Annotated in this window: 49 protein-coding genes and 1 other RNA gene (2 of these 50 cut by a window edge); 13 read left to right on the forward strand and 37 right to left on the reverse strand. The window is 65.9% G+C overall.

What is annotated here, in order from left to right:
* Window positions 1-136 carry the final stretch of a 50S ribosomal protein L11 methyltransferase gene (locus ABIA90_RS20980; protein ID WP_354119532.1) on the forward strand. The gene continues 752 nt to the left of window position 1, outside the view, so the window shows 136 of its 888 coding nt (coding positions 753-888); its start codon lies beyond the left edge, outside the window; it ends in the stop codon at window positions 134-136.
* 130 nt (window positions 137-266) lie between these two features.
* Here the strand turns inward: ABIA90_RS20980 and ABIA90_RS20985 are convergent, their stop codons facing one another.
* Window positions 267-446 (reverse strand): hypothetical protein, encoded by a 180-nt coding sequence (locus tag ABIA90_RS20985; RefSeq protein WP_028147633.1) that lies wholly within the window; start codon window positions 444-446, stop codon window positions 267-269.
* 185 nt (window positions 447-631) lie between these two features.
* On the opposite strand from ABIA90_RS20985, the gene ABIA90_RS20990 reads away from it, so the two are divergent.
* Both ABIA90_RS20990 and ABIA90_RS20995 read left to right on the forward strand, forming a co-directional pair.
* Window positions 632-2461: an aminopeptidase P family protein gene (locus ABIA90_RS20990; RefSeq protein WP_354119531.1), complete on the forward strand. Its 1830-nt coding sequence runs from the start codon at window positions 632-634 to the stop codon at window positions 2459-2461.
* A gap of 336 nt (window positions 2462-2797) precedes the next feature.
* Window positions 2798-4078, forward strand: coding sequence for a multidrug effflux MFS transporter (locus tag ABIA90_RS20995; RefSeq protein WP_354119530.1), 1281 nt, complete (start codon window positions 2798-2800; stop codon window positions 4076-4078).
* Between the two features lie 160 nt (window positions 4079-4238).
* On the opposite strand, the gene ligA is transcribed toward ABIA90_RS20995, so the two are convergent.
* From ligA to rsmH, 19 genes are all read right to left on the reverse strand, one after another.
* The gene (gene ligA / locus ABIA90_RS21000) at window positions 4239-6392 is read right to left on the reverse strand and encodes an NAD-dependent DNA ligase LigA (protein WP_354119529.1); all 2154 of its coding nucleotides are present in this window, start codon (window positions 6390-6392) and stop codon (window positions 4239-4241) included.
* 155 nt (window positions 6393-6547) lie between these two features.
* The gene (gene recN, locus ABIA90_RS21005; protein WP_354119528.1) at window positions 6548-8218 is read right to left on the reverse strand and encodes a DNA repair protein RecN; all 1671 of its coding nucleotides are present in this window, start codon (window positions 8216-8218) and stop codon (window positions 6548-6550) included.
* A 23-nt stretch (window positions 8219-8241) separates the two neighbouring features.
* The gene (locus ABIA90_RS21010; RefSeq protein WP_028147628.1) at window positions 8242-9129 is read right to left on the reverse strand and encodes an outer membrane protein assembly factor BamD; all 888 of its coding nucleotides are present in this window, start codon (window positions 9127-9129) and stop codon (window positions 8242-8244) included.
* A gap of 262 nt (window positions 9130-9391) precedes the next feature.
* Window positions 9392-10354, reverse strand: a complete 963-nt coding sequence (gene lpxC, locus ABIA90_RS21015; RefSeq protein WP_208088185.1) for a UDP-3-O-acyl-N-acetylglucosamine deacetylase — start codon at window positions 10352-10354, stop codon at window positions 9392-9394.
* 364 nt (window positions 10355-10718) lie between these two features.
* Window positions 10719-12515: a cell division protein FtsZ gene (gene ftsZ, locus ABIA90_RS21020; RefSeq protein WP_247304066.1), complete on the reverse strand. Its 1797-nt coding sequence runs from the start codon at window positions 12513-12515 to the stop codon at window positions 10719-10721.
* An 87-nt stretch (window positions 12516-12602) separates the two neighbouring features.
* Window positions 12603-13925 carry a cell division protein FtsA gene (gene ftsA, locus ABIA90_RS21025; RefSeq protein WP_354119527.1) on the reverse strand — a complete coding sequence of 441 codons (1323 nt, stop codon included), beginning with the start codon at window positions 13923-13925 and terminating at the stop codon, window positions 12603-12605.
* A complete protein-coding gene (locus tag ABIA90_RS21030; protein WP_354119526.1) occupies window positions 13922-14950 on the reverse strand; it encodes a cell division protein FtsQ/DivIB in 1029 nt (342 codons plus the stop codon). The genes ftsA and ABIA90_RS21030 overlap by 4 nt, the downstream gene beginning before the upstream one ends.
* A 350-nt stretch (window positions 14951-15300) precedes the next feature.
* Window positions 15301-16287: a D-alanine--D-alanine ligase family protein gene (locus ABIA90_RS21035; RefSeq protein WP_354119525.1), complete on the reverse strand. Its 987-nt coding sequence runs from the start codon at window positions 16285-16287 to the stop codon at window positions 15301-15303.
* A gap of 22 nt (window positions 16288-16309) precedes the next feature.
* Window positions 16310-17230, reverse strand: coding sequence for a UDP-N-acetylmuramate dehydrogenase (gene murB / locus ABIA90_RS21040; protein WP_354119524.1), 921 nt, complete (start codon window positions 17228-17230; stop codon window positions 16310-16312).
* Between the two features lie 187 nt (window positions 17231-17417).
* Window positions 17418-18821, reverse strand: coding sequence for a UDP-N-acetylmuramate--L-alanine ligase (gene murC, locus ABIA90_RS21045; protein ID WP_354119523.1), 1404 nt, complete (start codon window positions 18819-18821; stop codon window positions 17418-17420).
* Window positions 18822-18943: 122 nt separating this feature from the next.
* Complete coding sequence (gene murG, locus ABIA90_RS21050; RefSeq protein ID WP_354119522.1) at window positions 18944-20044, reverse strand: undecaprenyldiphospho-muramoylpentapeptide beta-N-acetylglucosaminyltransferase; 1101 nt, start codon at window positions 20042-20044, stop codon at window positions 18944-18946.
* A gap of 177 nt (window positions 20045-20221) precedes the next feature.
* Window positions 20222-21373, reverse strand: coding sequence for a putative lipid II flippase FtsW (gene ftsW, locus ABIA90_RS21055; protein WP_063981538.1), 1152 nt, complete (start codon window positions 21371-21373; stop codon window positions 20222-20224).
* 236 nt (window positions 21374-21609) lie between these two features.
* The gene (murD, locus tag ABIA90_RS21060) at window positions 21610-23010 is read right to left on the reverse strand and encodes a UDP-N-acetylmuramoyl-L-alanine--D-glutamate ligase (protein WP_354119521.1); all 1401 of its coding nucleotides are present in this window, start codon (window positions 23008-23010) and stop codon (window positions 21610-21612) included.
* Between the two features lie 7 nt (window positions 23011-23017).
* Complete coding sequence (gene mraY, locus ABIA90_RS21065) at window positions 23018-24121, reverse strand: phospho-N-acetylmuramoyl-pentapeptide-transferase (RefSeq protein ID WP_028156369.1); 1104 nt, start codon at window positions 24119-24121, stop codon at window positions 23018-23020.
* A 161-nt stretch (window positions 24122-24282) separates the two neighbouring features.
* On the reverse strand, window positions 24283-25662 hold the full coding sequence (locus tag ABIA90_RS21070) for a UDP-N-acetylmuramoyl-tripeptide--D-alanyl-D-alanine ligase (RefSeq protein WP_354119520.1): 1380 nt from the start codon (window positions 25660-25662) through the stop codon (window positions 24283-24285).
* Window positions 25659-27131: a UDP-N-acetylmuramoyl-L-alanyl-D-glutamate--2,6-diaminopimelate ligase gene (locus ABIA90_RS21075; protein ID WP_354119519.1), complete on the reverse strand. Its 1473-nt coding sequence runs from the start codon at window positions 27129-27131 to the stop codon at window positions 25659-25661. Before ABIA90_RS21075 ends, ABIA90_RS21070 begins: the two co-directional genes overlap by 4 nt.
* A gap of 84 nt (window positions 27132-27215) precedes the next feature.
* Window positions 27216-28970, reverse strand: coding sequence for a peptidoglycan D,D-transpeptidase FtsI family protein (locus ABIA90_RS21080; protein WP_354119518.1), 1755 nt, complete (start codon window positions 28968-28970; stop codon window positions 27216-27218).
* Window positions 28967-29359, reverse strand: a complete 393-nt coding sequence (gene ftsL, locus ABIA90_RS21085) for a cell division protein FtsL (RefSeq protein WP_354119517.1) — start codon at window positions 29357-29359, stop codon at window positions 28967-28969. The genes ABIA90_RS21080 and ftsL overlap by 4 nt, the downstream gene beginning before the upstream one ends.
* 3 nt (window positions 29360-29362) lie before the next feature.
* Complete coding sequence (gene rsmH / locus ABIA90_RS21090; RefSeq protein WP_354119516.1) at window positions 29363-30352, reverse strand: 16S rRNA (cytosine(1402)-N(4))-methyltransferase RsmH; 990 nt, start codon at window positions 30350-30352, stop codon at window positions 29363-29365.
* A 430-nt stretch (window positions 30353-30782) separates the two neighbouring features.
* Here rsmH and ABIA90_RS21095 point away from each other — a divergent pair, with 430 nt between their 5' ends.
* Window positions 30783-31646, forward strand: coding sequence for an N-acetylmuramoyl-L-alanine amidase (locus tag ABIA90_RS21095; protein ID WP_354119515.1), 864 nt, complete (start codon window positions 30783-30785; stop codon window positions 31644-31646).
* Window positions 31647-31765: 119 nt separating this feature from the next.
* On the opposite strand, the gene ABIA90_RS21100 is transcribed toward ABIA90_RS21095, so the two are convergent.
* The 3 genes from ABIA90_RS21100 to ABIA90_RS21110 form a co-directional block, all read right to left on the reverse strand.
* The gene (locus ABIA90_RS21100) at window positions 31766-33001 is read right to left on the reverse strand and encodes an RNA polymerase sigma factor (RefSeq protein ID WP_155794952.1); all 1236 of its coding nucleotides are present in this window, start codon (window positions 32999-33001) and stop codon (window positions 31766-31768) included.
* Window positions 32998-33348 (reverse strand): YciI family protein, encoded by a 351-nt coding sequence (locus ABIA90_RS21105; protein ID WP_063981533.1) that lies wholly within the window; start codon window positions 33346-33348, stop codon window positions 32998-33000. Before ABIA90_RS21105 ends, ABIA90_RS21100 begins: the two co-directional genes overlap by 4 nt.
* A gap of 100 nt (window positions 33349-33448) precedes the next feature.
* Window positions 33449-33799, reverse strand: a complete 351-nt coding sequence (locus tag ABIA90_RS21110) for a YciI family protein (protein WP_063981532.1) — start codon at window positions 33797-33799, stop codon at window positions 33449-33451.
* 149 nt (window positions 33800-33948) lie between these two features.
* Between ABIA90_RS21110 and rnpB the strand changes: the two genes are divergently transcribed.
* Window positions 33949-34428, forward strand: an RNA gene (rnpB, locus tag ABIA90_RS21115) — RNase P RNA component class A.
* A gap of 229 nt (window positions 34429-34657) precedes the next feature.
* On the opposite strand, the gene ABIA90_RS21120 is transcribed toward rnpB, so the two are convergent.
* Together ABIA90_RS21120 and ABIA90_RS21125 are read right to left on the reverse strand one after the other, a co-directional pair.
* Complete coding sequence (locus ABIA90_RS21120; RefSeq protein ID WP_354119514.1) at window positions 34658-35371, reverse strand: alpha/beta fold hydrolase; 714 nt, start codon at window positions 35369-35371, stop codon at window positions 34658-34660.
* Between the two features lie 72 nt (window positions 35372-35443).
* Window positions 35444-35902, reverse strand: coding sequence for a DUF983 domain-containing protein (locus ABIA90_RS21125; protein ID WP_354119513.1), 459 nt, complete (start codon window positions 35900-35902; stop codon window positions 35444-35446).
* Window positions 35903-35951: 49 nt separating this feature from the next.
* Between ABIA90_RS21125 and ABIA90_RS21130 the strand changes: the two genes are divergently transcribed.
* Window positions 35952-37322 (forward strand): aminotransferase-like domain-containing protein, encoded by a 1371-nt coding sequence (locus tag ABIA90_RS21130; RefSeq protein ID WP_354119512.1) that lies wholly within the window; start codon window positions 35952-35954, stop codon window positions 37320-37322.
* A gap of 7 nt (window positions 37323-37329) precedes the next feature.
* Here ABIA90_RS21130 and ABIA90_RS21135 read toward each other — a convergent pair whose 3' ends face one another.
* On the reverse strand, window positions 37330-37590 hold the full coding sequence (locus ABIA90_RS21135; RefSeq protein WP_166101958.1) for a hypothetical protein: 261 nt from the start codon (window positions 37588-37590) through the stop codon (window positions 37330-37332).
* A gap of 231 nt (window positions 37591-37821) precedes the next feature.
* On the opposite strand from ABIA90_RS21135, the gene ABIA90_RS21140 reads away from it, so the two are divergent.
* Entirely contained in the window at window positions 37822-38565 is a 744-nt protein-coding gene (locus tag ABIA90_RS21140; RefSeq protein WP_354119511.1) for a sulfite exporter TauE/SafE family protein, read from the forward strand.
* Here the strand turns inward: ABIA90_RS21140 and ABIA90_RS21145 are convergent.
* From ABIA90_RS21145 to ABIA90_RS21165, 5 genes are all read right to left on the reverse strand, one after another.
* The gene (locus tag ABIA90_RS21145; RefSeq protein WP_354119510.1) at window positions 38562-39842 is read right to left on the reverse strand and encodes an O-antigen ligase family protein; all 1281 of its coding nucleotides are present in this window, start codon (window positions 39840-39842) and stop codon (window positions 38562-38564) included. The genes ABIA90_RS21140 and ABIA90_RS21145 overlap by 4 nt on opposite strands.
* Before the next feature lie 89 nt (window positions 39843-39931).
* Window positions 39932-41338: an MATE family efflux transporter gene (locus ABIA90_RS21150; RefSeq protein WP_354119509.1), complete on the reverse strand. Its 1407-nt coding sequence runs from the start codon at window positions 41336-41338 to the stop codon at window positions 39932-39934.
* 57 nt (window positions 41339-41395) lie between these two features.
* Window positions 41396-43195, reverse strand: coding sequence for an ABC transporter ATP-binding protein (locus ABIA90_RS21155; RefSeq protein ID WP_354119508.1), 1800 nt, complete (start codon window positions 43193-43195; stop codon window positions 41396-41398).
* Window positions 43196-43694: 499 nt separating this feature from the next.
* Window positions 43695-45278 carry a DHA2 family efflux MFS transporter permease subunit gene (locus tag ABIA90_RS21160; protein WP_354119507.1) on the reverse strand — a complete coding sequence of 528 codons (1584 nt, stop codon included), beginning with the start codon at window positions 45276-45278 and terminating at the stop codon, window positions 43695-43697.
* Between the two features lie 29 nt (window positions 45279-45307).
* Complete coding sequence (locus tag ABIA90_RS21165; protein WP_354119506.1) at window positions 45308-46618, reverse strand: HlyD family secretion protein; 1311 nt, start codon at window positions 46616-46618, stop codon at window positions 45308-45310.
* 199 nt (window positions 46619-46817) lie between these two features.
* On the opposite strand from ABIA90_RS21165, the gene ABIA90_RS21170 reads away from it, so the two are divergent.
* Together ABIA90_RS21170 and ABIA90_RS21175 are read left to right on the forward strand one after the other, a co-directional pair.
* The gene (locus ABIA90_RS21170) at window positions 46818-47453 is read left to right on the forward strand and encodes a TetR/AcrR family transcriptional regulator (RefSeq protein WP_354119505.1); all 636 of its coding nucleotides are present in this window, start codon (window positions 46818-46820) and stop codon (window positions 47451-47453) included.
* 54 nt (window positions 47454-47507) lie between these two features.
* Window positions 47508-47849, forward strand: coding sequence for a DUF6665 family protein (locus ABIA90_RS21175; protein WP_085399263.1), 342 nt, complete (start codon window positions 47508-47510; stop codon window positions 47847-47849).
* Between the two features lie 18 nt (window positions 47850-47867).
* On the opposite strand, the gene ABIA90_RS21180 is transcribed toward ABIA90_RS21175, so the two are convergent.
* The 3 genes from ABIA90_RS21180 to ABIA90_RS21190 all read right to left on the reverse strand — a co-directional run bounded on the left by ABIA90_RS21180 (window position 47868) and on the right by ABIA90_RS21190 (window position 50219).
* On the reverse strand, window positions 47868-48455 hold the full coding sequence (locus ABIA90_RS21180; RefSeq protein WP_354119504.1) for a histidine phosphatase family protein: 588 nt from the start codon (window positions 48453-48455) through the stop codon (window positions 47868-47870).
* A 1-nt stretch (window position 48456) separates the two neighbouring features.
* On the reverse strand, window positions 48457-49662 hold the full coding sequence (locus ABIA90_RS21185; protein WP_231143177.1) for an extensin-like domain-containing protein: 1206 nt from the start codon (window positions 49660-49662) through the stop codon (window positions 48457-48459).
* Window positions 49663-50003: 341 nt separating this feature from the next.
* Entirely contained in the window at window positions 50004-50219 is a 216-nt protein-coding gene (locus ABIA90_RS21190) for a hypothetical protein (RefSeq protein ID WP_354119503.1), read from the reverse strand.
* Between ABIA90_RS21190 and ABIA90_RS21195 the strand changes: the two genes are divergently transcribed.
* Window positions 50218-50448, forward strand: coding sequence for a hypothetical protein (locus tag ABIA90_RS21195; RefSeq protein ID WP_354119502.1), 231 nt, complete (start codon window positions 50218-50220; stop codon window positions 50446-50448). The genes ABIA90_RS21190 and ABIA90_RS21195 overlap by 2 nt on opposite strands.
* Before the next feature lie 35 nt (window positions 50449-50483).
* Here the strand turns inward: ABIA90_RS21195 and ABIA90_RS21200 are convergent, their stop codons facing one another.
* Window positions 50484-50951: a DUF2147 domain-containing protein gene (locus ABIA90_RS21200; protein ID WP_354119501.1), complete on the reverse strand. Its 468-nt coding sequence runs from the start codon at window positions 50949-50951 to the stop codon at window positions 50484-50486.
* Window positions 50952-51555: 604 nt separating this feature from the next.
* Between ABIA90_RS21200 and ABIA90_RS21205 the strand changes: the two genes are divergently transcribed.
* Both ABIA90_RS21205 and ABIA90_RS21210 read left to right on the forward strand, forming a co-directional pair.
* Complete coding sequence (locus tag ABIA90_RS21205; protein WP_354119500.1) at window positions 51556-52353, forward strand: DUF2147 domain-containing protein; 798 nt, start codon at window positions 51556-51558, stop codon at window positions 52351-52353.
* Between the two features lie 418 nt (window positions 52354-52771).
* Window positions 52772-54235: a FecR domain-containing protein gene (locus ABIA90_RS21210; protein ID WP_354119561.1), complete on the forward strand. Its 1464-nt coding sequence runs from the start codon at window positions 52772-52774 to the stop codon at window positions 54233-54235.
* Window positions 54236-54468: 233 nt separating this feature from the next.
* Here ABIA90_RS21210 and ABIA90_RS21215 read toward each other — a convergent pair whose 3' ends face one another.
* Window positions 54469-55032, reverse strand: coding sequence for an NUDIX hydrolase (locus ABIA90_RS21215; RefSeq protein WP_354119499.1), 564 nt, complete (start codon window positions 55030-55032; stop codon window positions 54469-54471).
* A 67-nt stretch (window positions 55033-55099) separates the two neighbouring features.
* The gene (gene asd, locus ABIA90_RS21220) at window positions 55100-55963 is read right to left on the reverse strand and encodes an archaetidylserine decarboxylase (RefSeq protein ID WP_028153179.1); all 864 of its coding nucleotides are present in this window, start codon (window positions 55961-55963) and stop codon (window positions 55100-55102) included.
* Between the two features lie 35 nt (window positions 55964-55998).
* Here asd and ABIA90_RS21225 point away from each other — a divergent pair, with 35 nt between their 5' ends.
* Window positions 55999-57017, forward strand: partial view of an aminotransferase class III-fold pyridoxal phosphate-dependent enzyme gene (locus tag ABIA90_RS21225; RefSeq protein ID WP_354119498.1) — the 5' portion only. It continues 646 nt past the right edge of the window; 1019 of the gene's 1665 nt are visible here — the first part of the coding sequence; its start codon is at window positions 55999-56001; the stop codon falls past the right edge of the window.

Consider the following 57017-nt stretch of genomic DNA (forward strand, 5'->3'; position numbering starts at 1 on the left):
GCGCGTCATCCTCTCAGGCCTCTTGACCCACCAGGCCCCCGCCGTGATCGCCGCCTACCGCGCACGCGGCCTCGTGCCGCTGCGGCACGTGCGGATCGAGGGGTGGAGCAGTTTGTTGCTGAGGAAACTGTCGTAGGGTGGGCAAAGCGACTTGTCCGCCATAGCTCGAAGAGCGACGGCGGAAGCGTGCCCACCACATCTATTTGGGATCAAGGAGACATGGTGGGCACGGCGCTCTGCGCCTTTGCCCACCCTACGACACCGCCCTACTCCGCCGGCTTCTCGTCCCGGCGCGTCGCGCGCTTGCCCTGCAAGGCGCGCCTGGCGCGGCGCTCGGCGAAACGGTCGATCATCTGGCTGATGAGACCGCGCGGCTTCTTCGGTGTCGTTGCGGCCGGGGCGCGGTGGGCCGGCGGCGAAATCTTCTCAAACATGAACGCTGGCATCGTGTGTCCCCTCGCCGTTGAGATGAACCACCCGCTCGAATTTCCCTGTTATCCGGACGAAGCGCAACTGCTGCATCCTGTACTCCACTCAATTCGAATGGACCATTTTCAAGCACGGTCCGTGCCAGATGCGACCCCGAATGCGTCTACATTGCGGACTGATCGGCATGATCCTAAACTGAGCCATGTTCGAAGCACACTTCCAGACATTCGAGGAGCCCGAGGCCGGCGTCGCATTGACGGCGCGCCTGGCCGCGCTCCGTGAAGAACTCGCCCGCCGCAAGCTGACCGGCTTCGTCGTTCCGCGCGCCGACCAGCAGCAGAACGAATATGTCCCCCCCTCGGAAGAGCGGCTGGCCTGGCTGACCGGCTTTACCGGTTCCGCAGGATTGGCGGTGGTGCTGACGCATGAGGCCGCGATCTTCGTCGACGGCCGCTACACGATCCAGGCGGCCAAGCAGGTCGACGCAAAGGCCTGGGCGGTGGAATCGCTGATCGATCCGCCGCCGGAGAGCTGGGTATCGACGCACCTGAAAGCCGGCGACCGCCTCGGATTTGATCCGTGGCTGCACACTTCTTCGGCAGCCGAGCGCCTCGCCGCCGCCTGCGCCAAGGCCGGCGCCGAGCTGGTCGCGGTCGACAGCAACCCGGTCGACGCGATCTGGCAGGACCGGCCGCAGCCGCCGCTGGCCCCTGTCGCCGTGCACAGCCTGCAAAATGCCGGGGTCGCCGAGGCCGAGAAGATCACGCAAATCAAAAGCGAGATCGTCAAGCTCGGCGTCGACGCGCTGGTGCTCTCCGACAGCCACGCCGTGGCCTGGACCTTCAACATCCGCGGCGCCGACGTCGCCCATACGCCACTGCCGCTGTCCTACGCGCTGGTGCCGAAGGACGGCCGGCCGACCGTGTTCATCGACCACCGAAAACTCTCCAATTTGACCCGCGACCATCTGGAGCAGTCCGCCGACGTGCGCGAGCCCGATGCGATGGCACCGATGCTGATGGCGCTCGCCAAGAGCGGCGCCGCGATCGCACTCGACAATGCCACCGCGGCCGATGCGCTCAGCCGGCTGATCGCAAGCGCCGGCGGCAAGCCCGTACGCGGCAGCGATCCGATTGCACTGCTCAAGGCCGTCAAGAACGCGACCGAGATCAAGGGCACACAGACGGCGCACCGCCGCGATGCCGTGGCGCTGGCGCGCTTCCTCGCCTTCGTCGACCGCGAGGCATCAAGCGGCAAGCTGACCGAGATCGACGCGGTCGAAGCGCTTGAGACGTTCCGCCGCGACACCGGCGCGCTGAAGGACGTCTCATTCCCGACCATATCAGGCACCGGCCCGAACGGCGCCATCGTGCACTACCGCGTCACCCGCAAGAGCAACCGGCGCATCTCGCCGGGCGACCTGCTGCTGATCGATTCCGGTGCGCAATATGAAGACGGCACCACCGACGTCACCCGCACGATGGCCGTGGGCGAGCCGACCGGCGAGATGCGCGACCGCTTCACCCGCGTGCTCCGCGGCCACATCGCGATCGCGCGCGCCGTGTTCCCCGACGGCACCACCGGCGCGCAGCTCGACACGCTGGCGCGGCAATATCTCTGGGCCGCCGGTGTCGATTTCGAGCACGGCACCGGCCACGGCGTCGGCAGCTATCTCAGCGTGCACGAAGGACCGGCGCGGATCTCGAAGCTCGGCACCACGCCGCTGAAGCGCGGCATGATCCTCTCCAACGAGCCCGGCTATTACAAGACCGACGGCTTCGGCATCCGCATCGAGAACCTCGAGTTGGTGGTCGCCGCCGATATCGAGGGCGCCGAGAAATCGATGAACGCGTTCGAGACGCTGACCCTGGCGCCGATCGACCGGCGCCTGGTCGACGTCGCGATGCTGGGCAAGGACGAGCTCGACTGGCTCAATGGCTACCACGCGCGCGTCCGCGCCGAGGTGCGGCCGGCTCTGGACGAGGCGACGAAGGCCTGGCTCGATCAGGCGACGGCAGAGCTGAAGGCATAAGCTCGCGCCGGAGATGCATGGCGCTACGCGATTTGCGCAACGCTCTCACCTCACACTCGCTGTCATGCCCCGCGAAGGCGGGGCATCCAGTACGCCGCAGCCTCTCGATTCAATCACTACGGCCTCTGGAATACTGGATTCCCCGCCTTCGCGGGGAATGACACCGAAGATGTGGCACGACCGCACAACATCTCAGCACACGTGCCCCGTAGGATAACGGTCTCCACACGCTGTTATCCTAACCGTCCCAAAATCCGAATAGCCGCATTCCGAAACGCCGATATCCGTCTTGCGCGAGCACGCTACAGTCGATTCGACTTCGAAAGACGGACGACTATGCACGGCATGATCAGCAGGCCGCCGGACGCGGCGACGAAAAACATCGCGACCTCGCGCGTGGTGTTGCTGCTGCTGGTCGTCATGACCGGCATCGCGCCGATCTCGCTCTACATCCTGGTTCCGGCGCTGCCCGTGCTGGCGACGACGTTTGGGCGCGACATCTCGATCGCGCAGATGACGGTGTCCCTGTACATGGTCGGCATCGCACTGTCGCAGCTCATCATGGGACCGCTGTCGGACCGGTTCGGCCGGCGTCCGGTGCTGCTTGGCGGCCTCGCGCTGATGGTCGCGGCGAGCATCGCCTGCATCTTCGCCGAAACCCTGCCGCAACTGATCGCAGCGCGCTTCTTCCAGGCGCTCGGCGGCGCCTCCGGCATGGTGGTGAGCCGCGCCATCATCCGCGATATCTACGAGCGCGACCGCGTCGCCTCCATGATCAGCCTCGTAATCGCAGCGCTCATGATCGGCCAGATGGTCTCACCGCTCACCGGCGGCCTGATCGAGACCGCATTCGGCTGGCGGGCCATTTTCTACGCCGTCACCTTCGCCGCGATCGCGGTCGCAATCGGCATCGCGATCGCGTTGCCCGAGACCCGCCGCGATCGCGCGGTCGGCAGCGGCGGCTTTCGCAGCGACGTCGGCACCCTGATCAAGAGCCGCGCCTTCATCGGCTACGTGATGTGCCAGGTGCTGGCGTCCCAGATCATCTTCACCTTCGCCGGCGGCGGCCCCTACATCGTCGTGACGCAGATGGGCCGGACCAGCGCCGAATATGGCGCCTGGTTCGCCACGACCGGCTTTGCATATCTCGTCGGCAATCTGCTCTGCGTCCGCTTCGCGCCGCGACACTCGCTGGAGAAGCTGATCTGGTTCGGCCTCGGCCTGCAACTCTGCGGCAGCCTGTTGAACCTGCTCTGGAGTTTTACGGGCTGGAACGAAGCACCCGCATGGCTGTTCGGCACGCAGATGATCGTGATGGTCGGCAATGCCTTCGTGATGGCGAACTCCGCCGCCGGCGCCATCAGTATCCGCCCTGAAGCCGCAGGCACCGCGTCAGGCGCAATGGGCTTCCTGCAACAGGGCATCGGCGCGCTGATGTCGCAATTCGGCGCCTATCTCGGCGGCCATTCCGCAACGACGCTACCGCTGACCTCGGCGGTGCTGGCCATCTCCCTGCTCTGCGCCTGCATGATGATCTTCGTCGTCCCCCGCCGCGAGGTGGTGGTGAGCGAGGAGTTGATCGAGCAGGCGGAGGAGGAAGAGAGCGGGATGATGTGAGGGGCGATTGGCCTCGCACCAATCTCGGTGTCATTCCCCGCGACAGCGGGGAATCCAGTACACCGCGGCCCATCGGTTCTATCACAGCCGTCTCGGAGTACTGGATCGCCCGGTCAAGCCGGGCGACGACAGCGGAGTGAGTGGCGCGAGCGCGCCCCTCTCACTCCCCGATCAGCGTCAGCCACTCGTCCTCGGTCAACACCTTGACGCCGTGCTTGTTGGCTTCCGCGAGCTTGGAGCCCGCGCCCGGGCCGGCGACGACGAGGTCGGTCTTCTTCGACACCGAGCCCGACACCTTCGCCCCCAGACGCTCCGCGGTGGCCTTGGCCTCGTCGCGCGTCATCTTCTCCAGCGATCCCGTGAACACCACCGTCTTGCCGGCGACGGCGGAATTGCTCTTCGGCTTCTCGGCATCGATGATCTCGACTTCCTTGGTCAGCCGCTCGACGATGCCGCGATTGTGGCTCTCGCCGAAATAGTCGGCGATGCTCTTGATCACGGTCCCGCCGATCTGGTCCAGCGCGTCCATCTCGGCCATCGCCTCCTCGTCGCCCTTGGCGACCTTGAGACAGGCGTCGTGGAAAGCGTCCCACGAGCCATAGCCGCGTGCGAGCGCCAGCGCCGTGGTCTCGCCGACATGACGCATCCCGAGCGCAAAGACGAAGCGCTCCAGCGCGATTCTGCGCCGGCTCTCGATGGCGCCGAACAGGTTGCGCACCGACGTTTCGCCGTAGCCCTCGATCGCCTCGAGCTTCAGCTTCGCATTGCGCTTCTCCAGCGTGAAGATGTCGGCGGGCTCCTTCACCCATCCCTCGTCGAAGAAATACTGGAGCTGCTTCTCGCCAAGACCGTCGATGTCGAAGGCGCGCCGCGACACGAATAGTTTGAGGTGCTCGATCTTCTGATAGGGACAGGCGAACTCGCCGGTGCAGCGGGCGCGCGAGCCCTCTTCGCCGGCTGCCGTCTCCTCGCGCGTGACGTCGGTGTGCAGCGGGCACGGGCACTTCGTCGGGAAATGGAATTCCCTAGCCGTCTTCGGCCGCTTGTCGAGGACGACGTCGACCACCTGCGGGATGACGTCGCCGGCACGCTGGATCACGACGGTGTCGCCGATCCTGATGTCGCGCCCCTCGCGCAGCACCTCGCCCTTGTTGCCGATGCCCTTGATGTAGTCCTCGTTGTGCAGGGTGACGTTCTGCACGATCACGCCGCCGACGCCGACCGGTTCGAGCTTGCCGACCGGCGTGAACGAGCCGGTGCGGCCGACCTGGATCTCGATGTCGCGCAGCACCGTCACGGCGCGCTCGGCCGGGAATTTGTGCGCGATGCCCCAGCGCGGCGTGCGTGAGACGAAGCCGAGCCGTTCCTGCCAATCGATGCGGTCGACCTTGTAGACGACGCCGTCGATGTCGTAATCGAGTTTTGCGCGCTGCTCCTCGATCGACTGATGGAACGCGAGCAGCTCCTCGACGGAATGACAGAGCCTGGTCAACGGATTAGTCTTGAAGCCGCAGCGCTCGAACCAGCCGATCATGCCGCTCTGCGTACCCTCCGGCATCGCGCTCATCTCGCCCCAGGCATAGGCGAAGAAGCCCAGGGGGCGTGAGGCGGTGATGGTCGGGTCCTTCTGCCGGAGCGAGCCGGCGGCCGAATTGCGCGGATTGGCGAAGATGGTACTGCCTTCCGCCTTCTGCCGCTCGTTGAGCGCGAGGAACGCCTTCTTGGTCATGTAGACCTCGCCGCGCACCTCGCAGACGTCAGGGACGTTGCGGCCTTTCAGCTTCTGCGGCACGTCTTCGAGCGTGCGGATGTTGGCGGTGACGTCCTCGCCTTCAGCGCCATCACCGCGGGTCGCCGCGGTGACGAGCTCGCCGCCCTCGTAGCGCAGCGACATCGAGAGGCCGTCGATTTTCGGCTCGGCCGAGAAATCGACCTTGTCGTCGTCGAGCTTCAGGAAGCGCACGATGCGGCCGACGAAGTCGCGGACGTCCTCTTCGGCAAACGCGTTGTCGAGCGACAGCATCGGAACGGAATGCCGGACTTTCCTGAAGCGACCCGACGGTGCCGCGCCGACTTTCTGGGACGGCGACTCCGCGCTGACGAAATCCGGAAAGCGCTTTTCGATCGCGTTGAAGCGCTGGCGCAACGCGTCGTACTCGGCGTCGGTCACGGTGGGCGCGTCCTCTTGATAGTAGCGCCTGTCGTGCTCTTCGAGTTCGAGTGCGAGCCGCATGTGCTCGACCTTGGCCTGCGCCTTGGTGAGGTCGGCGACGTCGCGAAGCGGCCTTGCTTTGGATTTTGCTGCTCTTGCCATGGTGCTTGGATACGACGGAGCGGGCGGGAGGGTAAAGGCGGTTGGTCTCGTGCCCCCGGACGCTGCGCAGCGCGGAGCCGTGCGCTGCAGAGCCGGGGCCTGTGTGGCGGCATTCCGTGTCCCGGCTCGCGCTACGCGCATCCGGGACACAAAGTCTAACTCGCCGCCTTGAGCAGCCGATCGGCGGCCGCCCTCGCCTCGGCCGTGATCTCGGCGCCGGCGAGCATGCGGGCGATCTCCTCGCGGCGGTGGTCGGCGGCCAGCGCATTGACACGGGTGGCGACGCGCTTGCCCTTGTCGAGGGCGTCCTTGGAGATCAGCAGATGCTGGCCGGCACGGGCGGCGACCTGCGGGGCGTGGGTCACGGCCATCACCTGCACCTTGCCGGCAAGCCGCGCGAGCCGCCCACCGATGGCGTCCGCGACCGCACCGCCGACCCCGGTGTCGATTTCGTCGAACACCAGCGTCGGCGCCGAGCCGCGGTCGGACAGCACGACCTTGAGCGCCAGCAGGAAGCGCGAGAGCTCGCCGCCGGAAGCGACCTTCATCATCGGACCCGGCTTGGTGCCGGGATTGGTCTGCACCCAGAACTCGACGCGGTCGAAACCTTGCGGGCCCGGCGTGGCCTCATCGGTCTCGACCTGCGTCATGAACTTGGCGCGTTCGAGCTTGAGCGGCGCGAGCTCGGCGTTGACCGCCTTGTTGAGCTTGTCCGCCGACTTCTGCCGCGCCATCGACAGTTTCTTGGCGGCAGCGGCATAGCGCGCGTCAGCCTCGATCGCCGCCTGCTCCAGCTTCTTCAACCGCGAAGCACCGGCATCGATCAGGACGACGTCGGCAGCGTATTTGGCGGCAAGCGCGGCGAGGCCATCGACCGGCGTCGAATATTTGCGCGAGGCGGCGCGCAGCGCGAACAGCCGCTCCTCGATGCGCTCGAGCTCACCCGGATCGAAGTCGGTCGCGGCGAGCGCGGCCAGGAGATGCTGGTCGGCTTCCTCCAGCGCGTTGATCGCGGTGTCGATCGCCTTCACGGCAGGCTCGACCAGCGCCGGCGAATTGACACCGCGCCGCTCCAGCCGGCGCACCGCGGCCGACAGGGAGGCGACCGGCGAATGATTGCCGCCGACGGCTTCCTGCGCCTCCCGCAAATCGGAGGCGATCTTCTCGCCCTGCATCATGGTGGTGCGGCGACCGGCGAGCGAGGTCTCCTCGCCTTCCTTGGGCGCGAGCTGCTTCAGCTCGTCGGAGGCGTGGCGCAGATAATCGGCCTCGCGCGCGGCGCGCTCCATGGCGGCGCGGTGCTCTTCCAGCGCGGCGCTGGCCGTACGGCGCGCGTCCCAGAGCGCTTCGACCGCGGTGACGTCCTTTTCGAGCCCTGCGAAGGCGTCGAGCAGGCGGCGGTGGGTGGCAGCATCGACCAGCGCGCGCTCGTCGTGCTGGCCGTGGATCTCGACCAGGGCGCCACCGACCGCCTTCAGCGTCTGCACGCTGATCGACTGGTCGTTGATGAAGGCGCGGGTGCGGCCGTCGGCGAGTTGCACCCGGCGGAGAATCATCTCGCCGGTATCATCCAGGCCGTTCTCGGCCAGAATCCTCGTCGCGGGGTGATTTTTGGGGATATCGAAGACGGCGGTGACCTGCCCCTGCTCCGCGCCATGGCGCACGAGCCCGGCGTCGCCGCGGCCGCCGAGCGCCAGTGCAAAGGCATCGAGCAGGATGGATTTGCCCGCACCGGTCTCACCGGTCAAAACCGCAAGTCCGGTGGCGAATTCGATATCGAGCCGCTCGATCAGGACGATGTCACGGATCGACAGACGCGCCAGCATGGAATCAAATTTCCTAGCCGAGACTAAAGGCCTATCTTCTTGAAGGCCCTGCTCATCCAGGAACCCTGATTCTCGCTCGGCTCGAGACCCCCGGATTTTACAAGATTATAGGCGTCCTTGTACCAGCGGCTGTCAGGAAAATTGTGGCCAAGCACCGCGGCTGCGGTCTGCGCCTCGGCGACGATGCCGATCGTCATATAGGCCTCGGTGAGCCGGAACAGAGCCTCCTCGACATGGCGGGTGGTCTGGTACTGCGTGACGACGGCCTTGTAGCGGTTGATCGCCGCCGTGTAGTCGCGCTTCTGCATGTAATAGCGGCCGACGTTCATTTCCTTGCCGGCGAGCTGGTCGCGCGCACCCTCGATCTTGGCCTTGGCCGAGGTCGCATATTCCGAGTTCGGATATTTGCGGTTCACCTCTTCCAGCGCGGCGATCGCCTTCTCGGTGCGGGCCTGGTCGCGGCTGATGTCCGGGATCTGGTCGTAGTGGGAGGCGGCGATCAGGTACTGCGCATAGGCCGCGTCCGGGCTGCCGGGATGCAGCGTGACGTAGCGGGTCGCGGCGCCGATGCAGCCGTCATAGTCGCCGCCCTGGTAGGAGGCATAGGCCGACATCAGCAGCGATTTGCGGGCCCAGTCGGAATAAGGATGCTGGCGGTCGACCTCTTCGAACTTCTTGTTCGCCCCCTTCATGTCCTTCTTCTCGTTCATGAGGTACAAGCCCTCATTATAGATCTTGTCGGCGGGCTCCTCGGTGAAGGTGTCGTCCTTGGCGGTGAACTTGTCCCAGAGCGCGCCGGTGCCGCAGCCGGCCAGCGGCAGCGCGAGCACCACGAAGGTGGCGGCTTGAAGCAGCCCGCGGACTCCAGGCGAGACCGAGAGATATCCGCGCGTCATACGCTGTGCCGACATGAATTTAAGCCCTGACGCCCTGTGATGCGGTGTCCGCCAGCCCATGAACCCCGTCATGGGCGCGAAATGTAGCCGTGGCGCCTGCCATGCGACCACGCCGTGTAACCGAAAAACGATCTCGAACCAACCGGATAGGCAGGCATTTCGCCCGGATTAAGGCGAACGCGCCGCAATCCTAGCCGATCATCGTTACCAGGAGTTTCCCGGGGAAAGCCGCCGCCAAACGCCGGCGGCAACAGAACGCCAGTGGCGACAGGTCCCTTCAGGACACGTCCGGCCCGTAGGCCGCGGCGATCCGGCCGCCGACGATGCCGCGACCGACTTCGCCCACGGGACGCGTGGTGCGGCGGACCGCCTCGCCCTCGACCACCCGCCAGGCGGTACGGTCGGCGAGCAGCGCGGTCAGGACAGCGTGGTTGAGCTTGTGACCGCCACGCACCGAGCGGTAGGCGCCAAGCAGCGGCAGGCCGGCCAGCGCGAGATCGCCGATCACGTCCAGCACCTTGTGGCGGGCGCATTCGTCGGCGTAGCGCAGGCCCTCGGTGTTGAGCAGCCGCTCGTCGTCGAACACGACGGTATTGTCGAAGGAGGCGCCGAGTGCGTAACCCGCGCTCCAGAGCCGGGCGACGTCGCACATCAGGCCGAAAGTCCGGGCACGGCCGACTTCGCGGCGGAAGCGCTCCGGGCTCAGGTCGAAGCCGTAGCTCTGCTGGCCGATGACGGGATTGGTGAAGTCGATCTCGATATCAACGCGGAATCCGTTGGCGTGGGGCCGGATCTCGCCGAAGGAGTCACCGACCTTGGCCGAGATCGGCTTCAAGATCTGAATGAAGCGGCGCTGTGCCGGCTGGCTGACGATGCCGGCCTGGTCGATCGCGGCAATGAAGGCCGCGGCGCTGCCGTCCATGATCGGCACTTCCGGTCCGTCGATCTCGATGGTGGCGTTGTCGACGCCCATGCCCCGCAGCGCAGCGAGCACGTGCTCGGCGGTCGAAACCAACGGGCCGTCACGATCGCCGAGGACGGTGGCGAAGTCGGTCGCGATCACCTGGTCGGCGGTCGCCTGAATCTCACGGTCACTTCCCTCGAGGCCGGTGCGGACAAAAACAAACCCCGCATCGACGGGCGCAGGCCCCAGCGTGAGAGTGACGGGAAGCCCGGAATGAACGCCAACGCCGGCCACGGTGGCTTGCGCACGAAGCGTTGTTTGCCGGCTAAATTTCATCAGGAATCCGCCCCACTACGACCCACTGCGACTTATACTAGGCCCGCTTGGCCGGCCAGTGCCGACGGTTGCGAATCTCCGTATCCCCAAGTCACGGCAAACCATAGTCACAGCCTCAAACAGCGCCAACTCACGCTTTTTTACCGATTGTTACCCCAAACCTGCCGTATTCGCGCCAAGGCTTAACCAAATTGCGCCGGAGTTTGGGACCGTTATCAGCAGTTTTACTGAACCACCAAATGCGTAATTAATGATTTAAAATCAGTTGTTTGGTGCCGCAATCCGGGCATGCACGGGACCAAAGGAAAGGTCCCGGCAAGCTTCCCGCCGGGACCTTTTTTCGTCAGCCTTATTGTAACAAACCTCAGGTCGCCTGACGCCTCAGGAAGGCCGGGATATCAAGATGGTCGTCACCCTGTGGCGCCGGCGCAACAGGCGCCGGGCGGCCATGCATGTCCAGGCCCTGAGGCGCAGGACGGCGGGCATACTCTGATACCGGCTCGCTCGCCGCGATCTGCTGCGCCACGCTCTTCTGGGGCCGGCGATCGGGCAGCGGCGGCATCGCGGGACCGGCGGTGCGGGCTGCGACCGGCGCCTCACTCTCCTCGTCGCGGCGGCCGAGGCCGACATTGGCGAGGCGCTGGAGCAGCGACAGGCGGGTCTTCTGCGGGGTCTCTTCTTCAGCCTCGCCGCGGGCCTGGCGAAGCTCGGCCTGGGCCGGCATCGGCAGTTCGTCGATACGCGGCATCCGCGGGGCACGGACCGGCCCGCGCTCGGCCTGCGGTGGGATGAAGGTTTCCGGCGTCATCGGCTCCTGCATCGCGACCGGGGCCATGTCGGGCTCCGGAAACAGCGTCGGCTTCTGCGCGATCGGGCGTACCGTGACGTCGCCATAGGTCTGCATCGGCGCGGGCGCCTGCGGGACCTCGGCAACGGCAGCCGCGATGGCGGCAAGCGCGGCGCGCTCGACATTCGGACGCGGCGCGGTCGGGGCGGCGGCCGGGATCTGGGCTTCCAGCTTCTGGGCGCGCTCGGCCATGCGCTGATTGTCGGCGCGCAGACGCGCGGTCAGATCGGCGAGACGGCTCTCGGCAGCGGCGGCCGGAGCAGCGGGAGCCTGCTGCACCTGTTGAATCTGCTGCGGCGCCGCGTTCGCGACCGGGGCGCTGGTGGCCTGGGTGTTGCGGGCGATCGTTGCCTGCTCGATGCCGGTGGCGACGACTGAGACGCGGATCAGGCCGTCGAGCGCTTCGTCGAAGGTCGCGCCGACGATGATGTTGGCGTCCTGATCGACTTCCTCGCGGATGCGGGTCGCGGCTTCGTCAACCTCGAACAAAGTGAGGTCCTTGCCGCCGGTGATCGAGATGAGGAGGCCCTTGGCGCCCTTCATCGAGCTATCGTCGATCAGCGGGTTGGCGATCGCGGCTTCAGCGGCGGTCAGCGCGCGCTTGTCACCGGAAGCTTCGCCCGTACCCATCATCGCCTTGCCCATCTCGCGCATGACGGCGCGAACGTCGGCGAAGTCGAGGTTGATCAGACCTTCCTTGACCATCAGGTCGGTGATGCAGGCAACGCCGGAGTAAAGCACCTGGTCGGCCATCGCGAAGGCGTCGGCGAAGGTGGTCTTCTCGTTGGCGACCCGGAACAGGTTCTGGTTCGGGATGATCAGGAGCGTATCGACGACCTTGTGCAGCTCGTTGATGCCGGCCTCGGCGGTGCGCATGCGGCGGCCGCCCTCGAAGTGGAACGGCTTGGTCACGACGCCGACGGTGAGGATGCCCATGTCGCGCGCGGTCTTGGCGATGACGGGTGCAGCGCCGGTGCCGGTGCCGCCGCCCATGCCGGCGGTGACGAACACCATGTTGGCGCCCGAGAGATGGTCGCGCAGTTCGTCGATCACCTCTTCCGCCGCCGCCGCGCCGACGTTCGGCTGCGAACCCGCGCCGAGGCCTTGCGTGACCGCCGTGCCCATCTGCACGATGCGCTGCGCCTTCGACATCGTCAGCGCCTGCGCGTCGGTGTTGGCGACCACGAAGTCGACGCCCTGGAGGCCCGCCGTGATCATGTTGTTGACGGCGTTGCCACCGGCGCCGCCGACGCCGAACACGGTGATCCGGGGCTTCAATTCGTGAATATCAGGAACATTGATGCTGATGGTCATGTTTGCCTCTCGATCACGCGCGCGTGGGTTCGCCCCGGCCGGCGGCCGCGGGAGTTGGTGAAATGCGAAGGTTGCGGAACCGGTTCATCAGAAGCCCTCGCGTAGCCATCGTCCGACCTTTCCAAAATAACCGCCCGTCCCTGTCTTGACCTGCTGCCGCGTATGCCGCGGTTCGACATGCTCGTGATGAACATATTGCGGGTAGACGAGGAGCCCGGCCGGCACCGCGAACGCGGCGTTCTTCGCCTCGTTGGGCAGCCGGCCGAAACCGAGCGGACGTCCGACCCGCACGGGCCGGCCGAGAATCTGTGTGCCGAGTTCGACGAGTCCGGTGAGCTGCGAGGCGCCGCCGGAGAGCACGACGCGGCCGTTGGGCTCTGAGGCGAAGGGCGAATCCTTCAGCTTGTCCCGAACCATTTCGAAGACTTCCTCGGCACGGTGCTTGACGATGTTGGCGATGGTCGCGCGGGAGACGATCTGCGGCAGATCCTGCTCGTCACCGGCTGTCGGTACAGACATCAGCTCACGCGAGTCCGATCCACCGGTGATGACGGTCCCATATAACGTCTTGATTCGCTCTGCATCGGCAATGGTCGCGGAGAGTCCACGCGCGAGATCCATCGTGATGTGTTGCCCGCCGACCGCAAAGCCCGCCGCATGCACGAAGCGGCCGCCGGCATAGACCGCGATGGTGGTGGTGCCCGCGCCCATCTCGACGACGGCGGCGCCGAGATCGGCCTCGTCGTCGGTCAGCACCGACAGGCCGGCCACATAGGGGCTCGCCGCCATGGCTTCGACATTGATGTGGCAGCGCTCCACCGCCAGCATCAGGTTACGGGCAACGGTGGCCTCGCAGGTGACGACGTTCATGTCGACACCGAACTGATGCGCGACCATGCCGCGCGGATCGCGGATGCCCTTGACGCCGTCGAGCGTGTAGCCGACCGGCAGCGCGTGCAGCACGGTGCGGCCCTCGCCGGTGGCGTGGCGCATGCCGGTCGAGGTGACGCGGCTGACATCGGCCGGCGTCACCGCGCCGCCGCGGAGGTCGGCCGCGGCTTCGACCAGCTGGCCGGAGAGCCGGCCGCCGGAGACCGACAGCAGCACGGACTCGACCCGCACCTTGGCCATCTTCTCCGCCAGCCCGACGGCCTGGCGTACCGCCTGCTCGCATTCGGCAAGATCGATCACCGCGCCGGCCTTCATGCCGCGCGACTGGATCTGGCTGTAACCGATCAGCTCCACCGCGTGGGTACGGTCGCGCAGGGCTTCGCTCGGCGCCGACGGCCTCAGCCGCGCAATCATGCAGGCGATCTTGCTGGTGCCGATATCGAGGCAGGCGACGATGCCGCCGCGCTTGTGCGGCATCGGGCGCGTCTTCGGGGTCTGGGTGCGATCAAGACCGGTCATGCGGCGTCCCCGGCCTTCTTTTTCTTCTTGTCCTTGAACAGGTCCTCGCGCGCCTTGGCGGCGTCGTCGGACAGCTGCACCACCAGGCGATCGGGCAGGCGCATGTCGACGGCGACGATGTCGCGGGAGAACAGCTTGTCCTCCTTGTCGAGCCTGGACAGCATCGCGAGGGCGTTGCCGACGTCCTGCTCGGGCAGACGGATGTCGAGGCCATCCTTGAGCCTCAGGTTCCAGCGCCGCTCGCCGACATAGATCGCGGCCTTGGTCACCGAATTGATCTGCGGATAGCGCGCCAGCAGCGCCAGGAAATCGCGCGCCTGGGTGTCGGCGCCCTTGCCGACCACGAGCGGCAGCGACAGGAACCGGCGCGAGACGTAAGGCTCGAGCACCGCACCATCATCGGCGATGACGGAGAGCCGGCCGGCCTCCTGCCACAGCGCGAATGCCTGGCGCTCGGTGATGTCGATCATGAGCCGGCCCGGATAGAGCTTCAGCACGGTCGCATCCGCAATCCAGGGATTGGCCTTGAGCTTGTCGCGCACGACGTCGGCGTCGAGGAACAGCAGCGAGGAGCGGCCGCTGACCCCGCCGACCGCGAGGATCTCGTCCTGGCTGAGCTGCTTGCGGCCGTTGATCACGACAGAGGTGATGCGGAAGCCCGCGGAATTGGCCAGCGCGTTGCGGGTGTCGCTGACTGCCGCGATGAAATCCTGGAGGTGGCCGCCCCTGACGATGCCGAAGCCGCAGCTTCCGACCAGCAGCAGAACGGTCATGGTGATCCCGATCCGGCGCGGCGCATAGCGCTCGACCAGCGCGACCACGCGCGGCGGCGGCTCGCGCTCGACGACGGGCTTGGCTTTGGTCTTGGACCTGATCTTGTTCTGGGCGGCAGCGCGCTTCTGGTCGCGCTTGTCCTGTACCCACTCGCGCAGAAGCACGACCGCTCCGATAGCGGCCGCCTTCAGGTCAGCTTGGGGCCTCAGCGATCTCAGAAACGACCGGGTGAGGCTTCCTGCACCATCCATTGCACGAGCTCGTCAACAGTTAGCCCGCGACATCGCGCGGGTCCTGGCGAACATGACGTCTCGGACTTGCCGGGCCGGGTGCTGGTCTTCAGAAGAAGAAAACCTCTCCCCTTCAAAGCGTTCGCTGGAGGTGACATCACCCGCAACAGCCCACGCGCCGGCAGCCAAAGCGTCATATGCGCCGCCAGCGTTAACCTTCGGACGTCCTGGTAAACAAAAGGTAAACTTCGTTAACGCGGGATGCGTTTTGCCCAGGCATGTGAGGCATTTATGCCGCGATGTCCGGCATTTTACCGGTTTTGGGTTCCAAAACCGGCCATTTCGCCGGTTCGGCCGTTAACCAGTCCTAATTATTTTCTTACGCCCCGCCCGGCGAGCTCGACCAGGCCGCGCAGGAAGTCGACGAACTCGATGCCTTCGGCTTTCAGCGCCTTGGGGTAGAGCGAGGACTTGGTCAACCCGGGCAGCGTGTTGGTCTCGAGATAGATCAGGCCCCTGTCGGAGACGATGAAGTCCGAGCGGGAATAGCCGGTGCAGGACATCGCGCGATGCGCCAGCATCGCCTGCTCCTTCAGTGCAGCGGTGATCTCGGGCGCAAAACGGCCGGGGCAGATCTCCTGGGTCGACTTCAGGAGATATTTTGCGGCGTAGTCGAAATTGCCCTCGCCCGGAATGATCTCGATCGGCGGCAGCGAGACGATCGAGCCGTCGGTGCGCTCCAGCACGCCGCAGGTTGCCTCGACGCCTGCGATGTAGGGCTCGATCACATAGTCTTCGTGCTCCGCCGCATTGCGGACGGCGACGAGATCCTGCTTGGCGTTGACGAAGATCAGGCCATAGCTCGAGCCGTCGCGCGCCGGCTTTGCGATCAGCCGGCCGTATTCGGCGAAGGCCTCGTCGATCTTGTCCAGCGCAACATTGGCCGGCGGCGTCACGCCGCCGAGCGCGGCGAAATGCTTGGCCGCGATCTTGTCGAAGGCGAGATGCGAGGAGGCCGAGCCCGATCCGGTGAAAGGCACGCCGCGCGCCTCGCACATCACCTGCAATTCGCCGTTCTCCGCGCGCCCGCCATGCAGGCCGAGCACCAGCACGCGGCCCTCTGTCTTGGCCTGGTCGAGCGCCTGCCCCAGCGGAATGCCTGATGTGCCGGGCTTGAACTCGTCCTCGAACGGACGGGCGTGTTCGAGCAGTTGCTTCGACTGCACGACATGCACCTTGTCCTCGACGTCCCACCACCAGAGATCGGCCTCGGGCAGCGCCTGATGTAGCGCCTGGGCTGAGGCGACCGAAACCAGACGCTCCCGGTTGGAGCCGCCGAAGAGGATGGTGATGCGCATGTTCTCTCGTCGCCTGTCCAGGTTAGCCGGGAATTCCAATCCGCTTGATTTCCCAATGTAGCTCAATTCCGGAATTTGCCTTCACCCGTTCGCGCACGGTCTCGCCCAGCGTCTCGATGTCGTGCGCGGTGGCATCGCCCGTGTTGATCAGGAAATTACAGTGCATCTCCGAGACCTGCGCGCCGCCGACGCGCAGGCCGCGGCAGCCGGCGGCGTCGACCAGCTTCCAGGCGGAATAGCCGGGCGGGTTCTTGAAGGTCGAGCCGCCGGTCTTTTCGCGGATCGGCTGCGCGGTCTCGCGGTGGGTTTGCACCTCCGCCATGCGGGCGCGGATCGTATCAGTATCCTTGATCTCGCCGCGAAAGCGCGCGGAGGTGAAGATGATGGAGGGATCGACGCCGCTGTTGCGGTACACGAACTTCATGTCGGCGTTCGAGAACACGTGCTTGCTGCCGTCCCTCGCAATACCGGTCGCCTCGATCAATACGTCCTTGGTCTCGCCGCCATTGGCGCCCGCATTCATGCGCAGCGCACCGCCGATGGTGCCTGGAATGCCGAAATAGAATTCGAGCCCGCCGATATTGGCGGAGGCCGCCACTTCCGCCACGCGCTTGTCGAGCGCGGCAGTTCCAGCGGTGACGACATCGCCGCTCGCGCTCGCCTCGCCAAAGGCGCGCGGCGCCAGCCGAATCACCACGCCCGCAATGCCACCGTCGCGCACGATCAGGTTGGAGCCGACTCCGACGACATAGACGGGAATGTCGGACGCAAGATGCGCGAGGAAGTAAGCGAGATCGTCCTCGTCCGCCGGCGTGAACAGCACCTGCGCGGGACCACCGACGCGAAACCAGGTGAGCTCGGCGAGCGACTGGTTGGCCAGCATCCGGCCACGCAGCTCCGGCATCGCGGCTTTGAGATCGGGCGTGAGGTCGGGGAAGCTCATGCCACATCCTCAAGTGAGGAAGGCACAATCTCTCCGTTCCCTCCCCCCTTGCGGGGGAGGGTCAGGGAGAGGGGTAGCCACGAACTCAGACCTCGCCCGGGGCCACCCCTCTCCCCCGCCCTCCCCCGCAAGGGGGGAGGGAGCGCGATGTGCCGTGTGGCTGTCTGTGAGACTCTCATGAGAGCGCTCACCCCAGCGCCTTCAATTCGTCGGGCAAGGCATACGCCCATTGCGTGATGTTGCCCGCACCGAGACACACGACGAGATCGCCGGACTTCGCCAGGCCCTTGACGATCCCCGCGAGCTCCGGCGCACCCGGCAGCGGCACCACCTCGCGATGGCCGTGCGCGCGCAGGCCGGCGACGAAATGATCGCGGTCGATGCCGTCGATCGGCGCCTCGCCGGCGGCATAGACATCGGCGACAACAACCGCATCCGCATCGTTGAAGCAGGTGCAGAATTCCTCGAACAGCGATTGCAGGCGGGTGTAGCGATGCGGCTGCACCACGGCGACGATCTTGCCGTTGGTGGATTCCCGCGCCGCCTTCAGCACTGCCGCGATCTCGACGGGGTGATGACCGTAATCGTCGATCACCGTGACGCCGTTCCACTCGCCTGTCTTGGTGAAGCGGCGCTTGACGCCGCCGAAGCCTGCGATCGCCTTGCGGATCGCCTCGTCCGACACGCCGAGTTCGCGCGCGACCGCAATCGCGGCCGTCGCGTTGGAGGCGTTGTGGCGTCCCGGCATCGGCAACATGAGATCGGCGATCTCGTGCACGGCGCCGGTCTTGCGATCGCGGAACGCGACCTTGAACTTGGAGCCACCGCCCATCGGGGTGAGATCGACGAGCCGCACATCGGCCTGCGGATTCTCGCCATAGGTGATGATGCGACGATCCTCGATCTTGCCGACGAGGCTCTGCACGACGGGATGGTCGATGCACATCACGGCGAAGCCGTAGAACGGCAGGTTCTCGACGAAATGCCGGAACGCGTCCTGCACCGCCTCGAAGGTCTTGAAGTGATCGAGATGCTCGGGGTCGACATTGGTGACGATCGCGACATCGGTCGGCAGCTTCAGGAACGTGCCATCGCTCTCGTCCGCTTCGACCACCATCCAGTCGCCGGCACCGAGGCGCGCATTCGAGCCATAGGCATTGATGATGCCGCCATTGATCACGGTGGGATCGAGGCCGCCGGCATCGAGCAGCGTTGCGACCATCGTGGTCGTCGTGGTCTTGCCGTGGGTGCCTGCGATGGCGACGCAGCTCTTCAGCCGCATCAGCTCGGCCAGCATCTCGGCGCGGCGCACCACGGGAATGCGGCGTTCGCGCGCCACCATCAGTTCCGGATTGTCTCGCTTGATCGCGGTGGACACGACGACGACCGCAGCGCCGTCAACATTCTCGGCCTTGTGGCCGACAGAGACCTTCGCGCCCGCCTTGCGCAGACGGTCGAGATTGTAATTGTCGGAGGCGTCCGAGCCCTGCACGACATAGCCGAGATTAACCAGCACCTCGGCGATGCCGCTCATGCCGATCCCGCCGATCCCGACGAAGTGGATGGGTCCGATCTCGCGCGGCAGTCTCATGCTCTGTTCCCTGACCTTGCCGCCGGAAAGGCGGCATCTGGCGAAGGTCACGGCCAAATCAGCCGCGCGCCTTTCCTACTGGATGCCCCGCTTTGGAAGGCCAAGACAAGGGCTTTTTCGCGTCAGATTCCCGCGACTTTGATCACCAGATCGGCCAAACGTTCGGCCGCATCGAGCCGCCCCGCCCCCTTCGCGGCCGCGGCCATGGAAGCAAGATGCGCGGGCTCGGCGGCGAAGGCGGAGATCTCGGCGGCGAGCCGGTCGGAGGTGAACTCGGTCTGCGGGATACGGATCGCGCCGTCGACCTTGGCCAGCACCCCGGCATTGGCGAACTGGTCCTGGTCGATCGAGCCGGGCAATGGCACCAGGATCGAGGGCCGTCCGATCGCAGCGAGTTCGGCGACCGTGCCGGCGCCGGAGCGCGACACCACCAGATGGTTGGAGGCGAGCCGCGCCGGCAGATCGGTGAAGAACGGCGCGAGCTCGGCATTGATCTTGAGCTTGTCGTAGACCGCGCGCACGCGCGCCATGTCCTCGTCGCGCACCTGCTGGGTGAGGACGAGCCGGCTCCACAGCGCGGGCTCGAGCCGCTCGATCGCACCCGGGACGATGTCGGCCATGATGCGTGCGCCCTGGCTGCCGCCGACGACGAGCAGGCGCAGCGGTCCGTTCGCTTCAGGCGCGACATACGGCACGGCGGCTGCGGCGAGGATCGCCGGACGCATTGGCGTGCCCACGGTCGTGGTCTTGCCTGCCAGCGCCGGATCGCGGTCGAGCACGCCGGGCAACGACGTCGCGATGGCGCGGACGCGGCTCGCCAGGAACCGGTTGGCGCGGCCGAGCACCGCATTGGCGTCGTGGATGACGCTGGGGACGCCCGCAAACTTCGCAGCGACCAGAGGCGGCAGCGTCGGGTAGCCGCCGAAGCCGACGACGGCGACGGGCTTCAATCGCTTGATCAGGCCGTAGGCGGACAGCGTGCCGGCGGCGAGCGTGAGGCCGGCATAGGCGAGCTGCAATGGATTGCGGCCACGCGCGGTCTCGCTCAAGACGACGTCGATCATGTCCTTGCTGAACAGCCCGCTATAGCGCAGGGCCCGCTCGTCCGTGACGAGGCGGACGCGAAAGCCGCGCCGGATCAGCTCGACACCGAGCGCCTCGGCCGGAAACAAATGGCCGCCGGTGCCGCCCGCGGCGAGAAGAATCAGGGGGGAAGTGTCCATGGTAGCGGTATTTACAGGGAAAAAGCGCCTATTGCGAGCCGTGCTCGTGCCCCGGCGCAGCGCAGCGCGCCGCACTTCGCGGCGTGGTGCGCTGCTGAACCGGGGCCCATGGGTGCGGCATTCTGGGTCCCGGCTCTGCGCTCCGCTTCGCGGAGCTTGTCCGGGACACGAGAGTGGTCACGCGTAACTGCGCATCGCCTCGGCATGGCCGCTCGCCTCAACTTCAGTCCGCGGGCGCAGCCGCGTCAGGGCCAGCATCATGCCGACACCATAGGCCAGCGACACGATCGAGGAGCCACCATAGGAGATGAAGGGCAGCGTCATGCCCTTGGCGGGGATGAGCTGGAGGTTGACCGACATGTTGATCGCGGCCTGCACGCCGAACAGGATCGCAAGGCCGGACGCCGCAAAGCGCGAGAACATGTCCTCATTGGCGTAGGCGCGCGACAGCGTGCGGATCACGACGAAAGCGAACAGCGCCAGCATCGCAAGGCACAGGATGATGCCGAACTCCTCGGCGGCAACCGCGAACACGAAGTCGGTGTGACTGTCCGGCAGGCTGCGCTTGGCGATGCCCTCGCCCGGCCCGAGCCCGAACCATCCGCCGTTGTAGAAGGCTTCCATGGCGGTATCGACCTGGAAGGTGTCGCCGGAAGCCGGATTCATGAAGCGCTTGATGCGGCCGGCGACGTGCGGGACGAACAGATAAGCACTGAACAGACCGGCCGCGGCGGCGCCCGCCAGGCCGAACACCCAGATCATGCGCATGCCCGCGATGAAGAACAGCGAGCCCCACACCATCAGGATCAGCATGGTCTGACCGAAGTCGGGCTCCATCACCAGCAGCGAGACCAGCATCAAGAGCAGTACCAGCGCCATCGAGGTCGCCGGCATCTCCGGCCGCCTGGTCGATTCCGCGAACAGCCAGGCGGCGATGACAACGAACGACGGCTTTGCAACTTCGGAGGCCTGGATGTTGACGCCGAGCAGCGTGATCCAGCGCCGCGATCCCTTCACTTCGGGGCCGATCGCGAGCGTCAGCACGATCAGGATGATGCTGGCCGCGAAGATGATCAGGGCCGAGCGGCGGATCGCGCGCGGCGTCAGGAAGGACACCCCGAGCAGCACCAGGCAGGACGGCGCCAGGAACATCACGTGCCGGCTGAAGAAGTGGAACGGATCGAGCCCGATGCGGGTCGCGACCGGCGGGCTCGCCGCCAGCGACAGGATCACGCCGGTGAGCATCAGCGCCAGGATGGCGCCCATCAGCGGCTTGTCGACGGTCCACCACCACTCGGAAAAGGGGGTGCGTTCTTCACGGGAGAGCATGGGCGGCCGCTTTCGGACAGAGGTCGGTCCATTGGTCGCCGAGGTTGGTTACCGGGGGGTTAAGGAAACGCGGATGTTTGGAGATAGGAGCGAGCGCCGACCTCACATGCTCGTCATGCCCCGGCTTGACCGGGGCATCCAGTACGCCGTGGCCTCCCGGCTCAAGCACCGCCTCTGGGATACTGGGTCGCCCGGTCAAGCCGGGCGACGACAGCGGAGCAAGGAGTAGCCGCGCCCTACACCACCGGCTTCACACCCGGCAGCGCCTGAACCAGTTCGCGGAACTTGGTGCCGCGGATCTCGAAGTTGCGGTACTGGTCGAAGGACGCGCAGGCGGGTGACAGCAGCACCACCGCATCCGCGAGGCCCGAGGCTTCGGCATCGCGCGCGGCGTGCTCGACGGCGACGTCCAGCGTCTGGCTGATCTCGTGCGCCACTTGCGTGCCCAGCGTTCCCGAAAATTCCTGCGCGGCCTCGCCGATCAGATAGGCCTTGCGGATGCGCGGGAAGTAGCCGGTCAGGCCAGTGATGCCGCCCGCCTTGGGCTTGCCGCCGGCGATCCAGAAGATCTCCGAAAAGGACGACAGCGCATGCGCAGTCGCATCCGCGTTGGTGCCCTTGGAGTCGTTGACGAACAACACGTTGCCGCGGCGGCCGACCTGCTCCATCCGATGCGCGAGGCCGGGAAAGCTGCGCAGCCCGTTCTGCAGCACATCGAGGCTGATGCCCATCGCGAGCGCGGCGGCGGCGGCGCAGGCCGCGTTCTGCGCGTTGTGCTGGCCGCGGAGCGAGCCGATGCCGCCGAGCTTTGCGACCTCGCTCCGCGCGCCGCCAGCGGTGCGCACGATATTGCCGTGCTCGACATGGATGCCGGAGGCCAGCGGGTTCTTGACGGAGATCCGCACCACGTTCTTGCCGGCGCGGTCGAGCCGGTCGGCGATGTCGCGGCAGAAGCCATCGTCGACACCGACGATCGCGGTGCCGCCTCCTTGCACGCTGGCGACGAGACGCTCCTTCACCGCAGCGTAGTGCGCGAGGGTGCCGTGACGGTCGATGTGGTCCTCGCTGACATTGAGCAGGATGCCGACGGAGGGATCAAGCGAGGGCGTGAGGTCGATCTGATAGGACGACATCTCGATGACGTGGACGCGGCCCGTGCGCGGCGGCTCCAGCGACAGGATCGCGGTGCCGATATTGCCGCCCATCTGGGTGTCGTAGCCGGCGACCTTTGTCAGATGCGCAATCAGCGCGGTCGTGGTCGACTTGCCGTTGGTGCCGGTGATCGCGACGAACGGCGCGCTGGGCGCGTGACGGCGACGCTCGCGGCAGAACAGCTCGATATCGCCGATCACCTCGCAGCCGGCCTCGCGCGCCTTCAGCACGCTCCAGTGCGGCACCGGATGCGTCAGCGGCACGCCGGGCGCGAGCACCAGCGCCGCGAAATTCGCCCAGCTGACATTGCGCAAATCGGCCGTGATGAAACCCGCTTGCGCGGCCTTGGCGACGTTCTCGGCATTGTCGTCGGCGGCAATCACCTCGGCGCCGCCCGCTTTCAACGCGTGACAGGACGCAAGCCCCGAGCCGCCGAGGCCGAACACCGCGACCGTCTTGCCGGCGAAGGATGTGACCGGGATCATCGATCGATCACCGCAGCTTCAGCGTCGACAGACCGGCGAGCGCCAGCATCACCGAGATGATCCAGAAGCGGATCACGATCTGCGGCTCGGTCCAGCCGAGTTGCTCGAAATGGTGATGGATCGGCGCCATGCGGAAGATGCGCTTGCCCGTCATCTTGAACGACACCACCTGCACGATGACGGAGACCGCCTCCAGCACGAACAGGCCGCCGATCACCGCGAGCACGATCTCGTGCTTCACCGCGACCGCGATTGCGCCGAGCATGCCGCCGAGCGCGAGCGAGCCGGTGTCGCCCATGAAGATCGAGGCCGGCGGCGCGTTGAACCAGAGGAACCCGAGACCGGCGCCCAGCAGCGCGCCGCAGAGCACCGCGAGCTCGCCGGTGCCGGCGACATATTTGATCTGGAGATAGTCGGCGAACACCGCGTTGCCGGCGAGATAGGCGATCATCGCAAAGCTCGCGGTCGCGATCATCACGGGCACGATGGCGAGGCCGTCGAGACCGTCGGTGAGGTTCACCGCATTGCCGGCGCCGACGATGACGAAGGCGCCGAACACGACGAAGAACCAGCCGAAATGCAGCACGGTGTCCTTGAGGAAGGGAATCGTCAGCGCGGTCGACGCGGGATCGCGGTTCAACCGCACCAGCGCATAGCAGGCGACCAGCGCGATGGCTGCCTCGATCAGCAGGCGCAGCTTGCTGCCGAAGCCCGTCGTGGTCTGCTTGGTCACCTTGAGGTAATCGTCATAGAAGCCGACGAAGCCGAAGCCGAGCGTCACCGCCAGCACGATCCAGACATAGGGGTTGAGCGGATTGGCCCACAGCACGGTGCCGACCGTGAGGCCGGACAGGATCATCAGCCCGCCCATGGTGGGCGTGCCTTTCTTGGCGAGATGCGATTGCGGGCCGTCGGTCCGGATCGGCTGGCCCTTGCCCTGACGGATGCGCAGATGGTCGATGATCCAGGGCCCGAACAGGAACACGAACAGCGCGCCGGTGACGACGGCGCCGCCGGTGCGGAAGGTGATGTAGCGGAAGACGTTCAGGAAGGTGCGAACGGCACCGAAGCCGGGAAATGTGTTGGAGAGCTCGATCAGCCAGTAAAACATTCAGACGGTCCTATGGCGCCTTTGCACGCGGCCCTGGTGTTGGCCTTGACTTGCCTCACGCGCATTCGCGGGTCTTCTTCATGGGGTCGGGCGACCTCTGGGAAAACGAACGGCTTCGCGCCGCAAAGGGTGGGATTCGGGAACAGCGCCTTCCAAGCAGTTTACGCCTTTGCCTGCAAGGCGGCCACTAGGCCCGGCACAAACTTGTTGACCCAGAACATCTTCTTGCTGCCCTTGACAACCACGACATCGCCTGCCCTCAGCAGATTTGCGACCTCGCCCGGCTTCAGCGTGGCGGGGTCGTCGTGCCAGCCCAGGCCCTTGCCCGCCGGCAACACGTCGTAGAGATGGCGCATCAAGGGACCTACGCAGTAAACGCCGTCGATGCCGTCGAGATGCTTGGCGAGGGCCGTGTGGTAGCTCGGTGCGTCATCGCCCAGTTCCAGCATGTCGCCGAGCACCGCAATGCGACGGCCGCCGGTCACGTTGCGCGCCTGGAGGCTTTGCAGTGCAGCAGCCACGCTGGCCGGATTGCCGTTGAAACTGTCGTCGATCACGGTGACGCCGCCAATCGCCTGCTCGACGCCGCGGCCGGTCATGATGCCGACCCGGTCGAGCTTGATCGCGAGCGTCGCCGCATCGAGGTTCGCGGCGCGGATCGAAGCGAGCGCCGCAAGCGCATTCTGCACGCGGTGCGGTGCGCCCGGCGTCAGGCTGAAGGCGATCTCCTTCTTGCCGAGCGCGGCCACGACCTGCCAGCTCTCGCCATGCGGCGCGTGCGCGACCTCGTGCACCTCGGCTTTCTCGCCAAACCGTACCACCTTGCCCTTCCAGTCCGGCGCCTTGATCCCGGCAGGCAGCACCAGCACGCCATCCTCGGGCAGGCCGAGCGCGATCGACACCTTCTCACGCCTGATGGCTTCGAGCGAGCCGAGCTTTTCCAGATGCACCGGCTGAACGTTGACGACGAGCGCAACGGTCGGCCGCGTCAGCTCGCTAAGCCGCGCGATCTCGCCGGTCTGGTTCATGCCCATCTCGACGACCCAGAGGCTGGCATCGGGCCTGGCGTTGCACAGCGTCAGCGGCACGCCCCAGAAATTGTTGAAGCTCGACGGACTGGCATAGGCGCCGGGATAGGCCGCGAGGAATTCCTTGGTGCTGGTCTTGCCCGCGCTGCCGGTGAGCCCGATCACCGGTCCGTTGAAACGGGCGCGTGCGGCGCGTGCGAGGCCCCAGAGACCGTCGATCAGCGTGTCCTTGACGACGATCTGGGGAATGCGGATGCTGGCGATCTCGTGCGGCACGATCATCGCGACCGCGCCCGAAGCTTCCGCCTTGTCGGCGAACTCCCAGCCGTCGCGCGCGCCGGCGAAGGCCGAGATGAAGCCGCCGCTCGGCGTGCCGCTGAGCGCGACGAACAGGCTGCCCGGCTTCACCAGGCGGCTGTCCTGGGTGACGAATTCGATCGGCGTGTCCGGAAATGATCCCGCAGCGCCCAGCGCACGCGCCACTTCGGCAACCGTCCATATTGGCGCGCTCATGCATCCCTCGACGCTAATGCGGCGGCGACCGCCTCGTGATCACTGAAGGGCAGCACCTCGCCGCCGACGATCTGTCCGGTCTCGTGGCCCTTGCCGGCGACGAGCAGCGCATCGCCGTCTTCCAACTCCTCGATCGCGGTGCGGATCGCCGCGGCACGGTCGCCGATTTCGCGGGCACCTTTTGCAGTCGCGAGGATTTCTGCGCGAATGGCTTCCGGCTTCTCGCTGCGCGGATTGTCGTCGGTGATGATGACGCGGTCGGCGTTCTCGGCCGCGATCTCGCCCATGATCGGGCGCTTGCCGGCATCGCGATCGCCGCCCGCGCCGAACACGACGACCAGCCGGCGTTTTGCGTAAGGCCGCAAAGCCTGCAACGCCTTCTCCAACGCGTCGGGCTTGTGGGCGTAGTCGACGAAGATCGGCGCACCGTTGCGCTCGCCGACGCGCTCGAGCCGACCCTTGGCGCCTTCGAGATGTTCGAGGCTCGCGAACACGTTGGCCGGATCGCTGCCGGTGCCGATCGCCAGACCGGCCGACACCAGTGCGTTCTCGATCTGGAATTCGCCGGCCAGCGGCAGCCGGACCGCATAACGCTTGCCGCGATGTTCGACGGCAAGGACTTGCGAAAAACCTTCGACCTCTGCCCCGGCGAGACGAATGCCCTCGCCTGCCCCGTCGCCGTTGCGGCCGACCGCCATCACGCGCAGGCCGTGCGACCTGGCAGCATTGATTGCTTCCGCCGAGCAATCATGATCGGCGGAGATCACCGCCGCCCCATCCGCCGGGACCAATTCGCGGAACAGGCGGAGTTTTGCTGCGAGATAATGCGCGACGGTTGGATGGTAATCCATGTGGTCGCGCGAGAGATTGGTGAAGCCGCCGGCGGAGACACGCACGCCGTCGAGGCGGTACTGGTCGAGCCCGTGCGAGGACGCCTCGAAGGCGAGATGCGTCACGCCTTCGCGCGCGATCTCATCGAGCTGCCGGTGCAGCGCGATCGGATCCGGCGTCGTCAGCGAACCGTAGACGGTGCGCTTGGGCGAGACGAGACCGATGGTGCCGATGCTGGCGGAGGCATGCCCCAGCCGCTCCCAGATCTGGCGCGTGAACGCGGCGACCGAGGTCTTGCCGCTGGTGCCGGTCACCGCCGCGATGGTCGCGGGCTGTGCGGGGAAGAATTTGGCCGCGGCCAGCGCCAGCGCGCGGCGCGGATTGGTCACCGTGACGAACGGCACCTTGCTGCCATCAGGTGCATGGTCGCCGACGACGGCCACCGCGCCTGCTGCAATCGCGGCATCGATGAAGCGCGCGCCGTCGGTCTTGCTGCCCGCGAGCGCGAAGAAGAGATCACCTGACTTGACCATACGGCTGTCGAGCGCAACGCCGGTCACATCGAGCGCCGCGACAGCGGGCTCGATTGCGGCATCATTGCCTGGAACGTCCTGACCTAGGAGGTCGCGCAGCTTCATGGTCTTCCAGTCGACATGCCGTCCGGAAAGCCGGATCTTCGGAAAAGCCCCGACTCAGCAGCGGCGACGGCCCACCCCCGTTGATTACTGGGTTGTCCTGGATGCTGCAAGAATAAGGCGGTCGGACGGCGGCAGGTCAAACCGTGGCTCGATGCCCAGAAGCGGCGCGATCCGCTCGATCACCTTGCCGCCGGTCGGCACCGCGTTCCAGCCCGAGGTGATGAAACCTTTTGTTTCGGGCAGCGCCTGCGGCTCGTCCAGCATGATCAGGATCTGATATTTTGGATTGTCGGAGGGCATGATCGCCGTGAAGGAGTTGAGCACCCGCTTCTTGGCATAGCGGCCATTGATGACTTTCTCGGACGTGCCGGTCTTGCCGCCGACATAGTAGCCCTTGACGTCTGCCTGTCTCGCCGACCCGACCTCCGCATTGAGCCGCATCAGATACCGCATCTTGTCGCTGGTCTCTTGCTTGATCACGCGCTTGGCCATCGCCGCCGCTTCAGCTTCGCTTCGCTTCATGAAGGTCGGCGGAATCAAATAGCCACCGTTCATCAGCGCGTTGATGCCCATCACCGCCTGGAGCGGCGCCACCGACAGACCCTGGCCGAACGCGATGGTGACCGTGTTCAGCTCACTCCAGCGGCGCGGCACCAGCGGAGCCGCGCTCTCCGGCAGCTCGGTGCGCAGCCGCGTCAACTGGCCCATCTTGGCAAGGAACGCCTTGTGCGCCTCGACACCCTGGCCGAGCGCGATCCGCGCAGCGCCGATGTTGGAGGAGTAATAGAACACTTCCTTGGTGTTGATGAAACGTCCGAGCGAATGACTGTCGTGGATGGTGAACTTGCCGTAGTGCAGGTTTCCGCGTGCATCCCACGACGAGTTCAAATTGATCTTTCCGGAATCGAGCGCCATCGCCAGCGTGAACGCCTTGAAGGTCGAGCCCATCTCGTAGACGCCCGTGGTCAGGCGGTTGATGCGGTCGGGGTCGTGCGCTTCCTTCGGATTGTTGGGATCGAAATCCGGAAGCGAGACCATCGCCACGATCTCGCCGGTCTTGACATTCGAGACGATGCCGGAGGCGGCCTTGGTGTGGTACTTCTCCTTGGCCTTCAAGAGCTCGTCGCGCAGCGCGTGCTCGACGCGCAGATCGACCGACAGCTCGATCGGCTTCTGCAGGCGGTCGGTGGCAAAGCCTGCGCGGTGGAGATCGGCGAGCCCTTGATTGTCGAGCCACTTCTCCATGCCGGCGATGCCCTGGTTGTCGATGTTGACGAGACCGATGAGGTGGGCGACCTCGTTGCCGGTCGGATAGACGCGCTTGTTCTCGCGCAGGAAGCCGATGCCGGGAATGCCGAGCTTGTGGATGTCCTGTTGCTGCTTCGGCGTGATCTCGCGCTTGAGCCAGACAAAACCCTTTCGCGCCGACAAGCGCTCGCGCACCTCGGCCTCGTCGAGGTCGGGCACGGTGGCGGTGAGAAGCTCGATCGCCTCGTCCTTGTCGATGATGCGGCGCGGCTCGCCGAACAGGCTCGCGGCCTTGACGTCGGTCGCGAGGATCGCGCCGTTGCGGTCGACGATGTCGGGCCGCGCGGTCGCGACCACCTCTTGCGCGGCAGCACGGCGCGCGCTGTGGGCGTCGGCACCGATCGCGAACATCACGAGCCGGCCGCCGATCAGGACGTAGACCGAGGTAAAGGCGATCATCGCGAGGCCAACGCGCGCGCGCGCCTTCGCGGCGCGGTCAACGTTGCGCCCGTAGAGCAGGCTGCGGATCAGCCGCTGCCGCCAGGGCTCGGGCGGCTTTTGAGTTGGCTTGGCCGGGGTCACAGCGCTCATTGCTTGTCCTCGGGCTGAGGCACGGAGCCCGTCACCGTATCCGGCTCGCTCGCGGCTTCGATGGTGTTGAGCATGGCCCCGATCGGATCCGGCTCGCCTGGCCTGAACATCCGCGGCGGACGCTCCGGCAGGTTCTTCAGCGAGTCATATTGCGTGCCGTTGACCGGCTTGAGCGGCAGATGCCGGTCGGAAAGGCCCTGCAGACGCAAGGGCGCATCGAGCTTGGCCCATTCGGAGCGCAGCGCCGCGATTGCATCGCGCTGCTCGCGGATCTCCGCATGCAGCCGCAGCACCTTTTCGGTGCGCGCCGTGGAGTCCATCTTGATCCGGTAGACATAGGCCGCCGCGAAGATCAGCGCGCCGATGACGAGGAGGTGGATGAAGCGCATGCGCTAGCCACCCCTCATCACGTCGGCGAGCTTTGGCCAGGACGAGGTCTCGCCGTCGTCGTGCGCGGGCGCGGACGTGCGCTCGGCGGCACGCAGTTTTGCGGAACGCGCGCGTGGGTTATGGGCGACTTCCTCTTCGCCAGCGATCACCGGCCGCCGCGTCAGCAACTGGAAGCTCGGCGCGGTTTGCGCCACTTCCGGCAGATGCCGCGAACCGCCGCCTGTCTTGCTACGCTCGGAGAGGAAATTCTTGACGATGCGGTCTTCCAGCGAATGAAACGAGACCACCACGAGGCGGCCGTCCGGCCTGAGCACGCGCTCGGCCGCGGCGAGCGCGGTCTGGAGTTCCTCGAGCTCGTCGTTGACGAAGATGCGCAGGGCCTGGAACGTTCGCGTCGCCGGATGAATATCGCCGGGTTTCGAGCGCACGACCCGGCCGACGAGATCGGCGAGCGCGCGCGTTGTCGTGAACGGCGTCTCCTGCCGGTCGGCGACGATGGCGCGGGCGATACGGCGCGACTGCCGCTCCTCACCAAAGAGATAGATGATGTCGGCGAGATCGCTTTCCGAGGCGCGCGCGACGATGTCGGCCGCCGTCGGCCCCGCCTGCCCCATCCGCATGTCGAGCGGACCGTCGAGACGGAAGGAGAAGCCGCGGCCGGCCTGGTCGAGCTGCATCGAGGAGACCCCGACATCCATCACGACGCCGTCGACGGCATCGAAGCCTTGCGCCGCACAGACCTCGGCGAGATTGGAGAAGCGGTCCTCGACCAGCGTCAGCCGGCCCGCGGAGCGTTCGACCAGCTCAGCCCCGCCGGCGATCGCCGTGCGGTCGCGATCGATCGCAATCAGCCGGGTTCCCGGCACGTCGAGAATGGCGCGGCTGTAGCCGCCGGCGCCGAAGGTGGCGTCGATATAGATCCCGCCCGCGCGCGGCGCGAGATGATCGACCGCCTCACGGCCAAGAACGGGGATGTGCGGAACCGAGCTCATGCGCCACACCCGCAGAGCGTCCATGCGAGATCTGGGACGAGCGAGTCCATTACGCCTCGAATAATTCCGCGTCGCGGCGGTTCCACGACCCAACCCTCGTCCAGCATGGTTACCGAGCCCGGTCATCCCGGGCCGCAAACCCAGTGTTCCCAGTGGAATTTGTCGGGCAGCCATGGGATTTCGAGCCAAAATACGCTTTGGCCGCCTCCGGACGCGGGTCGGCTCTTCAATCCTCAGTAACGGCCCTTAGCGTTAAGAAAGCGTTGATCGGCTTGTTACAAGTCGAAAAGGTGACGCGTCGGTGATGCTCCATCCACACACATGCGCCAAAATGCATCCATTAACCGCGCCGCGCGATTGCGCGCGGCGGAGGGTAAAGGAATAGTAAAGAGAAGGGCTTGGCCCACTCTCTGTCCGACTTGAGCTGTCTATGTCGTCCGGTCCTTCCACGCCGTCTGGATCTGATTCGAAACGTCAACGCGTTCTCCCGGTTCCCAAGGCCGCGGCGAACACGCGGACGTTCGAGCCGGATTCCTCGATCGTCTCCGACATCATCCCTTCGCCGAACCATGGCGACCGCAACAAGGGACGGCAGCCGGATATGATCCTGCTGCACTACACCGGCATGCCCGACGTCGAGGGCGCGCTGGCGCGGCTGTGCACGGCGGGCACCGAAGTGTCGGCGCATTACGTCGTGCTGGAGGACGGCCGCATCGTGCAATGCGTGCCCGAGGCCAAGCGCGCCTGGCACGCGGGCGTCTCGTCCTGGGCCGGCGAGGACGACATCAACTCCTGCTCGATCGGCATCGAGATCATCAATCGCGGCCATGACTGGGGCTATCCGGAATATCCGTCGCGCCAGATTGCCGCCGTGATCACGTTGTGCCGCGGCATCATGCTTCGCCGCAACGTCGCCGCGCACCGGGTGCTCGGCCATTCCGACGTCGCGCCGGCGCGCAAGAAGGATCCCGGCGAGAAATTTCCGTGGCATTCGCTGGCCAATTCCGGCGTCGGACACTGGGTGACGCCCGCGCCGGTCGTGCGCGGCGAGAGCCTGATGCTCGGCACCATCAGCGACGAGGTGCTGAGCCTGCAGCAGGCGCTCGCCCGATACGGCTACGGCGTGCCGCTGACCGGCAAATACGACGCCGCGACGATGGAAGTCGTCACCGCCTTCCAGCGCCATTTCCGCCCGGCCCGGCTCGATGGTGTCGCGGATCACTCGACGCTGTCGACATTGCAGGCGTTGCTCGCAAGCCTGCCGGCGGGTGCAACGGCTGTCGCGGCGAAGTAACGGCGCAAGCCACACACTCCGGTCATTGCGAGCGCAGCGAAGCAATCCAGACTGCCTCCGCGGAAAGAGTCTGGATTGCTTCGTCGCTACGCTCCTCGCAATGACGGAATGTGCGGCGATTACTCCATCTCCCGCATCCGTCGCGCATACAGCCGCCGTAGCGGCTCCAGCTGCGTCGCCGCCGTCGCGGCGACATACGCCTCGCGCGCTTCGTCCTTGCGCCCAAGCCGTCGCAACAGATCCGCGCGCACCGCGGGCAACAGCTCGTAGCCGCCAAGCCCGCCGCGCGCGGTGATCGCGTCGACGAGATCGAGCGCGCGCGCCGGGCCGTCGACCATCGAGACTGCGGCGGCGTGGTTAAGCTCGATCACCGGCGACGGATTGATGCGCAAGAGCACTTCGTAGAGGCCAGCGATCTGCGGCCAGTCGGTCTGCTCGTAGCTCGGCGCACGGGCATGCAGCGCGGCGATCGCGGCCTGCACAGCATAGGGCTGCGGGCGGCCAGGCACGCGGAGCGCGTCGTCCACGAGACGCAGACCTTCCTCGATCTGCACACAATTCCAGAGCGAACGATCCTGCTCTTCCAGCAGAACGACGTCGCCGGCTGTGGTCTCGCGCCCGGCACGGCGCGCATCGTGCAGTAACATCAAGGCGAGCAGGCCTTTGATCCCGGCGCGATCCGGCATCAGCCGGTCGAGCAACCGGCCGAGCCTGATCGCTTCGACCGCGAGATCGGGCCGCATCAAATCCGCGCCCGAGGTCGCAACATAGCCTTCGGTGAAGACGAGATAGATCACGGCGAGCACGCCGTTGAGCCGCGGCGCAAGCGCGGCGTGCTCGGGCACTTCATAAGGAATGCCGGCGAGCCTGATCTTCTGCTTGGCGCGGACGAGGCGCTGCGCCATCGCATCCTCGCCGACGAGAAAGGCGCGCGCGACCTGCGCCATGGACAGCCCGCAGACGGTGCGCAGCGTCAGCGCGACCTGGACCTCGATGGCGAAGGCTGGATGGCAGCACGTGAAGATCAGCCGCAGCATATCGTCATCGAGCGTTGCTGGCGGCTCGTCGGGCGCCTGCGCGTTGAACTCGAGCTCATGCACGAGCGCCCGCTGCTTGCCGCGGAACACGGCCTGCCGCCGGATGCGATCGATCGCCTTGTTGCGACCGACATTGACCAGCCAGGCGCGCGGATTATCGGGCACCTCGCCCGCCGACCAGCGCTCCAGCGCGACCGCGAAGGCATCCTGGAGCGCGTCCTCGGCGAGATCGAAATCGCCGACGAGGCGGATCAGCGTGGCAAGCACCCGCCCCGCCTCGTCGCGAAAAATCCGAGCGATGTCGGCAGGACAGATCACTTGTAGATCATGACCGGCCTGACTTCGATGGATCCCTCTTTGGCCTCGGGAATCCGAGCAGCCAGTCCGACGGCGGTGTCCAGATCCTTGGCCTCGACCAGATAGTAGCCGGCGAGCTGCTCGCGAGTCTCCGCGAAGGGACCGTCGGTCGTCAGGGTCTTGCCCTCGCGCACGCGCACGGTGGTCGCCGTCGTGGTCGGCTGAAGCCCGTCGCCGGCCTTGAAATGGCCGCTCTGGACGATGGACTGCGTGTAAGTGCCGTACTCCGCCGACAGCGCCTGACGGTCCGCGGGGGACATGTTGATCATTTTCGCTTCGTTCCGGTAGATCAGCAGTAGGTACTGCATGGCTTACTCCTGTTGTTCGGCCTGATTGCCGACATCCAGTCGAACGGGGCCAACATCAAACGACATCCTCGGGATAATTATTCGATATTATGGGACGAGATCATTTGTAGATCATCACGGGCCTGACTTCGATCGAGCCGTCCCTGGCTCCGGGAATCCGCGCGGCCATCGCGATCGCTGCGTCGAGGTCTCTCGCCTCGACGAGATAATAGCCGCCGAGTTGCTCGCGGGTCTCGGCGAACGGACCATCGGTCGCGAGTACCTTGCCGTCGCGAACGCGAACGGTGGTCGCAGTCGAGGTCGGCTGGAGCCCGTCGCCGGCCTTGAAGTTGCCGCTCTGGACGATGGACTGGGTGTAGGCGGAATACTCCGCCAACAGCTTCTGGTAATCTGCGGGGTCCATCTTGCTCTGTTGAGCTTCGTTCCGGTAGATCAGCAGCAAATACTGCATCGCTTAACTCCTGTTGCTCGGCTGGATTGCCGGCATCCAGTCGAACCGGGCCCACGCCCAACGACATGTTCAGGATAAATTATTCGCAGCCGGCGTGCGCGGCGATCTCTGCTTGACGGAACCGTCACAAATGCCCCATGCGTAGCCGGTCAGTCGGCCGGACGGCCGCTCCGGCAGGTGCCGAAAGGCCGCCGGGGAGGAAAGTCCGGGCTCCCTTGACATACGGTGCCGGATAACGTCCGGCGGGGGCAACCCCAGGGAAAGTGCCACAGAGAACGAACCGCCCGCCGACGCCCCTTCGGGGCTCTGGCGCGGCAAGCCCTCGGGCCTGCCGTGCCGTAGCAGCGCAAGCTGCGAAGGCAGGTAAGGGTGAAAAGGTGCGGTAAGAGCGCACCGCGGCTCCGGCAACGGAGCCGGCATGGTAAACCCCACCGGGAGCAAAACCGAATAGGGACGGCGTAGCGGGCTGTTCGCGCAAGCGATAACGCCGCGGGGCGATGTCAGGCCCGCCGTCCGGGTAGGTTGCTCGAGGCCATGTGCAAACATGGTCCCAGAGGAATGGCCGTCACGCATCGTTCGCGCAAGCGGACGGTGCCTTACAGAACCCGGCTTACAGGCCGGCTGATATTCTAAAGCGTTTTCGAGCGAAGTGGTTTTCCGGTTCGCATGAAGAAAACGCGTCTTGCTAAGAAAGTGACGAGGGGTTCGATGCTGACCGCATCGAGCCCCTCACCATTTTGACCCGGCTGTCATTCCGGGGCGTGCGCAGCACGAGCCCGGAATCCATTCATCCACCGACTCTGCCGCCTGATGGATTCCGGGCTCTCGCTTCGCGAGCCCCGGAATGACGGCTGCGAACTAAGCGACAATCTCGTTCAACACGCCCATCAAAGCCTCGGGCGCCGTCACGTTCGGCGCATGACTGGCATCGAGCTCGAAATAGCGCCAGCCCTCCTCGCTCTTCGTGCGCTTCGCGAACTGCCCGAACACATCGCCCGGCGGAATGCGCCTGCAATAGATGTAGCTGCGCGGCATCGCCGGCTCGCCGTGTTCGAGCTTGAGCCTCGTCTCGAAACATTTGATCGGCATGTTGATGCGGCGCGCATTGAGCCAGTCGAGATCGGCCTGCGGCGTATCCGGCGGCGGCGGGTTCGGCGGAATGCGATAACCATCACCCGCAGCTGCTGCCTTGCGCATCGGCTCGCGCCCGCCCTCATTGAGATCGAACAGCGACTGACCGTCACGCGGCACGAAGGCGTCGAGATAGATCAGTTGCGTGACGCGCTCACGCGCGCGGTCGGCGACGCCGGTCGCGACCATGCCGCCATAGCTGTGGCCGAGCAGCACGATGTTGTCGAGGTCCTCGAACTTGATGACGTTGAGGATATCCTGGATGTGCGTCTCGAGATCGATCGCGGGACTGGCCAGATGCGCGCGCTCGCCGAGCCCGGTGTAGGTCGGCGCCACCAGGCCGTGGCCGGCCTGCGCCATCAGCGGATGCATCTTCTTCCAGGCCCATCCGCCGGACCATGCGCCATGACAGAGCAGAAAAGTCTTCGCGCGTGCGGCCATCGGCGTTTCCATCGTTCTTGTTTGTACGATGGAGTGTAACGGCCGCGCGCGCGATGTAAACGCTGCGGCCTCTCAGGCCGCGCGGGTGTTCACCTTCACGAGGACGGGTGCGACGGCCTCGCGCCGCAGCTTGCCCGCCTCAAAACCATGCATGCCGATCTGCCATTGCAGGCCGACGATGGCGCCCTTGGTCGGCTGCAGCAGCGCGAGCGAAGCGAACAGCGTCACCGGCAACCACACGGCCAGTTGCAGCCAGACCGCCGGCGCGTAGGCCGTCTCGACCGCGAGGATCGCCGGCACGACGAGGTGACCAACAACGACCATCACCAGATAAGCCGGGAAGTCATCGGCGCGCTGGTGAAACAGCTCCTCGCCACAATGGTCGCAGCTGTCCGCGACTTTCAGGAAACGGCGGAACATGTGTCCTTCGCCGCAGTTCGGGCACTTGCCCAAGAAGCCGCGCCACATCGCCTTCGTGAGAGAGACTGAACCGGTTGCCATGACAGCACCTCTTCCTTTTCGCTGATCCATACAATAATATCTTGCATCCATACATTCAAAGGATATGGGCCTAAGTTGCATGGATTGGACCCCTACAATCTCGGAGCTGAGCGGGCCGCGCTACCAGCGCATCGTCGAGGCCATGGAGGCCGACATCGCCGCAGGCCGGCTGGTGCGCGGCCAGCAGCTGCCGACGCAGCGCGCGCTGGCGAAGGCCCTCGGCATCGACCTCACCACGGTGACGCGCGCCTACACCGAGGCGCGGCGCCGCGGCATCATGGACGCCCGGGTCGGACAAGGCTCATTCGTATCCGAGACCAGCGCGCGCCGCGCGGTCGACATGCCGCACCCGGTCGCGATCGACCTCTCGATGAACGTGCCGCCGCATCCGCTCGAAGCGCAACTCGATGAGCGGATCATTGCCGGGATGGAAGCCATCCGCGCGCAATCGGGCCTGACGGCGCATCTCAACTATCAGCCGCCCGGCGGCAGCGCGCATGAGCGCGAGGTCGCGGCCCGCTGGATGCGTGCACGCGTTCCGCACGCGCACGCCGACAGGCTCGTGATCTTTCCCGGCACGCAGACGATCCTGTTCAACCTGCTCGCGCATTTCGTACGGCCCGGCGACGTCGTGCTGACGGAAGCGCTCACCTTCCCCGGCATCAAGGCCGCCGCGGCGCGGCTCGGCGTCAGGCTCGTCGGTGTCGCCATGGATGACGGCGGCATCCTGCCCGATGCGCTGGCGAAGGCCTGTCGCGCGCACAGGCCGAAGGCCGTCTATCTCATTCCAACGCTGCACAATCCGACCACGGCGACGCTTTCCGCCGAACGGCGCAATGCCATCGCCAAGATCATCAGCGATGCCGATACGACGCTGATCGAGGACGATGCCTACGGGCTGCTCGACCGTTCGGCATCGCCGATCGCAAACCTCATTCCGGAGCGGACCTATCTCGCGACCACGCTGTCGAAATGCATCGCGCCGGCGCTGCGCGTCGCCTATCTCGTGACGCCCGACAACGCTGCGCAGCGGGACATGCGTGCCGGCCTGCAGGCCACCGTGCAGATGCCGGCACCGCTGATGGTCGCGTTGGTGACGCATTGGATCGAGAACGGCATCGCCGATCGCATCATCACCGCCATCCGCAACGAGGCGATCGGCCGCCAGCAGCTTGCGCAGCGCGCGCTGAAAGGCATTCAGTTCCTGGCCAAACCCGCCGCCCATCATCTCTGGCTGCGGCTGCCGGAGGGCCGCCCTGACGTCGCCGCGCATCTGTTGCGGAATGGACTTGCAGTCGTCGCCGGCGATGCTTTCACTGTGGACGGAACACCGCCGCATGCCGCGCGCGTCTCGCTCGGCGCCGCGCGCAATCGATCGGAGCTGACGGAAGCGCTGCGCATCCTGGTCGGCGCGCTGCACAGGCCGGCCGACACAAGGCAGATCGTCTAGACTCTTCTTATTGGTGGTGACGGCGGTGGCGCGGGCGAACGACCGGCGTCACACCAGACGGATAAGCCGCATAGGCCTCGCTCGGTGCCACTGTCTCGCCACGAGCTTGGCGCGCCGCAGGCGTGAGCTGGCCGCCGTTCAGCACATCGCGGTCGGGATGGGCGGCCTGATAGGCCGCAGGTTCGGAGAACTGCGCCTGCGCCATCGTCGGCATCAGGGCCGCCGCAGACAGCAGCGCGGCTGCAACGGCAATCTTCGTGCGGGTCATGGTCGTTCTCCATCATCTCGTTCGGGGAAAGGCCAATGAGAGCGCATCATGGCGTCGGGCAGGCCCCCGGATTGAAGTATGGTCATCATGTAGGCCTGCCTTTGGCGAATGCCCGCGGTTGGGGATCACGCTTGCGTGCGGTTTTGGAATTGACCTGCACGGCCGCAGCCGTGCTATGCGGGCGTTGGCGATCAACAGTTCGGGATCGTCCGTTGCGACAAGGACAATCTGTTGGAAACGCTCACTTATGCGCTGCTGCTGTTCGGCGCGCTGGCCGGTGGCTTCGTCTCGGGACTGGCCGGCTTCGGGACCGCGCTGATGGCGCTCGGCATCTGGCTCTACGTCCTGCCGCCCTCGCTCGCGGTGCCGCTGGTGCTGATCTGCTCGGTGATCGCGCAGACCTCGACGCTGCCGTCGATGTGGAAGAGTTTTGACTTGTCGCTGGTCTGGCCGTTCCTGATCGGAGGCCTGATCGGCGTGCCGCTCGGCACCATGCTGATCGCCTCCGCCGATCCAAAAGTGTTCAAGCTGAGCGTCGGCGTGCTGATCCTGATCTTTTCGACCGCTCTCTATCTCAACAAGAGGCCCCTCGCCGTGACGTTCGGTGGCCGCATTGCCGACGGCGCGATCGGCTTTGCCGGCGGCATTCTCGGCGGCCTCGCCGGATTGTCCGGGCCGCTGCCGATCCTCTGGGCCAATATCCGCGGCTGGAACAAGCACGAGCGGCGCGGCATCTTCCAGCTCTTCAATTTCACCGTGCTCGCGACCGCGCTGGTGTTGCAGACGGCATCAGGTCTCGTCGAATTCAAGGTGGTCTGGCTCGCGCTGGTCGCCTTTCCGGGCACGCTGATCGGCGCCTGGGCCGGCGCCCGCGTCTATCACGCGCTGAACGACAAGCATTTCGGCGACGTCGTGCTCGGCCTGTTGTTCCTGTCGGGCGTGACCCTCGTCTGGAACAGTATTGCCGCGCTCTAGCTCGATGCTCTCTTCGCGGCGAGCGCCATGCCGCCGGCGACGCCGACACCGAGCACGTAGATCCAGCCCGAGGTGAAATCGAACAGATGCGTGTTGAGCAGTGAGGACAGCATGTTCTGCACCACGACCAGCATGCCGATCCAGCAGGCCAGCCCCTCGCCGCGAAACATCAGAAGGTGCGCGATCCACAGCGCGTAGAGGACCAGCACGCCGACGCTGCCCCACTGCACGGCATTGCTGAGGGTCTGATTGTGCGGGTTGCTGACGATCTCGCCGCGCAGCGGGTCGTCGTGCGGATTGGCGGCCACGCCGGTGAACAGACCGCGGATCGAGCCGGTGCCGTGCCCGATCAACGGCGCGTCGGCGATGAACCCGAGGGACTTCCGCCAGTATTCGAGACGCGAGCCCATGCCGCTGATCGAATTATTGTCGGCCTCCAGGCTCCTTTCATAATCGCTCTGGAACTTGCCGACGGTCGCGCGCAGATGCGGCGAGACGGCCCAGAGCGCTACGGCGATCAACGCCGTCGCAGCGCCGGCGACGAGCGCCGCCCGCCAGCGCAGATGCAGCAGTGCAAACACCACGAGCAGGACCGGCAGCGTCACCAGCGCCGTGCGCGAGACCACGACGAACATCATGTTGGCGAGGAAGCCGAGCGCCAATACGGCGAACAACGCCGCGATCCGAACGCGGCCCTGCTGGACAAGCGTCACGATCGGGTAGACCAGCGCGATCGCACAGAGCGCGAATTCCTGGCTCTGGTCGATATAGTTGCGCACGGCGATCCCGCTCTCGACCTGGTAGGGCCCGCGCGACAGATAGAGCTTCAGCGAGAGCCTGGGATCGATCGCGACAGTGAAGGAGTACAGCATGAGCAGCGTGCAGGAGACCAGGAACGCCGCAAAAACCCATTTGCCGTAGGGCCAGCGCTCGAACTGGTAGATCAGCAGCGGGATCACCAGCAGTTTTGCCGGCGGCCCGAGCGCGTGCAGCCGCTCGGCCCAGGGCGCAACCGACCAGAGCGTGCCGACGAGTGCCAGCACGAACAGCGCGATCGGCAGCAGGCAGATCGGGCGCAGCAGCGAGCGCGGGAGCTCGCGAAGGTCGATGAAAGCAAAGGCGATCAGCCACGGCACGAGCGCAAAAGTCACGCCGGTGGTGCTCCAGGGCAGCAGCAACGCGACCAGCGCGGCGAACCGGGCCGGTGTGCGGTAGCGCGCCGCCCAGATCGCGGAGAGCCAGGACGCTCGTCCCTGCTCGTTCAACACCTCGGTCATTGCTGTCCCTTGCAGATTCGCACCATCCCACGGCGCGGCAAACTAGCCGGAGCCGTGGGTGGGCGACAAGCGCGCGTCCGTTCGATCTGCTACGCGGGCTCGCGCATGGGAGGCACAACCGGCTCGGGATTTGCCGGCTTCGCGACCTTCTCCTGTGCCGGCAACACAAGGCGTTTTCTGAACTCCCGGAGCAACAGCCACACGCTCAGGGCGGCCTGCAGCGTGGTCGTCGCGATCGACAAATACCAGACATGCTCCATCCGGAAGCCCGGCCACGTCGAGAGCCAGATCGAAGGCAGGGAATAGGTGAGAACCCGCGTCGCCGAAGTCCACAGCACCGGCTTGGTGTTGCCAAGTCCCTGAAACATGCTGGAGCAAGTAAAGATCAGCCCCTGCGCCACCATGTTGAGCGAAACGAGGCGCAGGAACAGCGACGCAACCGCCATCGTCTCCTGATCCCTCGAGAAGCCGGCAAGCAACAGACCAGGCGCGAACTGCGCGAGGATCATGAAGACAATCATCACGGCGGTCGCGATAAGCGACGCCTTGACAAAGGTCTCCCGCACACGTGCGCCATTGCCGGCGCCGAAATTCTGGCCGGCGATGGGCCCTGCAGCGAGGGCAATGGCGAGCGCCGGCATCTGGATCAGCCCGAGGAGACGCGTCCCGATGCCAAACCCCGCCTGCGCCGCCGGGCCAAAAACGCTCAGCACGTAATAGCCCACGGCCATGATGATGAAGATCATCGCAAATTCCCCGCCGGCGGGCAGGCCAACATTGAGGATCCTCTTCCACTGCCGCAGCTGCGGCCGCCATTGCTCGGGGTGAAACGCGACGTAGCGCTCCAGCTTGAGGAAATAGCCGAGCAGCATCAGCACGCCGACGAAGACGGCGATCGAGCTGGCAAGGCCGGCACCGGCGACACCGAGCGCATGTCCGGTGCCCCAGCCCGTGATCAGCACCGGCGCCAGCGCGATGTTGATGACCACGGCCAGCGCCTGCACCAGCATGCTCGGCCGCACGATGCCGGTCGCCCGCAATGCGGACGCCATCACTTGCGTGGCGAATTGCAGCGCCAGCGCCGGCATGAACCAGAGCAGATAAACGGTACCGGCTTCGACCGTAGCTTCGTCGGCTGCAACCGCGCGCATGTAGGGGCGCGACAGCGCGAAGCCCGCGACCAATGTCAGGATCCCAAACAGCACCGACATGACGACCGACTGGTTGAAGACCAGATTGGCGTCGCCGCGGTCCTTCCGCCCCACGGCGTGCGCCATCAGCGCAACCGTGCCGACGCCGAGCACCTGCATCAGCGCATTGACCAGAAAGCCCGCATTACCGGCCGCCGCGACGCCGGCGATCGCCGCCTCGCCCAGACCCGAGACGAAATACAGATCGACGAGCTGACAGATCATGATCGTGATCATGCCAACCACGATCGGAGGCGCCATGCTCAGGATGTGGCTCACGATGGAGCCGCGCGTCAGGTCCTTCATCTCATTCCATCCTTAACGGCGTGACCGCGGGACTTTCGTCCCACTGCCGCGCGCCTCTCATTCCGCCGCCGCGATGCGCCCGAGCTCCACCACCTGGCGCTCGAACAGGCCGCGATAGATGCCCGCTGGCTTGCCCGCGAGCATGGCATGGGTACCTTGCTCGACGATCTCGCCGCGGTCGAACACCAGGATCCGATCGAGGCTGCGCACCGTCGACAGGCGGTGCGCGATCACGATCGAGGTGCGGCCCTTCATCAGCCGCTCCATCGCCTGCTGGATCAGCGCCTCCGATTCCGAATCGAGGCTCGAGGTCGCCTCGTCCAGGATCAGCACCGGCGCGTCCGCCAGGAAGGCGCGCGCCAGCGCCACGCGCTGCCGCTCGCCGCCCGACAGCTTCACGCCGCGCTCGCCAACCAGCGTGCCGTAGCCCTTCGGCAGGCGCAGGATGAAGTCGTGCGCATTCGCCAGCCGCGCCGCATGCTCGATGGCCTCGAGGCTGGCACCGGGCCGGCCATAGGCGATGTTCTCCGCAAGCGTGCGGTGGAACAGGATCGGCTCCTGCTGCACGATCGCGATCTGGCTGCGCAGCGATTGCTGCGTAGCGAGCGCGATGTCCTGCCCGTCGATCAGCACGCGACCACCGGAGACGTCGTACAGCCGCTGCACCAGCTTGACGAAGGTCGTCTTGCCGGAGCCGGAGCGGCCGACCAGGCCGACGCGCTCGCCGGCGCGGATCGTGACCGACAGTCCGTCATACAGTGGCGCGCGGTGGCCGCCATAATGGAACGTGACGTCGTCGAACACGATCTCGCCGGCCTCGATCGCGATCGGCCGCGCACCGGCCGCATCGGCAATCCCGATCGGCTCGCCATGGATCGCCACCAATTCGTCCATGTCGTTGACAGAGCGCTGGAGGTTGTTGATGTGCATGCCGACGTCGCGCAGATAGGCGTGGATGACGTAATAGCTCGTCAGCACATAGGTGACGTCGCCGGGCGAGGCGTGCCCGGACATCCACAGCAGCACCGCGCCGCCGATCACGGACGCACGCAGGCATAGCAGCAGCGAGAGCTGCGCCATGGCCGTGTAGTTGTAGCGAAACCAGGTCCGCCGCACGCGCACGCGCCAGCGGTTGATGACGCGGGCGAGCCGCGTATCCTCGCGCGCTTCGGCGCCGAAGGATTTCACCACGGCGTTGCAGGTCAGCGCGTCCGCCAGCGTACCGCCGACCTTGGTGTCCCAGGCGTTGGAGACGCGCGCGGCCGGCGCGATGTAGCGCGTCGAGAACAGCACGGTGATGGCGACGTAGAAAAGCGCGCCCACCGCGATCACCGCGCCGAGCGACGTCCAGTGCAGGCCGATCAGGACCATGGAGCCGATCAACACCAGCAGAGACGGCGCCAACGCCATCAGGATGGTGTCGTTGAGCAGGTCGAGCGCCCACATGCCGCGGGTGATCTTGCGCACCGTGGAGCCGGCAAAGGAGTTGGCGTGCCAGTCGGTCGAGAAGCGCTGGACGCGCGTGAAGGCCTCCTGGGCGACATCCGACATGATTTTGAGCGTGAACGGGACGATCGCCTGGAGACCGATCAACCTCAGCACCACGGACGCCGCTCCGAGCGCCACGATGGCGCCGAACGCAACCAGCGCCGCGCGGCGCGCGTCGGGATCGGACGAGCCGCGCGTCAGCGCATCGACCAGATGTCCGGAGAATACCGGCATGAACAGGTCGGCGATGGTTGCGCCCAGCAGGCCGCCGGCCACGATCAGGCCGCGTCCGGGCTGCTTCAGCCAGTGCCGGAATACGAAGGGCAGCACCACGCGTATGGCTGCCGGCCTTTTTGACAGAGAGGTCATGACATTATCCGGCCGCTTTCGGCGCGGGCCGGCTCCATCGACGGACGCAAGTCCGCCACGGAGGCTGACCGGCGTCACTCACAGCTGATTTTGACTTGGGAAGTGGAGAGATCGGGACTCGTGACCCGATCGAATCTGGCGGAAGGGGCCTCTAACAGGCCGCGTACATACCGAACCAGGCGATCATCGAGCGCGGGCGTACGATCTGCGAATGCGACGAAATCATGCAAATCCCTCCCCGGTTGGCTTCAATGAGGTGCGCTTTATAGATGTATCGTTTCCGGTTTGCAACGGGGCTTCCGCGAATTCACGGACGAGTGTTGCAATTTGGTGCGTGGCGCCTTGGTCCGGCATCGCCGCCGCCTCAATCTCCGCTGTCATGCCCCGGCTTGACCGGGGCATCCAGTACTCCGCGGCGATAGTTAGCTCACACAATTTCCGCCGCGGAGTGCTGGATCGCCCGCCTCCGCGGGCGATGACACCTCGTAAGCCGCTTGCCTCAGTGCGCGTCGCCGCCACCGGTCATCGAGGCCGGTTTGCTCAGCAGCGTGACCAGCAGGCTGAGGCCGAGATAGAACAGCGTCAGCGCGAAGAAGGCATCGCCAAAGCTCATCACCACGGCCTGGCGGTGCACGATCTGGCTGAGCTGCTTCATCGCCATCAGCGTGGAATCGCCGAGCCCCTGGAATTTCTGCATGAACATGGTCAGGGTTTCGGTCGCGGTCGCATTGCCCCAGGTCACCCGCTCCTGAAGGCGGGTGATGTGCAAATCGGTGCGGTTGTTGAGCACGGTGTTGATGACGGCAAGGCCGACCGCGCCGCCGAGATTGCGCATCAGGTTGAACAGACCGGAGGCGTTCTTCACCCTGTCGGGCGCCAGCGTTCCGAGCGCGATGTTGTTGGTCGGCACCATCGCGAACATCATGCCGATGCCGCGCAGGATCTGCGGCACCAGCAGCTCGTAGAAATCGTAGTCGCGCGTGATCCAGGTCATCTGGTAGGAGCCGATCGCGAACACGACGAGACCGAACGCGATCATGTAGCGCATGTCGACCTTCACCATGAGACGACCGACCAGCGGCGCGACCAGGAACATGGTGATGCCCGAGACGAACATGGTCTCGCCGATCATCAGCGCGCTGTAGCCGCGCACTTCGGCGAGGTAGCGCGGATAGATGTAGGTCAGGCCGTAGAGCCCGATACCGATGCAGAACTGCAGGACGCAGCCGACCGCGAAATTGCGGTTGGAGAAGGTGCGCAAATTGACGATCGGCTCGGCCGCGGTGAACACGCGCCAGAAGAAGGCGATCGCCGAGACCGCGCAGATCCAGGCGCAGATCGCGACGGACGTGTCCTGCATCCACTCATGTTGCGGACCTTCCTCCAGCACATATTCCAGCGTGCCGAGGAAGCCGGCCATGAAGAGCAGGCCCCACCAGTCGAAGCGGTCGAGCAGCTCGAAATGCGGCTCGTCGAAATCGACCAGCGCCAGCACGCCCAGGGTGATGCCGATGCCGGGCACGACGTTGATGAAGAACAGCCAGTTCCACGACATCAGATCGGTGATGTAGCCGCCGACCGTCGGGCCGATCGTGGGAGCCAGGGTCGCAACAAGCCCGATGATGGGACCGACGATGTGGAATTTGGAGCGCGGGAATACGGTATAGGCCGAGGCGAACACGGTCGGGATCATGCCGGCGCCCAAAAAGCCCTGAAGGGCACGCCAGAGGATCATCTCCTCGATCGTGGTGGCGAAGCCGCAGAGCAGGCTCGAGGCGGTGAAGCCCGCGGCCGAGATCGCGAACAGCAGCCGCGTGCCGAAAGCGCGCGAGAGAAAGCCCGACAGCGGAATCGCGATCACTTCGGCGATCAGATAGGCGGTCTGGACCCAGGCGACCTCGCTGGAGCTTGCCGACAGGCCTGCCTGGATTTCACTGAGGGACGCCGAGACGATCTGGATGTCCAGGATCGACATGAACATCCCGAACACCATGATGATGAAGGCGAACAGCCGCTTCGGCGCGATGCGCTCCGAGTCGGGGTTCGCCATCATGGCGGGTGAGGCGGTGGTGGCGTTGGCCATGGTCTGACCTCGCAGCGCTCGATTTGTGGCTACTGCGGGTGGATCGCGGTGGGATCGTCGAGATCGATCTCGCTGTCGGCGTCGGCCGCGCCCTTGTTGGTATCGACGGTCGCATACACCGACATGCCGGCGCGGAGCAGGTTCTGCTTCGCCACCGACTTCGGCACGCGGATGCGGACCGGCACGCGCTGCACGATCTTGGTGAAGTTGCCGGTGGCGTTGTCAGGTGGCAGCAGCGTGAACACCGAGCCCGCGCCCGCTGCGATGCTGTCGACGATTCCGGAGAACTTGCGCATGCCGTAGGCATCGACCTTGATTGTCACCGGCTGGCCGGGACGGATGCGCTTGAGCTGCGTTTCCTTGAAATTGGCATCGATATAGACGTCGTCGAGCGGCACGATGTTGCCGAGGCGCTGGCCGACCGCGACGAAGTCGCCGGCGCTGACCAGGCGGTTCGAGAACGTGCCGTCGACCGGCGCGCGCACCGCGGTGAAGGCGAGATCGCGCTCGGCCTTGGCGAGCGAGGTCTTGAGCTCGGCGAGCTGCGCCTGCGCTTCGGCCTGCTGCGCCTTGGTGACGTGGACATTGCTGACCGCGACGTCGTAGGCGGCCTGGGCGGCCTTGACCGCGGCGGCGCCCTGGTCGCGTCCGGCTTCCGAGCTTTCGAACGTGGCGCGCGAGGCAAAGCCCTTGCTGCTCAGCGCCTGCTGGCGCTCATAATCGAGATCGGCACGCTTGAGGCCCGCCTCGGCCGAGACGAGCTGCGCCTTGGCCTGTGCAACCTGGCTGTCGAGCGCTGCAATCTGGCGGCCGATGCGATCGATGGTGGCCTGCTGGGTCGCGATCCTGGTCGCGGCGGCATCGACCGCGATCTTGTAGTCGCCGTCATCGATGCGGAAGACGACGTCTCCGGCGCGCACGGTCGTGTTGTCGCCGGCGAGGATCGAAGAGATGTGGCCGGCAACGCGCGCGCCCAGCATGGTGTTGTTGGCGCGGACATAGGCGTCGTCGGTGGAGACGTAGAAGCGGCCGACCAGCGTGTAGTAGCCGGCATAGCTCGCGGCCGCGAGCGCCAGCACGAGGCCAACACCCATCAGGACGAATTTGCGCTTGCCGGGCTTCGGCGCGTCGGCGGCAGCGGGTGCAGCCGGCTTGTCGGTCACGGGCGTCTCCGGCGCCTCATTGGTGCGGCGCTTGGTTTCCTCGGCCACATGAGAGCGCAACTGTTCGGCAAGGGCGACGGATTTCTCGGTCGCAGCCTCACTGCCGGCCTGCTCCGACGTCGTCTCCACCGCTTCCTGGCGAAGGACGCGCGCAGCCTGGTCTCTCGATACGGCCATAAAGGCCTCCCCAACAAAAAAGCGGCGACCAGGGACGGCCGTCCTGCGGCCGGTTCCCTCTCGCCCATCCCAAATATCATTGACCGAACGGTTCGGTCAACATAGATAATATTCCCGGGCAGGACCCTACTGGCCCGAATCCTTTATTTGGGTTTCATGGGTCGGGCCCGATCCAGAAACCTTCCGAGACGCTGAACCAATGGTTGTATCCGGCCGCGAACATCTCCACGTCGTCCAAGAGGAGGACAGCTCCAAGCGCCGCCAGATCCTGGACGGAGCCCGCAAGGTGTTCATGGATCTCGGTTTCGACGGCGCCAGCATGGGCGAGATCGCGCGCGCCGCGCAGGTCTCCAAGGGCACGCTCTACGTCTACTTCGCCGACAAATGCGCGCTGTTCGAAGCCATCCTCGAGCAGGAGGCGCTCCAGCACGGCCAGGTCGTTTTCAATTTCGATCCCGCGCGCGATGCCGAGACCACGCTGAAGGATTTTGGCCGGGCCTATATCCATCTGCTGTGCCGGCCCGGCGGCGGCTCGGCGATCCGCACCGTGATGGCGATCGCCGAGCGCATGCCCGACGTCGGCCGCCGCTATTATCTGCGCGTGCTGGACAAGACCATCAACCGGCTCTCCGAATATCTCAAAATCCATGTCGCTTCCGGCGATCTCAAGATCGACGATTGCGACCTTGCCGCGTCGCAGTTCATGGAGCTGTGCAAGGCCTCGCTCTTCCTGCCGTTCGTTTTCCAGGCCGCGCCCGCGCCGTCGGAAGAGCGCATGACCGAGGTCGTCGACAGCGCAACGCGGATGTTTCTGGCGGCGTACAGGGCGAAGTAGCAGCGGCGGCCCACGCGTTGCGCAGCCCGCTGCCGCGGCATTATATTAAGCGCCATGTCCCGTGATCTTCGCCCGCCTGTCGATATCCTCCATTACGAGATCGTCCAGGAACAGGCCTCAGCGCTTGGACGGATGGGCAGTGCACTCGAACAGAGTCTTGCGCGCCTGCGCGAATTCGACGCCGCTCACGCGCGCTCGGAAGTGCCGGCCTCAATGCAAGCGGCGCGGCGCAAGCTGGTGATGGAAGCCGGCCAGGCGCTCTGGATGCTCGTGGTGCAACGTGAGGCGACCGGCTTGCGCGACAGCCGCCATATCATGCGGACCTACAACGTTCCGGGCGAGGTGCAGCGGTGCATGGGGCTGGTCCCCGCACCGTCGAAGCCGGCCTCGAAGTGACTGTCCGGCACCCAGGGACTAGGCCCCGATCTCTTCCATCTTGCGCCACCCATGCAGGACGCGGCGCCCCTCCCGGGTGAATGCGAAGCAATTGCCGCCGCCGGCCGCCTGATCGTGAACGCGTTCGATGGCATGACCGGCAAAATGGCAGAACAGCAGCGTGCCGACGGCACCGTGGCCGACGAACAGAACGTCGCCCGGGCGATTGCGGGCGAGCACCGCCTCGGTCTCGCGCACGATGCGCGCCTGCGCATCGACGGCGCGCTCCCAGCCGCGGACGCTGAGATGTGGCTGCGCGAAAAACTGGTCGGCGACCTCCTCGAACTTGGCCGGCTTCAGGAAGCCGGTCGCCGAACGGTCGTTCTCATGCATGGCCTCGCGGATCTCGATCATGATTCCGAGCGGGCCTGCGATGATCTCCGCGGTCTCGATCGCCTTGCGCTCGGCGCTCGAGACGATCTGCGTGGTGTTCGCGAGCCAGCCCGCATTCGCCAGCGCTTCGGTGCGCGTTCGACCGACCGGGCTGAGGCCCCATTGCGGCACGGGTACCGCGGGATCGATTTGCACCTGCGGATGGGTGAGATAGCGGACGATATCGGCGGTCATCTTACTCGTCGGCGTACTCGTCCTCTTCCTGCTTGCGCGTCGTGCTCTTGCGCGTTCCAAGCGAGCCCGTGACATAGGGATCACGCCGACCGGCGTAAGGGTTGCGCTGCTGGGCGCGGCCGGCAACCTCGTCGCCCGAGACGGCGGCGGGCTGGCAGATCAGGCGGCGGCTGGCGCGACGCATCAGATCCACGTGGATATGATCGTAGTGATAGACGTTCGAGCCCGGCGCGAGCACCGTGGTGAAATGCGCGCACGCACCCGACTGCACGTCGCGCAGGAACCCCTGCTCTTCCGGCATGCCGCGCCAGCCGTCCTTCACGGTGACGCGGCGGCCGTCGGCGAGCACGAAGGCGGCGATGTCGAGCGCGTTGCCGAAGGCGTGCTCGGAAATGTGGGCGTGCGAGTTGCCGTTCATGCCGCGGCAGGAATAGGCGGAGATCTGCTTGATCTCGACGACGCGGGCACCGAACCAGCGCATCGCCGATGGCTGCACGGTGTCGGCGAGCCAGCGGTCGAGCTCGGACACGATCGGACAGGCGAGCGTCGCGGTCGGCTTGATCGCGACGGGGCCGACGGCGATGACGGGATTGCCCTGCGCCGGACCAAGACGCGGCAAGGGTTGCTGCGCAGGCGCCTGCGAGTACGGCGCCGGCCGCGCCGGATAGCTCGGCGCATTCATGTAGCGAGCGGCGCCCGCGGCATCGGTGCCTTCGGGCGGCAGGTCGATCTCGTCCTCTTGCTGTGCCACGCCGGGCGCGTTCAGCGACATCGGGCCGGGCGAATTGCCATAGCCGGAGGGCTGGCGCACCGCGCTCTCGGGATAGTTCGACCGCTGCGGATAGGAGGATGCCGGATAGTTCTGGCTCCGCGGAGCGTTCGATCGCGGCTGCGTCACCGGCCATCGCGGCTGGCCGCCGACACTCCCCGGCGGGCGCAGTTCCTCGTCGGCAAAGCCATAGCTGCCCGAGGCTTCACCGATGGCGGCGACTTTCAACGGGAACTCGGCGCCGCACATGCCGGGGCCCGAGATCGGGTCGATGCGGACGAGATCCGGCCCCTCTTTCACCGCGCCCGATTTCAGGCATGCGGCTTCGGCCTCGGCCCGCCACGGTTCGCGTTCGGCCTGGAAAAAACCGCGTCCGCAACCCGCAAGCGAAACAAGGACGATGGAGCCGACGAGATACAAACGAACTCCGCGCGTCATGCACGCACGTTCGGTGAATTTACTTAAAGACTCTTCAACGTGTTGATTTCAGTGTTCTTTAACCATACCGGCGCGCACGCGCGTGCGCCGCCCGACAGCAGCGGAAGCAAGGCTGACTTTTTCGGAGAGAGACTCTCTGTTAACCATGATGCGCTCGCACGGGGGACAACAGCGGGAGCGATTTTATGACGTTCGCCGGGAGACTGAGCGTTATCACCGCGTGCCTCGCCATGGCCTTTGTCGGCGCCATCGTGCTCGGCATGATCTAGAGACATCACCGACCGCATCACGGGCTTGCCCGGCGGCGCCGGATCATCCGGCCGTCGGGCCTATTGCCGTGCTCAGAAATTCGAGCAGGACGATCCCGTGACGCCGCCGATCTTGAAGTCGTGGCAGACGAGACCGGGATTGTCAGGATCGGGATAGCCGTCGTCCTTCTCGCGAACCGTATGACTGAAGCGCCAGCCCCGCGTGCGCATGCAGCGCTTGTATTGCGCTGAGGTCACCGTGCCGTTCTGCGGCGCACCGTTGCGCGTCGCAGAGCGCGCTGTCGACATGCAGCGCATCGTCGCCGCGCTGCTGCTTCAGCATGTTGTTCCAGATGTCGGTGTCGGCGTGGGCCGGGATCGCGCTGCTGATCAGCAGCGCGGCGATGAGGCCGAGACTTTTCATGTTCGCTCTCCTTGCATGCGTCGTCAGCCATCGGTCGCGTGCAAGCGAGAAGCAGGTTCGGTGCGGGACGATTACAAATTGGACAGGGGATCTTTCTTTTCCTTCTCCTCTTGAGGGAGAGGGTAAGCAGCACGCCTGCCCGCGAAAGACTACGACCTTGCCCCCCACTGCCGTGATGTCGTGATCACCTTCTGCTGCCGCTCCTCGACGCGCGTCCAGTCGTTGCCGGAGCACCAGAAGCGGCCGAGCGCGCAGGCTTCGACGCGAAGCCTGCCGGAGGCCGTCAGCGTCATCGTCCCATAATAGGTGCTGCCGCTGGAACGGCTGTAGATGCTGCCGGTCCAGGAATCGTGCGTTTTCGGCTTCATGTTGACGAGCACGCTTTCGCCCCGGCTCGAGGCTTCGGTCAGCGCATAGCCGCACAGCGCGGCGCCGCAGCGTTCGATGCGAACCGTGCCCTTCGCGCCGGCGCTCTCCCATTCGCCGAGCGGCGAATAAGCCGGCTCGTCATCGCTGCGCTGGGCGATCGATGAAGTCTCGTCGATCTCGGGCCTCGGAGCGACGGCTGTCGCCTCCACGCGCGGCGGATCGACCAGGATGGTCTTCGGCGGATCCATGCGCGGCAGCTCAACTCTCGGCGGATCGGGGCTCGGCGCCTCGAGTCTTGGCGGCGACGGCAGGACTACAGGCTGCGATGTGGCCGCGGCCATGACGGGGGCGGGCGGCGCTGGCGGTGCCACGACGACGGCCGCTGGCGCCGGCCTGACCGGAGCTACCGGACAAGCCGGTTGCTGCGGCGCGACCGCGGGCGGCGGAGCAGGTGTCGTATCGGCATCGTTCGTCCGCCGGAGGCTGCGATTGGATGAAACCGACACGCAGGAAGCAGACCGGCAGTTCCGCGGCGCCTCGACATGAAACCGGTGGCCGCCGATCGAGAAGGTGTAGGAACCGGCGTAGGAACCGGCTTGGGCTGAAGACGCCATCGCCACCAAAGCGATCAATGTGCCAAGCGATGTCGCAAGCCGCTTCATCGGTGCCTCCCTCTGTGTCGCCATGAGGTTACGCGGGATGATCCACAGCTGAATGTGCGCTGCCTCACCCAGCCGGCACGGATCGTTGTGACGTCCATCACAGAAGTCGGGACAGGCCCGGCGTAGGGTCGAACCACGCTTCATCCACCAGCGACACCAGTTCAGACCGGCACAATTTTCAGAGGTTGCCATGAACAAGCTCACCATCGCCGCCACCACGCTCTTCCTCGTTTCGACCGCCGCCGCGCATGCCGGCAACTCGATTGCGTTCGAGATCGAAGGCCAGCACATCCGCATCGAGACGCCGCGCAACTGCGCCTCGCTCAATTGCGTGACGATCGTCGCGCCGGGCCTGTCGGATAGGCCGATCAAGCTGAACAACATCAACCTCAAGGGCCTCGGCGGCTCCAAGGACGACGACGACGACACCACGCCAGCTCCGTCCACGACGACCGCGCAGCCGGCGCCGGCTCCGGTGCAGCAGCAGCCCGTGCAACAGGCGCCGGTGCAGGCGACCGTGCCGGCCGCGCCTGCTGTCGCCGCCCCCGCGCCTCCCGCCACGGCGGTTGCCGCGGCTCCGACGGCCGGCTACGACAACACCGCACAGACCGCGCCCGTCGCAGCTCCCGTCGCCGCGCCTGCGCCGGTCGCGATTGCTCCCGCGCCCGCTCCGGCTCCGGTGGCCGCCGCGCCGGCGTCGGCCGCCAATACGCCGATCGGCGTCTGGGCGACCGAAGAGAACAAGGGCAATGTCCGCGTCGAACAGTGCGGCGCCAATCTCTGCGGTTACGCCATGAAGTCCAACGAGCGCATCCTGATCAACATGAAGCCCGACGGCGCGAAGTGGAGCGGCCGCATCCACGATCCCGACTCCGGCCGCAACTACGACTCCACGATCGCGATGAAGGGCCCGAATGCGATGCGCGTGCAGGGCTGCGCCTTCGGCGGCATGTTCTGCGGCGGCCAGACCTGGAAGCGCGTGAGCTGACACCGGAGGTGTAATGATCGTCATGCCCGGGCTTGTCCCGCCTGCGCGGCCGAAGCCGCTTCGGCGAGGCGAAGGCCCGGGCATCCACGTTCTCAGGACCTCGCGTCAAGGCGTGGATGGCCGGAACAAGTCCGGCCATGACGATCCGAGAGACACTGCGCCACAAGCGAACAAACTCTATCCCCTCACCCTGAGGAGCCTGCGCAGTAGGCGTCTCGAAGGGCAAGGCCCGGATCGACAGCTGGGCCTCTATGGTTCGAGACGCGCGCAAGGGCGCGCTCCTCACCATGAGGGGAGAGAGCGCCGTTTGAACGTTCGCCGCTCCCATGCGACACATGTTCATCCACCATTCAGCTAACCCCAGCTGATATCGGCCGATCTCGCCTCGCGTTCTCACCGGGACTTCCTCGTGACATCAATGGTGGCTTGGCGCCGCTTCGTCTTCGCGCTTCCGTTGCTGGCGTTGCCGCTGGCCGGCGCGAGCGTGGCGCTCGCATCCGATGCAATCGAGCTTGCGCAGGCCCAGCCCCAGGCGCAGCCAAATCCCGCCCCCTCCCCGACGCCGTCGGCTTCACCTGCGCCCGCCACGGACGCGCAACCCGCCGCCGTCGAGCCCATCGGCAACGTCGCGACCGTGACGGGGATCGCGACCGTGGTCCGCGACAGGAACTCGTATCCGCTGCGCGTGCGCGACGACATCTATCTCAACGACGTCGTGCAGACCTCGTCGAACTCCTCGCTCGGCATCACCTTCAACGACGCCACCACGTTCAACCTCTCCGCCAGCGCGAAGATCACCATCGACAATTACGTCTATGAGGACGGCGGCAAGCAAAATTCGGCGATCTTCGACATCGGCAAGGGCACCGTTGCCTTCGTCGCGGCAGCCGTGGCGAAGACCGGCGACATGAAGATCGCAACGCCGACCGCAACGCTCGGCATTCGCGGCACCACCGGCGTCGTCGACGTTCCCGAAGGCGCGGCGGCCAGTGCTGCGAACAACGTCAACATCAAGCTCTATCCCGACGCCGACGGCCGGGTCGGCCACATCGAGGTCAACGATCGCACCAGCGGCACGCGACTCGGCGCGCTGACGCAGGCCGCAAGCGGTTTTGCGATCCGCCCGGGCGCCGGAGGCACAGGCGGCATGCGCTTTGCCGCCGTGCCGATCACGATCGCTCCGCAGCAGATCGCGCGCGACCGCGGCTTCGTCAGCCAGGTGCATCTGGCGCAGACCACGGGCCGGCAGATCGTCACCGAGCAGCGCGACTTCCGCCGCGCCAATCCGGCCGCGATCAGCCGCATTCCGCGGCCGAGCCAGCCTCCGCAGCAGCAGCAATTGCGGCCGACGACAGCGCCCGGCCAGCAGCCGCAGCGCCCGAACGGCCAGCCCGGCCAGAACAACCGTCCGGGCCAGCAGCAGCCGGGCACGCCGGGCCGCCAGGGCGCGCAGCCGCCGCAGCGGCAAGGACAAGGCGGCGCCGTGCAGCCGGGTACGCCGCGCGCGGGCCAGGGTCAGCAGCAGCAAGGCCAGCAACGACAGGGCCAGCAGCAACCAGGTCAGCAGCAAGGTGCGGGACAGCCGGCAGGTGCGCCGCGTACTGGACAAGGCACGCAGCCCGGCGGCGCGCTGCAGACGCAGCCGCAGCGAAACGGACAGACCCCGGCGCAGCCCGGCGGAGTCGTACCGTCGCAGCCGGGCACGGCGCCGCAGCCGCAAACGCCGCGCACCGGATTGCAGCCGGGCCAGCCGCCCGCGGCTCAGCAGCCAGGCGGCATCCAGCGCCAGGGCGGATTCCAGCAGCGCCTCCCCGCCGCGCAACGTCCCGCAGCACCGCGCAGACCGGCGCCCGCTCCGAAGGAGAAGAAAGAGCGGCGGTAAAGTCCAGCGTGCGTCGACGCGCTCGGTGCGCGCTCCTCACCATGAGGGTCGACGTCGAGCGCGTTCAGCCTCCTCCGTCATTGCGAGCGCAGCGAAGCAATCCAGCGTCCCTCCGCGGAAAGATTCTGGATTGCTTCGCTGCGCTCGCAATGACGATCTCGAGAGAGCTCGCGCGATCCAACCACGCTAACTCGCGGAGACATCCACACCCGCAAGCAGGGCGCGATGACAACTCACGCCTCGCCGCGCAGCCAAGCCTTCACCTTCTGCAACAGGCCATGACGCAGTTCGTCGACTGAGGCGGCTTCAGCGGGCGTCAGGGGTTGCAAAGCTACATCGATGTCGTCGGTTGCTGGCGCCGGCTCGGGCACCGGCACAGGCGCCAGTCCTGCCGCTGCAAGCGCGATCGGACCGACCTGCACCAGGAACGCGCGCTCATATTCGCGCGACAGCCGCGCGAGCGCATCCTCCAGCGTCAGCCAGTCGACCGCCTTGATGTCGTTCATCAGCTTGCGAACGGGACCGCCCTCGGCCTCCATGCGCCAGAAATGCACGACCTTGGAGCGCCCTCCCGACTGGTAGACGAGCGTGCCGAGGAATTCGTGGATGGCCACATCGTGGCCGGTCTCTTCCAGCACCTCGCGGTGCGCGGCTTCCTTCGGCGTCTCGCCGTCGTCGAGCTTGCCCTTGGGCAAAACCCATTCGTTCCGCTTGCGCTGGCGCACGACCGCAACCAGCGGCGGTGCGCCACGCCGCAGCACAATACCACCCGCCGCCATCACCGGCGCCCGCGCCATCACAAGATTCCGTGTCGATCCAATCGGCCCGCCGACGATATAGGCTGCCGACGCGGCGGATTGAAGGCTAGTTCTTCTTCAACAGCGCTTGACCTGCGCGAATACGGGTGCCCTCGCCGATGCCGTCGCAGAAGTTGAAATCGCCGGGCGCCAGAATGATGATGGTGGAGCCGTGCTCGAACCAGCCGAGCTCCTCGCCCTTGGTCACGTTGACGTCGCAGGGGAAATTGACCGGGCCGCGAGTCTGCGCGTTCAGCACCATGTCGAGGAAGTGCAGGCGGATGCTCGCGACCAGGATCGCGGCGACCGGCACCAGCGTCACGGCTTCGCCGGTCGACAAATGCGTGCGGATTACCGCGCGCTCGTTCTTGCAGAACAGACGCTCGACCCGCTTCAGCGCGATCGGGTTGACGTTCCAGACGTCGCCATGGATCAGCGTGACGCGTTCGATATGCGCATCATATGGCGCGTGGAAGCGGTGATACATGCTCGAGGTCAGCCGCAGCGTGACGAAGCTTCCGTTACGGTGCTGGTCGACCAGCGCGGAATCACCGAGCAGGTCGAGCAGCGAATAGGGCGCGCCCTTGACCTGGAACAGCTCGGTGTCGGCGATCCGGCCATGGGCGCCGACGATGCCGTCCGAGGGGCTGGCGACAATGGAAGGATCGGGATCAAAGGGCCGCAGCCCCGGCTTGAGCTCCCGGGTGAAGCAGTCGTGCAGGCTCTTGAAGTGCGTCTTGCGCGCCTCCGACAGATCGAGGTCGGAGAACAGCTTCCACAGCGCGATCGAGAAGTCCCGGACCAGGGGATTCTCGATCTTGGAGAACCGGCCCATGAAGCGGGTCAGGGCCGCGCGGGGGATGCGGTTGGTCAACAGGAAGTTGAGGTCTTCCTGCTGGGTGAAAGAGGCGATGAGGGCTTTGACTGTCATGAATCTGTCAGCTCGCAGTATTAGCGCTTGTTGTCATGGAAACGACACTCCCGATTCTCTCATTTTCCGTGGCCGCCGCAGCGTCCGCTGCCGCCGCCTTCCCGAAGCTCAAGGCGCGGATCGAACTGTCCCGCGCCAAGCACCGGTCGCTCGCCGGTCACTCCAAGATGTCGCGCCGGGTGGCCAAGCTGCTTCCGTTCTACGAGTTCGAAGGTGACAAGTATTTCGGCTGCGACGGCGCGCCTGATAACGTGGTGAAGCAGCGCAAGGACGCCTTCTTCCGCCTCGCCGGCCTCTACGCCGAGCGCTACCCTAGGGGTCGCGCGATGACGAAGGAAGCCGCGGAAAAGATCTCCGACCTGCACTTCACCGAGACCTACCGCGTGCCGTTCCAGTTCTCGCGCCTCGTCCGCGAGCATCTGGGCACCTCGTCCTTCATGGAATCGTCCAGCGGCGTCACCGTCACGGATGTCGACGGCAACACCTCCTACGACCTCACCGGGTCCTACGGCGTCAACATCTTCGGCAACGACTTCTACAAGGAGTGCATCGAGGGCTCGGAGAAGCGGGCGCACGCGCTCGGTCCGGTGCTCGGGCCCTACCACCCCGTCATCCTCGAGAACGTGCAGCGGCTCTGCCAGATCTCGGGCCTCGACGAAGTCTCGTTCCACATGTCCGGCACCGAGGCCGTCATGCAGGCGGTGCGGCTGGCGCGCTACCACACCAAGCGCACGCATCTGGTCCGTTTCGCCGGCGCCTATCACGGCTGGTGGGGCGACGTGCAGCCCGGCGTCGGCAACCCCATTCCCGCGCACGAGACCTACACTCTCGCCGAGATGTCGGAGAAGACGCTGCACGTGCTGCGCACGCGCAAGGACATCGCCTGCGTGCTGGTCAATCCGTTGCAGGGCCTGCATCCGAACGGCAACGCGCCCGGCGATTCCTCGCTGGTCGATTCCTCCCGCGGCGGCAACTTTGACCGCGCGGCGTATACCGAGTGGCTGAAGAAGCTGCGCGAAGTCTGCACCGAGCGCGGCATCGCGCTGATCTTCGA

Source organism: Bradyrhizobium sp. LA6.8, from assembly GCF_040547935.1.
Taxonomy (GTDB): Bacteria; Pseudomonadota; Alphaproteobacteria; order Rhizobiales; family Xanthobacteraceae; genus Bradyrhizobium; species Bradyrhizobium barranii.

Coding starts and splice junctions, on each gene's coding strand:
- ABIA90_RS20985 (WP_028147633.1), bottom strand. CDS start 446: ATGCCAGCGTTCATGTTTGAGAAGATTTCGCCGCCGGCCCACCGCGCC.
- ABIA90_RS20990 (WP_354119531.1), top strand. CDS start 632: ATGTTCGAAGCACACTTCCAGACATTCGAGGAGCCCGAGGCCGGCGTC.
- ABIA90_RS20995 (WP_354119530.1), top strand. CDS start 2,798: ATGCACGGCATGATCAGCAGGCCGCCGGACGCGGCGACGAAAAACATC.
- ligA (WP_354119529.1), bottom strand. CDS start 6,392: ATGGCAAGAGCAGCAAAATCCAAAGCAAGGCCGCTTCGCGACGTCGCC.
- recN (WP_354119528.1), bottom strand. CDS start 8,218: ATGCTGGCGCGTCTGTCGATCCGTGACATCGTCCTGATCGAGCGGCTC.
- ABIA90_RS21010 (WP_028147628.1), bottom strand. CDS start 9,129: ATGTCGGCACAGCGTATGACGCGCGGATATCTCTCGGTCTCGCCTGGA.
- lpxC (WP_208088185.1), bottom strand. CDS start 10,354: ATGAAATTTAGCCGGCAAACAACGCTTCGTGCGCAAGCCACCGTGGCC.
- ftsZ (WP_247304066.1), bottom strand. CDS start 12,515: ATGACCATCAGCATCAATGTTCCTGATATTCACGAATTGAAGCCCCGG.
- ftsA (WP_354119527.1), bottom strand. CDS start 13,925: ATGACCGGTCTTGATCGCACCCAGACCCCGAAGACGCGCCCGATGCCG.
- ABIA90_RS21030 (WP_354119526.1), bottom strand. CDS start 14,950: ATGGATGGTGCAGGAAGCCTCACCCGGTCGTTTCTGAGATCGCTGAGG.
- ABIA90_RS21035 (WP_354119525.1), bottom strand. CDS start 16,287: ATGCGCATCACCATCCTCTTCGGCGGCTCCAACCGGGAGCGTCTGGTT.
- murB (WP_354119524.1), bottom strand. CDS start 17,230: ATGAGCTTCCCCGACCTCACGCCCGATCTCAAAGCCGCGATGCCGGAG.
- murC (WP_354119523.1), bottom strand. CDS start 18,821: ATGAGACTGCCGCGCGAGATCGGACCCATCCACTTCGTCGGGATCGGC.
- murG (WP_354119522.1), bottom strand. CDS start 20,044: ATGGACACTTCCCCCCTGATTCTTCTCGCCGCGGGCGGCACCGGCGGC.
- ftsW (WP_063981538.1), bottom strand. CDS start 21,373: ATGCTCTCCCGTGAAGAACGCACCCCCTTTTCCGAGTGGTGGTGGACC.
- murD (WP_354119521.1), bottom strand. CDS start 23,010: ATGATCCCGGTCACATCCTTCGCCGGCAAGACGGTCGCGGTGTTCGGC.
- mraY (WP_028156369.1), bottom strand. CDS start 24,121: ATGTTTTACTGGCTGATCGAGCTCTCCAACACATTTCCCGGCTTCGGT.
- ABIA90_RS21070 (WP_354119520.1), bottom strand. CDS start 25,662: ATGAGCGCGCCAATATGGACGGTTGCCGAAGTGGCGCGTGCGCTGGGC.
- ABIA90_RS21075 (WP_354119519.1), bottom strand. CDS start 27,131: ATGAAGCTGCGCGACCTCCTAGGTCAGGACGTTCCAGGCAATGATGCC.
- ABIA90_RS21080 (WP_354119518.1), bottom strand. CDS start 28,970: ATGAGCGCTGTGACCCCGGCCAAGCCAACTCAAAAGCCGCCCGAGCCC.
- ftsL (WP_354119517.1), bottom strand. CDS start 29,359: ATGCGCTTCATCCACCTCCTCGTCATCGGCGCGCTGATCTTCGCGGCG.
- rsmH (WP_354119516.1), bottom strand. CDS start 30,352: ATGAGCTCGGTTCCGCACATCCCCGTTCTTGGCCGTGAGGCGGTCGAT.
- ABIA90_RS21095 (WP_354119515.1), top strand. CDS start 30,783: ATGTCGTCCGGTCCTTCCACGCCGTCTGGATCTGATTCGAAACGTCAA.
- ABIA90_RS21105 (WP_063981533.1), bottom strand. CDS start 33,348: ATGCAGTACCTACTGCTGATCTACCGGAACGAAGCGAAAATGATCAAC.
- ABIA90_RS21110 (WP_063981532.1), bottom strand. CDS start 33,799: ATGCAGTATTTGCTGCTGATCTACCGGAACGAAGCTCAACAGAGCAAG.
- ABIA90_RS21120 (WP_354119514.1), bottom strand. CDS start 35,371: ATGGCCGCACGCGCGAAGACTTTTCTGCTCTGTCATGGCGCATGGTCC.
- ABIA90_RS21125 (WP_354119513.1), bottom strand. CDS start 35,902: ATGGATCAGCGAAAAGGAAGAGGTGCTGTCATGGCAACCGGTTCAGTC.
- ABIA90_RS21130 (WP_354119512.1), top strand. CDS start 35,952: ATGGATTGGACCCCTACAATCTCGGAGCTGAGCGGGCCGCGCTACCAG.
- ABIA90_RS21135 (WP_166101958.1), bottom strand. CDS start 37,590: ATGACCCGCACGAAGATTGCCGTTGCAGCCGCGCTGCTGTCTGCGGCG.
- ABIA90_RS21145 (WP_354119510.1), bottom strand. CDS start 39,842: ATGACCGAGGTGTTGAACGAGCAGGGACGAGCGTCCTGGCTCTCCGCG.
- ABIA90_RS21150 (WP_354119509.1), bottom strand. CDS start 41,338: ATGAAGGACCTGACGCGCGGCTCCATCGTGAGCCACATCCTGAGCATG.
- ABIA90_RS21155 (WP_354119508.1), bottom strand. CDS start 43,195: ATGACCTCTCTGTCAAAAAGGCCGGCAGCCATACGCGTGGTGCTGCCC.
- ABIA90_RS21160 (WP_354119507.1), bottom strand. CDS start 45,278: ATGGCCAACGCCACCACCGCCTCACCCGCCATGATGGCGAACCCCGAC.
- ABIA90_RS21165 (WP_354119506.1), bottom strand. CDS start 46,618: ATGGCCGTATCGAGAGACCAGGCTGCGCGCGTCCTTCGCCAGGAAGCG.
- ABIA90_RS21170 (WP_354119505.1), top strand. CDS start 46,818: ATGGTTGTATCCGGCCGCGAACATCTCCACGTCGTCCAAGAGGAGGAC.
- ABIA90_RS21175 (WP_085399263.1), top strand. CDS start 47,508: ATGTCCCGTGATCTTCGCCCGCCTGTCGATATCCTCCATTACGAGATC.
- ABIA90_RS21180 (WP_354119504.1), bottom strand. CDS start 48,455: ATGACCGCCGATATCGTCCGCTATCTCACCCATCCGCAGGTGCAAATC.
- ABIA90_RS21185 (WP_231143177.1), bottom strand. CDS start 49,662: ATGACGCGCGGAGTTCGTTTGTATCTCGTCGGCTCCATCGTCCTTGTT.
- ABIA90_RS21195 (WP_354119502.1), top strand. CDS start 50,218: ATGCAGCGCATCGTCGCCGCGCTGCTGCTTCAGCATGTTGTTCCAGAT.
- ABIA90_RS21190 (WP_354119503.1), bottom strand. CDS start 50,219: ATGTCGACAGCGCGCTCTGCGACGCGCAACGGTGCGCCGCAGAACGGC.
- ABIA90_RS21200 (WP_354119501.1), bottom strand. CDS start 50,951: ATGGATCCGCCGAAGACCATCCTGGTCGATCCGCCGCGCGTGGAGGCG.
- ABIA90_RS21205 (WP_354119500.1), top strand. CDS start 51,556: ATGAACAAGCTCACCATCGCCGCCACCACGCTCTTCCTCGTTTCGACC.
- ABIA90_RS21210 (WP_354119561.1), top strand. CDS start 52,772: ATGGTGGCTTGGCGCCGCTTCGTCTTCGCGCTTCCGTTGCTGGCGTTG.
- ABIA90_RS21215 (WP_354119499.1), bottom strand. CDS start 55,032: ATGGCGCGGGCGCCGGTGATGGCGGCGGGTGGTATTGTGCTGCGGCGT.
- asd (WP_028153179.1), bottom strand. CDS start 55,963: ATGACAGTCAAAGCCCTCATCGCCTCTTTCACCCAGCAGGAAGACCTC.